The organism is [Scytonema hofmanni] UTEX 2349, assembly GCF_000582685.1.
Classification (GTDB): domain Bacteria; phylum Cyanobacteriota; class Cyanobacteriia; order Cyanobacteriales; family Nostocaceae; genus Hassallia; species Hassallia hofmanni.
In genome coordinates this window covers 1,117,195-1,174,865 of the sequence record NZ_KK073768.1, presented here as the reverse complement: position 1 = coordinate 1,174,865, position 57,671 = coordinate 1,117,195, and the positions used below count along the sequence as shown (strand labels likewise).

General features: G+C 41.6%; 50 protein-coding genes and 3 pseudogenes (1 of these 53 running past the window's edge). 22 read left to right on the top strand and 31 right to left on the bottom strand.

All coding sequences use genetic code 11. From position 1 onward, the window contains the following. From TOL9009_RS0110250 to acs, 4 genes and pseudogenes are all read right to left on the bottom strand, one after another. A protein-coding gene (locus tag TOL9009_RS0110250) for a glycoside hydrolase family 10 protein (RefSeq protein ID WP_029632722.1) crosses the window boundary here: on the bottom strand, window positions 1–351 show its start. It extends 870 nt beyond the left edge of the window; the window shows 351 of its 1,221 coding nt (coding positions 1–351); it begins with the start codon at window positions 349–351; its stop codon lies off the left edge, out of view. Window positions 352–742: 391 nt separating this feature from the next. Then, on the bottom strand, window positions 743–1,063 hold the full coding sequence (locus TOL9009_RS0110245; protein ID WP_029632721.1) for a helix-turn-helix domain-containing transcriptional regulator: 321 nt from the start codon (window positions 1,061–1,063) through the stop codon (window positions 743–745). Beyond that, window positions 1,035–1,380: pseudogene (locus TOL9009_RS38790) on the bottom strand (type II toxin-antitoxin system RelE/ParE family toxin). The gene TOL9009_RS0110245 and the pseudogene TOL9009_RS38790 overlap by 29 nt, the downstream one beginning before the upstream one ends. A gap of 137 nt (window positions 1,381–1,517) precedes the next feature. Continuing rightward, window positions 1,518–3,491 carry an acetate--CoA ligase gene (acs, locus tag TOL9009_RS0110235; RefSeq protein WP_029632720.1) on the bottom strand — a complete coding sequence of 658 codons (1,974 nt, stop codon included), beginning with the start codon at window positions 3,489–3,491 and terminating at the stop codon, window positions 1,518–1,520. Between the two features lie 90 nt (window positions 3,492–3,581). On the opposite strand from acs, the gene TOL9009_RS0110230 reads away from it, so the two are divergent. The 4 genes and pseudogenes from TOL9009_RS0110230 (at window position 3,582) to TOL9009_RS0110215 (ending at window position 5,029) form a co-directional block, all read left to right on the top strand. Beyond that, entirely contained in the window at window positions 3,582–3,881 is a 300-nt protein-coding gene (locus TOL9009_RS0110230) for a hypothetical protein (RefSeq protein ID WP_029632719.1), read from the top strand. Window positions 3,882–4,076: 195 nt separating this feature from the next. Further along, window positions 4,077–4,355: pseudogene (locus TOL9009_RS38785) on the top strand (Uma2 family endonuclease); the annotation flags it as partial. 153 nt (window positions 4,356–4,508) lie between these two features. After that, on the top strand, window positions 4,509–4,736 hold the full coding sequence (locus TOL9009_RS0110220) for an addiction module protein (RefSeq protein ID WP_029632718.1): 228 nt from the start codon (window positions 4,509–4,511) through the stop codon (window positions 4,734–4,736). Continuing rightward, complete coding sequence (locus TOL9009_RS0110215; RefSeq protein WP_029632717.1) at window positions 4,733–5,029, top strand: type II toxin-antitoxin system RelE/ParE family toxin; 297 nt, start codon at window positions 4,733–4,735, stop codon at window positions 5,027–5,029. Before TOL9009_RS0110220 ends, TOL9009_RS0110215 begins: the two co-directional genes overlap by 4 nt. A 213-nt stretch (window positions 5,030–5,242) precedes the next feature. Here TOL9009_RS0110215 and TOL9009_RS0110210 read toward each other — a convergent pair whose 3' ends face one another. From TOL9009_RS0110210 to TOL9009_RS0110165, 9 genes are all read right to left on the bottom strand, one after another. After that, a complete protein-coding gene (locus TOL9009_RS0110210; RefSeq protein ID WP_029632716.1) occupies window positions 5,243–6,538 on the bottom strand; it encodes a hybrid sensor histidine kinase/response regulator in 1,296 nt (431 codons plus the stop codon). Continuing rightward, entirely contained in the window at window positions 6,535–9,327 is a 2,793-nt protein-coding gene (locus TOL9009_RS0110205; protein ID WP_029632715.1) for a CHASE2 domain-containing protein, read from the bottom strand. The genes TOL9009_RS0110210 and TOL9009_RS0110205 overlap by 4 nt, the downstream gene beginning before the upstream one ends. A gap of 379 nt (window positions 9,328–9,706) precedes the next feature. Beyond that, a complete protein-coding gene (locus TOL9009_RS0110195; RefSeq protein WP_029632713.1) occupies window positions 9,707–10,627 on the bottom strand; it encodes a DUF928 domain-containing protein in 921 nt (306 codons plus the stop codon). Between the two features lie 184 nt (window positions 10,628–10,811). Continuing rightward, complete coding sequence (locus tag TOL9009_RS0110190) at window positions 10,812–13,358, bottom strand: CHAT domain-containing protein (protein WP_029632712.1); 2,547 nt, start codon at window positions 13,356–13,358, stop codon at window positions 10,812–10,814. Between the two features lie 289 nt (window positions 13,359–13,647). Further along, window positions 13,648–15,297, bottom strand: coding sequence for an autotransporter outer membrane beta-barrel domain-containing protein (locus TOL9009_RS38780; RefSeq protein WP_242055341.1), 1,650 nt, complete (start codon window positions 15,295–15,297; stop codon window positions 13,648–13,650). Between the two features lie 137 nt (window positions 15,298–15,434). Then, on the bottom strand, window positions 15,435–16,664 hold the full coding sequence (locus tag TOL9009_RS0110180; RefSeq protein ID WP_260675874.1) for a filamentous hemagglutinin N-terminal domain-containing protein: 1,230 nt from the start codon (window positions 16,662–16,664) through the stop codon (window positions 15,435–15,437). A 168-nt stretch (window positions 16,665–16,832) separates the two neighbouring features. Next, window positions 16,833–19,253: a two-partner secretion domain-containing protein gene (locus TOL9009_RS0110175; RefSeq protein WP_242055347.1), complete on the bottom strand. Its 2,421-nt coding sequence runs from the start codon at window positions 19,251–19,253 to the stop codon at window positions 16,833–16,835. Window positions 19,254–19,375: 122 nt separating this feature from the next. Further along, complete coding sequence (locus TOL9009_RS0110170) at window positions 19,376–21,814, bottom strand: two-partner secretion domain-containing protein (protein ID WP_242055334.1); 2,439 nt, start codon at window positions 21,812–21,814, stop codon at window positions 19,376–19,378. Window positions 21,815–21,914: 100 nt separating this feature from the next. Continuing rightward, a complete protein-coding gene (locus tag TOL9009_RS0110165) occupies window positions 21,915–24,401 on the bottom strand; it encodes a two-partner secretion domain-containing protein (RefSeq protein WP_029632708.1) in 2,487 nt (828 codons plus the stop codon). A gap of 171 nt (window positions 24,402–24,572) precedes the next feature. Between TOL9009_RS0110165 and TOL9009_RS0110160 the strand changes: the two genes are divergently transcribed. Continuing rightward, window positions 24,573–25,190, top strand: a complete 618-nt coding sequence (locus TOL9009_RS0110160; RefSeq protein ID WP_029632707.1) for a hypothetical protein — start codon at window positions 24,573–24,575, stop codon at window positions 25,188–25,190. A 129-nt stretch (window positions 25,191–25,319) separates the two neighbouring features. On the opposite strand, the gene TOL9009_RS0110155 is transcribed toward TOL9009_RS0110160, so the two are convergent. Then, a complete protein-coding gene (locus TOL9009_RS0110155) occupies window positions 25,320–27,152 on the bottom strand; it encodes a ShlB/FhaC/HecB family hemolysin secretion/activation protein (protein WP_084763165.1) in 1,833 nt (610 codons plus the stop codon). Window positions 27,153–27,321: 169 nt separating this feature from the next. Here TOL9009_RS0110155 and TOL9009_RS0110150 point away from each other — a divergent pair, with 169 nt between their 5' ends. Further along, the gene (locus TOL9009_RS0110150; RefSeq protein ID WP_029632705.1) at window positions 27,322–27,696 is read left to right on the top strand and encodes a DUF4870 domain-containing protein; all 375 of its coding nucleotides are present in this window, start codon (window positions 27,322–27,324) and stop codon (window positions 27,694–27,696) included. 60 nt (window positions 27,697–27,756) lie between these two features. Here the strand turns inward: TOL9009_RS0110150 and TOL9009_RS38775 are convergent, their stop codons facing one another. The 5 genes from TOL9009_RS38775 to alaS all read right to left on the bottom strand — a co-directional run bounded on the left by TOL9009_RS38775 (window position 27,757) and on the right by alaS (window position 31,858). After that, a complete protein-coding gene (locus TOL9009_RS38775; protein WP_144238198.1) occupies window positions 27,757–27,969 on the bottom strand; it encodes a hypothetical protein in 213 nt (70 codons plus the stop codon). A gap of 12 nt (window positions 27,970–27,981) precedes the next feature. Then, window positions 27,982–28,221 carry a type II toxin-antitoxin system Phd/YefM family antitoxin gene (locus TOL9009_RS0110140; RefSeq protein WP_029632704.1) on the bottom strand — a complete coding sequence of 80 codons (240 nt, stop codon included), beginning with the start codon at window positions 28,219–28,221 and terminating at the stop codon, window positions 27,982–27,984. A 495-nt stretch (window positions 28,222–28,716) separates the two neighbouring features. Beyond that, entirely contained in the window at window positions 28,717–28,944 is a 228-nt protein-coding gene (locus TOL9009_RS0110135; protein WP_029632703.1) for a type II toxin-antitoxin system HicA family toxin, read from the bottom strand. Beyond that, the gene (locus TOL9009_RS0110130) at window positions 28,937–29,164 is read right to left on the bottom strand and encodes a type II toxin-antitoxin system HicB family antitoxin (protein ID WP_029632702.1); all 228 of its coding nucleotides are present in this window, start codon (window positions 29,162–29,164) and stop codon (window positions 28,937–28,939) included. Before TOL9009_RS0110130 ends, TOL9009_RS0110135 begins: the two co-directional genes overlap by 8 nt. A 51-nt stretch (window positions 29,165–29,215) precedes the next feature. Further along, window positions 29,216–31,858 (bottom strand): alanine--tRNA ligase, encoded by a 2,643-nt coding sequence (gene alaS, locus TOL9009_RS0110125; RefSeq protein ID WP_029632701.1) that lies wholly within the window; start codon window positions 31,856–31,858, stop codon window positions 29,216–29,218. 400 nt (window positions 31,859–32,258) lie between these two features. On the opposite strand from alaS, the gene TOL9009_RS0110120 reads away from it, so the two are divergent. Both TOL9009_RS0110120 and TOL9009_RS0110115 read left to right on the top strand, forming a co-directional pair. Continuing rightward, the gene (locus tag TOL9009_RS0110120) at window positions 32,259–32,462 is read left to right on the top strand and encodes a heavy-metal-associated domain-containing protein (protein WP_029632700.1); all 204 of its coding nucleotides are present in this window, start codon (window positions 32,259–32,261) and stop codon (window positions 32,460–32,462) included. A 756-nt stretch (window positions 32,463–33,218) separates the two neighbouring features. Continuing rightward, window positions 33,219–34,232 carry a GGDEF domain-containing protein gene (locus tag TOL9009_RS0110115; RefSeq protein ID WP_029632699.1) on the top strand — a complete coding sequence of 338 codons (1,014 nt, stop codon included), beginning with the start codon at window positions 33,219–33,221 and terminating at the stop codon, window positions 34,230–34,232. Window positions 34,233–34,326: 94 nt separating this feature from the next. On the opposite strand, the gene TOL9009_RS0110110 is transcribed toward TOL9009_RS0110115, so the two are convergent. Beyond that, the gene (locus tag TOL9009_RS0110110; RefSeq protein WP_029632698.1) at window positions 34,327–35,019 is read right to left on the bottom strand and encodes a M41 family metallopeptidase; all 693 of its coding nucleotides are present in this window, start codon (window positions 35,017–35,019) and stop codon (window positions 34,327–34,329) included. 618 nt (window positions 35,020–35,637) lie between these two features. Here TOL9009_RS0110110 and TOL9009_RS0110100 point away from each other — a divergent pair. Together TOL9009_RS0110100 and TOL9009_RS0110095 are read left to right on the top strand one after the other, a co-directional pair. Beyond that, the gene (locus TOL9009_RS0110100; RefSeq protein ID WP_029632697.1) at window positions 35,638–37,476 is read left to right on the top strand and encodes a bifunctional serine/threonine-protein kinase/formylglycine-generating enzyme family protein; all 1,839 of its coding nucleotides are present in this window, start codon (window positions 35,638–35,640) and stop codon (window positions 37,474–37,476) included. Between the two features lie 203 nt (window positions 37,477–37,679). Next, window positions 37,680–38,291, top strand: a complete 612-nt coding sequence (locus tag TOL9009_RS0110095) for a hypothetical protein (RefSeq protein ID WP_029632696.1) — start codon at window positions 37,680–37,682, stop codon at window positions 38,289–38,291. Window positions 38,292–38,472: 181 nt separating this feature from the next. Here TOL9009_RS0110095 and TOL9009_RS38770 read toward each other — a convergent pair whose 3' ends face one another. The 5 genes from TOL9009_RS38770 to TOL9009_RS0110070 form a co-directional block, all read right to left on the bottom strand. Beyond that, on the bottom strand, window positions 38,473–38,667 hold the full coding sequence (locus tag TOL9009_RS38770) for a phosphatase (protein WP_038296902.1): 195 nt from the start codon (window positions 38,665–38,667) through the stop codon (window positions 38,473–38,475). A gap of 51 nt (window positions 38,668–38,718) precedes the next feature. Then, window positions 38,719–39,177 carry a cupin domain-containing protein gene (locus tag TOL9009_RS0110085; RefSeq protein ID WP_029632695.1) on the bottom strand — a complete coding sequence of 153 codons (459 nt, stop codon included), beginning with the start codon at window positions 39,175–39,177 and terminating at the stop codon, window positions 38,719–38,721. A gap of 156 nt (window positions 39,178–39,333) precedes the next feature. Continuing rightward, window positions 39,334–39,711: a VanZ family protein gene (locus tag TOL9009_RS0110080; RefSeq protein ID WP_029632694.1), complete on the bottom strand. Its 378-nt coding sequence runs from the start codon at window positions 39,709–39,711 to the stop codon at window positions 39,334–39,336. 284 nt (window positions 39,712–39,995) lie between these two features. Further along, window positions 39,996–40,256 (bottom strand): hypothetical protein, encoded by a 261-nt coding sequence (locus TOL9009_RS0110075; RefSeq protein WP_029632693.1) that lies wholly within the window; start codon window positions 40,254–40,256, stop codon window positions 39,996–39,998. A 264-nt stretch (window positions 40,257–40,520) separates the two neighbouring features. Then, a complete protein-coding gene (locus TOL9009_RS0110070) occupies window positions 40,521–41,099 on the bottom strand; it encodes a hypothetical protein (RefSeq protein ID WP_029632692.1) in 579 nt (192 codons plus the stop codon). Window positions 41,100–41,599: 500 nt separating this feature from the next. Here TOL9009_RS0110070 and TOL9009_RS0110065 point away from each other — a divergent pair, with 500 nt between their 5' ends. After that, window positions 41,600–42,241 (top strand): Uma2 family endonuclease, encoded by a 642-nt coding sequence (locus TOL9009_RS0110065; RefSeq protein ID WP_029632691.1) that lies wholly within the window; start codon window positions 41,600–41,602, stop codon window positions 42,239–42,241. A gap of 146 nt (window positions 42,242–42,387) precedes the next feature. On the opposite strand, the gene purH is transcribed toward TOL9009_RS0110065, so the two are convergent. Then, window positions 42,388–43,929: a bifunctional phosphoribosylaminoimidazolecarboxamide formyltransferase/IMP cyclohydrolase gene (gene purH / locus TOL9009_RS0110060; protein WP_029632690.1), complete on the bottom strand. Its 1,542-nt coding sequence runs from the start codon at window positions 43,927–43,929 to the stop codon at window positions 42,388–42,390. Window positions 43,930–44,204: 275 nt separating this feature from the next. Here purH and TOL9009_RS0110050 point away from each other — a divergent pair, with 275 nt between their 5' ends. From TOL9009_RS0110050 to TOL9009_RS0110030, 5 genes are all read left to right on the top strand, one after another. Further along, window positions 44,205–44,663, top strand: a complete 459-nt coding sequence (locus TOL9009_RS0110050) for a tellurite resistance TerB family protein (protein ID WP_029632688.1) — start codon at window positions 44,205–44,207, stop codon at window positions 44,661–44,663. 244 nt (window positions 44,664–44,907) lie between these two features. Further along, window positions 44,908–45,498 (top strand): alpha/beta hydrolase, encoded by a 591-nt coding sequence (locus TOL9009_RS0110045; protein WP_051503087.1) that lies wholly within the window; start codon window positions 44,908–44,910, stop codon window positions 45,496–45,498. A 128-nt stretch (window positions 45,499–45,626) separates the two neighbouring features. Next, entirely contained in the window at window positions 45,627–45,980 is a 354-nt protein-coding gene (locus tag TOL9009_RS0110040; RefSeq protein WP_029632686.1) for a hypothetical protein, read from the top strand. A 110-nt stretch (window positions 45,981–46,090) separates the two neighbouring features. After that, window positions 46,091–46,471, top strand: coding sequence for a YtxH domain-containing protein (locus TOL9009_RS0110035; RefSeq protein WP_029632685.1), 381 nt, complete (start codon window positions 46,091–46,093; stop codon window positions 46,469–46,471). 11 nt (window positions 46,472–46,482) lie between these two features. Then, a complete protein-coding gene (locus TOL9009_RS0110030; RefSeq protein WP_029632684.1) occupies window positions 46,483–47,037 on the top strand; it encodes a DUF948 domain-containing protein in 555 nt (184 codons plus the stop codon). Between the two features lie 35 nt (window positions 47,038–47,072). On the opposite strand, the gene TOL9009_RS0110025 is transcribed toward TOL9009_RS0110030, so the two are convergent. Beyond that, window positions 47,073–48,257: an RNA-guided endonuclease InsQ/TnpB family protein gene (locus TOL9009_RS0110025; protein ID WP_029632683.1), complete on the bottom strand. Its 1,185-nt coding sequence runs from the start codon at window positions 48,255–48,257 to the stop codon at window positions 47,073–47,075. Between the two features lie 561 nt (window positions 48,258–48,818). Here TOL9009_RS0110025 and TOL9009_RS0110020 point away from each other — a divergent pair. Together TOL9009_RS0110020 and TOL9009_RS0110015 are read left to right on the top strand one after the other, a co-directional pair. Beyond that, window positions 48,819–49,628, top strand: coding sequence for a TPM domain-containing protein (locus TOL9009_RS0110020; RefSeq protein ID WP_029632682.1), 810 nt, complete (start codon window positions 48,819–48,821; stop codon window positions 49,626–49,628). Between the two features lie 174 nt (window positions 49,629–49,802). Further along, entirely contained in the window at window positions 49,803–50,432 is a 630-nt protein-coding gene (locus TOL9009_RS0110015) for a precorrin-8X methylmutase (RefSeq protein ID WP_029632681.1), read from the top strand. 162 nt (window positions 50,433–50,594) lie between these two features. Here TOL9009_RS0110015 and TOL9009_RS0110010 read toward each other — a convergent pair whose 3' ends face one another. From TOL9009_RS0110010 to TOL9009_RS38765, 4 genes and pseudogenes are all read right to left on the bottom strand, one after another. Next, a complete protein-coding gene (locus tag TOL9009_RS0110010) occupies window positions 50,595–51,164 on the bottom strand; it encodes a Uma2 family endonuclease (RefSeq protein ID WP_029632680.1) in 570 nt (189 codons plus the stop codon). Window positions 51,165–51,382: 218 nt separating this feature from the next. Beyond that, a complete protein-coding gene (locus TOL9009_RS0110005; RefSeq protein WP_029632679.1) occupies window positions 51,383–51,952 on the bottom strand; it encodes a Uma2 family endonuclease in 570 nt (189 codons plus the stop codon). A 92-nt stretch (window positions 51,953–52,044) separates the two neighbouring features. Then, window positions 52,045–53,280 carry an LL-diaminopimelate aminotransferase gene (locus TOL9009_RS0110000; RefSeq protein WP_029632678.1) on the bottom strand — a complete coding sequence of 412 codons (1,236 nt, stop codon included), beginning with the start codon at window positions 53,278–53,280 and terminating at the stop codon, window positions 52,045–52,047. A gap of 154 nt (window positions 53,281–53,434) precedes the next feature. Further along, window positions 53,435–54,040 (bottom strand): annotated as a pseudogene (locus tag TOL9009_RS38765) (IS110 family transposase); the annotation flags it as partial. Window positions 54,041–54,463: 423 nt separating this feature from the next. Here TOL9009_RS38765 and TOL9009_RS0109990 point away from each other — a divergent pair. The 4 genes from TOL9009_RS0109990 (at window position 54,464) to TOL9009_RS38755 (ending at window position 57,642) form a co-directional block, all read left to right on the top strand. After that, complete coding sequence (locus TOL9009_RS0109990) at window positions 54,464–54,781, top strand: hypothetical protein (protein ID WP_029632677.1); 318 nt, start codon at window positions 54,464–54,466, stop codon at window positions 54,779–54,781. 1 nt (window position 54,782) lies between these two features. Then, window positions 54,783–56,867, top strand: coding sequence for a hypothetical protein (locus TOL9009_RS0109985; RefSeq protein WP_029632676.1), 2,085 nt, complete (start codon window positions 54,783–54,785; stop codon window positions 56,865–56,867). Window positions 56,868–57,075: 208 nt separating this feature from the next. Further along, window positions 57,076–57,234, top strand: coding sequence for a hypothetical protein (locus TOL9009_RS47115; RefSeq protein WP_186227526.1), 159 nt, complete (start codon window positions 57,076–57,078; stop codon window positions 57,232–57,234). Then, window positions 57,235–57,642, top strand: a complete 408-nt coding sequence (locus tag TOL9009_RS38755) for a hypothetical protein (protein ID WP_051502861.1) — start codon at window positions 57,235–57,237, stop codon at window positions 57,640–57,642. Window positions 57,643–57,671: the final 29 nt, after the last annotated feature.

The following is a 57,671-nucleotide window of genomic DNA, read 5'->3' as shown; positions in this document are numbered from 1 at the left end:
ATCTGCAATAATATCTTGTCCGTCGGAGCCTCGATCAAAGAAGGGGATACCGATTTTTTTAGCTACGGCGCTGGGATACGATGTATAACCAGAATTCCATACAACAGGATAAATTGTATTAAAGTTGAGCCGCCTTAATTGACTCATTGCATCCTGCACTTTTGCTCGATTTTTGAGAATGTCAAAATCATTACTAGTCAGCCAAACTCCCCGAATTTCCTGACGGGGTTGTTGAGCGCTTGCCTGAAAGCTACTTGCCTGAGATATCGTTAGAAACGATACTAAAAACAAGACTGGCAACAAACATTGAATCGAACGTCGCCAACGTGAAGGAATTAAAGGTAATTTCATTTTTGAATGATAAGTTAATTACTTCAACAAGCTCTCACCTATTTTTGTTGATGGAAACAAGAACGGTAATTCTGATAACTTTGAAGGAAGAACTCGGTGTGTATTCATACCATCTTTTGATTCATCTGTAAATAGCTTTGTGAAAATATTAAGTTGTTAGATGAATCACTCCATATATAACTAAGTAGTAATTGGTAATCAAAGAAAACCACTACTTGATTACGGACTTGATAAACAATATAAGTGTTCCAAGGAATCAGATTTTATGCGATCGCCACACTAAAGTAGTATCATAGTTGCTACTATATTTGTCCGCAAAAATATTTATAAATTATATAGCTGTATAACTATGTGAGAATTCGTGAAGAGCGATCGCATTCTCACCACCGCATCAATCTTTCGGTACTAACGCAATCCGATATCCAAGAGCATCGAAAAATTCAATTAAAGTGTAAATTTCAGTTCCACCAGTTTCTGACAGCATCTTATCAAGCTGTTCATAATGCTGTTTAGCTTCTTGTGAGAGATTATCTGACAGCAAAAAAGCATCAACCACATCTTTCAATGCCGATCGCAGCAATTCGGGTTCACGACCTTCTTCTTCCAATTCCAGAAAAGTTTCCAGATAAGCAGCAGCATGTTCAGGATCTTTAAGAGAAGAAATTAAATAATCGTGGTAACTGCTACTTGTTGGTGCTTTCACGTCTTTCATAATCTCTCCAATATTCCCTAGCTGTAAGAATGTCTTGCTCTTGCGTACTTTTATCTCCACCAGAGATTATAAGTATTATAGTTGACCCTATTTGCCCAAATATAGATGCGATAACCGGAAGCATAATCAATTCTCAGTTCAAAAACTCCTTGTTTCAGTGAGCGGTAGTCTCCTAAGTTACCTGATTCGACTCGTGTAAGTCTATTTCTAATTTTAGCTCTGGCTCTTCTATCCCGTAGGGAATCAAGCCATTCTGCAAAAGGACTTCTTCCCTCTGCTGTTTCGTAGTTTCTAATTTCTCTAGGTTGTGCTTCCACTCTTTGATTGTAAATGCTTCATTGCTTAATTTACTTGAAAGCGATCGCCCTTAAAAATATGAATTTGCATTCTCACGTCAAGACGCAAAGACGCTCTTTTAACTCTTTGCGTCTCTGCGACTCTGCGTGAGACTTTCTTAACCCTGTTCCCGCAGCTTATCCAACACACTGCGATCTTCTAGAGTCGAAGTATCCCCCGATACCTCTTGCCCCGCAGCTAGATTTCGCAGCAATCGCCGCATAATCTTACCCGATCGCGTCTTCGGCAAAGCATCAGTAAAGCGAATTTCACCCGGACGAGCGATCGCACCAATTTCTTTGACAACGTGCTTCTTCAACTCCTGACTCAATTCTTCACTCGGCTGAAAACTGCCCTCCAACGTCACAAAAGCAACAATTTCCTCACCTTTAAGTTCATCTGGTTTCCCAACTACCGCAGCCTCAGCCACAGCCGGATGAGACACCAACGCCGATTCAACTTCCATCGTCCCCAAACGATGCCCTGACACATTCAGCACATCATCGACTCTTCCCATTACCCAGAAATACCTATCTTCATCTTGCCGCGCTCCATCGCCTGCAAAGTAGAGATAATTTCCATCTTTGGGGGGGATATGTTCCCAATAAGTGCGACGAAAGCGTTCTGGGTCGCCGTATACTGTCCGCATCATACCGGGCCAAGGATGAAGTACCGCTAAATAACCGCCTTCGTTATTGGGTACAGAATTGCCTTCCAAATCTACAACATCGGCAATAATTCCAGGGAAGGGAAGAGTTGCAGAACCGGGTTTAGTGGGAATTGCTCCTGGCAACGGCGTAATCATAATCCCGCCTGTTTCCGTTTGCCACCAGGTATCAACAATTGGGCAGCGTTCCCCGCCTATTATCTTATGATACCACATCCAAGCTTCTGGATTAATCGGTTCGCCAACAGTTCCCAACAAACGTAGTGAAGACAAATTTCGCGCATTGGGCAAATGTTCGCCCATTTTGATAAAAGCACGAATTGCCGTAGGCGCAGTATAAAAAATATTGATGCCGTATTTTTCAATTACATCCCAGAAACAGCCAGGATTTGAAGTCCGGGGCGCACCTTCATACATGACGGTGGTTGCACCGTTGGAAAGGGGACCGTAGACAATGTAACTGTGTCCTGTAATCCAACCGACATCAGCAGTACACCAGTATACATCTGTATCTTGCAAATCGAAAATCCATTTGGTTGTCATGTGGCTATATAAGTTATAACCACCAGTTGTATGTACAACGCCTTTCGGTTTGCCAGTGCTGCCAGAAGTGTAAAGAATAAACAGCATGTCTTCGCTGTCCATCGGTTCGGCGGGACAATCGGCAGAGGCACCTTTTTGCAAATCGTGCCACCAATGATCGCGTCCCCCTAACTGCATATAAATATCTTGTCCGGTACGCTTGACAACGAGGACGTTTTCTACACTGGGGACAGCACCATCCGCTAAAGCTTTGTCTACTTGTTCTTTGAGAGGAACGATCGCATCCTTTCTGAAACCTCCGTCAGCAGTGACAACTAGTTTAGCTTGAGTATCGATGAGGCGATCGCGTAAAGCTTCGGCACTGAAACCACCAAAAACTACGGTGTGAGGTGCGCCAATTCTCGCACAAGCTAACATGGCGATCGCAGCTTCCGGTATCATCGGCATGTAAATACCAACGCGATCGCCTTTTTGTACTCCCAACTGTTTGAGAACATTGGCAAACTGGCAAACTTCTCGATGCAATTGCGCGTAAGTTAGGGTACGGGAGTCTCCTGGTTCTCCTTCCCAAATCAAAGCAGCTTTATTTTTGCGCCAAGTGGTCAGGTGTCTGTCAAGACAGTTGTAAGAAATATTAATCTTACCACCAACGAACCATTTCGCAAAAGGTGGTTGCCAATCTAGTACCGTGTCCCATTTTTGGAACCAGTGCAATTCTGTTTCAGCTAGTTCTGCCCAAAATGCTTGGGGGTCTGCCTTAGCTTTGTCGTAGAGACGCTGATAATCTTCTAAACTTTTGATATGAGCATTTTGGGAAAACTCAGTTGGTGGATGGAATAAACGCTTTTCTTGAAGGATTGATTCTATGGTGGGTTGAGACATAATGCGATCGCTAATTAATATTGTTACTCCAAACTATTCTGTACGCAGATTTGCTCAAAGTGTTTTGCTTTTCGTAAAGATAAGGGAAAAATGGCATTGCATCGGGTTGCATTGGCATTGTGTCGGGTAACAATGGCATTGTATCGAGTCACAATGGCATTGTGTCGAGTGACAATGGCATTGCATCGGGTTGCATTGGCATTGTATCGAGTGACAATGGCATTGTGTCGGGTTGCATTGGCATTAGACCTCTTGCACTCATTCCCTAATACCCCACCCCCAACCCCTCCCCGCTTGCGGGGAGGGGAGCGTTTGCGCGATTCAAATGCGGGGTGGGGTTCTTTATTTTTGATTTATGCAAGAGGTCTATTGTATCGAGTCTTTTATTAATGTCGCTAAATTAAATTTAAAACCCTATTTCCAGATTAGTCCGCGCAGGCGGACTTTGTTTATTTAGCCGCGATTTTAATCGTCGGGGCTTCTATAAGAATCTGTATGGGGACTGATCACAAATGGACTGCGTTATCAGTATGTTTATCTTAGACAAAGTACACCGGCGACTTATCAGTTAATGCCATTGAGGCAGTCGATAATGATTTTTTATTGCATCCAAATTGGACAATTGAAATCCTCTCCCCAGAACAAAGTTCAAATCGGGTAATTGGCAATATCCTTTATTGCTTACAACATGGTTGCCAGCTAGGTTGGTTAATCGATCCAGCCGATAGGTCTATTTTAGTCTTCCGACCAGGGCAACAACCAGAACTTTTGCAGGGTAGCGATCGCTTGTCTGTGTTAGAAGATATTCACTTAGAATTAACAGTAGATAGGATTTTTGCTTGCCTTGTGATGTCAGGTAATTAGCCTGCATCAAGTATTCTAAGTAGGAGTTAAAAAAAATAAATTCAATTTCCAACGAAGTCTATCTTCAAACAGTAATTTAATGCGATCGCCCACAACTTCCCCCAAGCTGCAATATTGTAAAATAGACAGAAGCAAAAACCTAACCCTGTACCCATGAGTTCCCATCCCCTCTTGAAAGTTGACATTTCCCTACTCAGCGTTGCAGAACGTATCCAACTTGCTGAGGATTTATGGGACAGTATCTTGGAACAGCAAGAGGAAATTCCCTTAACCGAAGCGCAAAAACAAGAATTAGCTCGACGATTAGAAAATTATCAGAAAAACCCCACAACTGGTTCTAATTGGGAAGATGTAAAAAAAAGGTTAGACTTTTCCCGATGAACTATAACTTGATTATCCAGCCAGAAGCAGAATACGATATTCAAGATGCTTTTGAATGGTACGAATCCCAAAATACAGGTTTGGGTTCAGAATTTGTGCGTGCAGTCGATGCTTGTCTGTCAGGAATTGGACGAAACCCCCTTGCTTACCAAACCATCGAACAACAGGTAAGAAAAGCATTAATCCGTCGATTCCCATACATAATTCTCTACGTTTTTGATCGGGATACTGTTTTTGTACTTGCTTGCTTTCATGCAAAACGCGATCCAAAACAGTGGTTAGATAGAATGTAGTAAACTACTTCAAGCAAAGACCATTTTCAAGCAGCTATTTAATGCGATCGCTTGTCTGCGTTAGAAAATATTGATTTAGAATTAACAGTAGATAGGATTTTTGCTTGCCTTGTAATGTCAGGTAATTAGCCTGCATCAAGTATTCTAAGTAGGATTTTACAAAAATAATTCAATTTTAAATATTTGCGATTAATAATCTTATTTTTGATAAAGCTAAATCGGTAGAGAAATAATAAACTTTGTTCCTTTACCAGTGATTGATGAACAGTCTATTTGTCCATCATGTTTATCAATCATAATTTGTTTAGCGATCGCCAATCCTAAACCCGTACCTTTATTTACCACTTTGGTAGTAAATAAATGGTCAAAAATATGCTGTTTGACTTCTTCGCTCATGCCAATACCATTATCGGCAATAATAATTTTTACCTGTTTTTCTGCGGCAAAAGTTGTAATTGTAATTTGGTTGGGATTAGCTGTCATTTCCTTAAAACTACGACCTACACTAGACTCATCTAAGGCATCAATAGCATTTGCGAGAATATTCATAAATACTTGGTTAATTTGTCCAGGAAAACACTCTACTTGAGGTATATCACCGTATTCTGTAAATACCTCAATTGCCGGACGGTGTTCGTTTGCCTTCAAGCGGTGCTTGAGAATTAAAATTGTGCTATCAATGCCTTCATGTAAATTAAATGGCTGTTTGCAGTCTCGATCTGTCCTAGAGAAAGTTCTTAAGCTATTGCTAATACTTGTAATGCGATCGCAAGCCATTGTCATGGAGTCAATCATCTTGAATAAGTCTTCTATGCAATAATCCAAATCGATTTCCTCAGCATGGTTGATAATTTCTTCGCTGGGATTTGGTAAGCTTTCTTGATAAAGTTTTAAGTGTTCGATAAGATCGCCAATAATTGGTTTCGCTTGTTTAAGCGTAGCGAAGATAAACCCAAGGGGATTATTCATTTCGTGAGCTATCCCTGCTACTAAATTACCCAGTGCTGACATTTTCTCGCTCTGGATCATTTGTAATTGGGTATGTTGTAACTGCTGTAGAGATTGGGTTAATTCAGCAGTGCGCTTCTCAACCTGTTGTTCTAAAGTGCGGGTAAGATGGGATAATTTCAGGTGTAGTTTTAATCTGGCAATAACTTCTTCCTGTTGGAAGGGTTTAGTAATGTAGTCAACAGCACCAATTTCCAATCCTTTTACCTTATCCAAGGCATCAGATAAAGCTGTCATAAAAATAACTGGAATATTCTGAGTAATTGAATTAGCTTTTAACCTACGACAAGTTTCAAAACCATCAATACTGGGCATCATCACATCTAAAAGAATTAAATCGGGGTGAGCATATTCTGCTTGTTCAATTGCTGACTCCCCATCCGTTGCCATCAGTGCTTTCCAGCCATGTCTTTGAATTGCTTCCGCTAGCACTTTGAGATTATTTGGATTATCATCTACTAAAAGAATACGCATTGGTTTGGCAAGAGAATCTTCTGTCATTTCAGTGTTTCCTCAGTGACTAAGGATTTAATAAATTTTCGTATTTTTGCAGTTTGAAAGCTGGCAGTAAGTTTAGTTAACTCAGTGGTAAAGGGAACTAGTTGGTTGTTTTGCTCCACTTGCTGTTTTAACATTTCTTCGATCGCTGATATATCTCCCATCATTGCTAGGTGATACAATTGTTGCAAAACTTCCTGAGATGGCAACACTAATTCATTATTGGCAGCAAGTATAGATTGCCTAGTAGATCCTGCATAAATCCAATCAATTTTTGGCAGCGATAGCTTCGCTCCTGCCTCGAAGGCAGAACGCAATGCATTCAGCAGTTCATCTCTCTGGAGGGGTTTTGGTATAAATGCGGCTGCTCCTGCTTGTAAACTTTGCTGACGATTTTCCTCGAATACGTTAGCACTAGAAACAATAATGGGAATATTACTGGTTTGGGGATTTTCTTGCAGGTAAACCATGAATTCAAAACCATCCATGTTGGGCATGGCTAAATCAAGTAAAATCAGATCCGGTCTACTTTCACTTATTAATTGTAACCCCTGTTTTCCATCGCTGGCTTCTTGAACGCAACAGCCAAGTTCTTGTAGCAAACTGGTTAAAATTAAACGGTGATTAGCATCATCATCGACAACGATAATATTAGGTGCTTTACCTTGAAGTCCGATGATTTGTTCTTGCTTTGAAACCCTTTCTTCTAAATGCCAATCATGGGAAAGCAATGCTGGCACTGTTACATCCAGCCAAAAAACGCTTCCTTCACCTGGAAAACTTTTTACCTGAATTTGACTGCCCATCAATCCTGCAATTCTTTGGCTAATGGTCAATCCCAAACCAGTACCTTCAGAACGCTGCCCAAGCTCACCTACTTGCTCAAAAGGCAAAAAGATTTTTTCGATATGGTCAGGTGACATCCCGACACCTGTATCTTCTATTTGGAAGCGAATTTTAGCAAGTGAAGATTCAGCCGATTGTTGGTTATTTTCTAGTAGCTCAACTTTAAAAGTGACACCACCATTATCTGTAAATTTAATCGCATTGCCCAGCAAATTTATTAACACTTGTCGCAATCGCTTTTCATCAGCTTCAATTGTCTGTGGTAAGCGATCGCTAATTAAAACATTAAAGCTAATCCCTTTCTGGTCGGCTCGAATACCGCAAATTTCCGTCACTCCATGCAATAAACTAGATAAATTGAGACTACTAATAACTAATTCTAGTTTGCGAGCTTCAATTTTTGACAAATCGAGAATATCATTAATTAATGTCAACAAGTGCGAACCGCATTGATAGATAATGCTAACTCCTTCCCGGTTTTTCTCCGTCAAATTTGGCGATGCTTCCAACAATTGAGCAAAACCCAAAATACCATTCAGGGGTGTACGTAATTCATGACTCATATTAGCAAGAAACTCGCTTTTTGCTTGGTTTGCAGAATCAGCTGCTTGTTTTGCTTCTAGGAATTCGTGAGTTCGTTCTTCCACCTTTGTTTCGAGGGTTTTGGAGTAATCTAATAGCAGTTCGTTGGTTATTTCCAATTGCTGATTAGCTTCTTCTAACTTCTGCTGTTTATAAGCATTTGTTGACGCGATCGCACTACTAATAAATGCAGCTAAGGCAGGTGTTATCGGAATCAGCACACCAGCCAAAAACATCCCGTAGGCACTTCCCATCAATGCCGCACTCAAACCTACAGTTGTCCAGAGAATTCTACCACCCGGAATCTGTCGTTTGTTCGGCATACTAGCTAAATACCAACTGCCTGTAGAACCAATTGCTGACCATAAAAAAATCCAGAAAGACAGAAAAGCCCCAGAAAAGCCGTGGATGTTGGTTTTTGCTGTTTTTGCCCCCTGCACTAGTTGGAGAGCAATATTGGCATGAATAACGACACCAGGAGTCGGTTTTTGGGCAGAAACCAAAGAGGAACTGAATGGTGTGCTAAAAAAATCATTGGTACTAGCAGCAGTTGAGCCAATAAATACCATGCGATCGCGCATCAACTCTGCCGGAATTTTTCCCGCTAACACATCACGCATGGAAACTTGACGAAATGCAGTTTCCGAACCATGCCAATTGAGCAGAATTTGATAACCCCCAATATCCGCGTCAGTATAACCAGCTTCTTGATTTTTCAGTGGTTGATAAATTGCTTTGCCCAATTGGAATTTTTGCTGCTTTTCATCAACAGATTCTAATGTTATTTTTTCCGCTTCAAGATACTTGAGTGCAACAGCAGTTCCCAGTCCCGCTTTAATTGCACCCTTTTCTTTTACATCCTCAGCTGTGAGTAAGGCACGACGCACATGGCGATCGCCATCTAAAACCAAATCAGCTAGTCCCACTTGGTCATTTTTTTTCAATTCCGGTGGAGGATTTACCCGCTCACCAATGATTTTTTCCACTCCAATCAAATTGGGAGTTGTGCGGAAAATTTGCACAAGTTGCTCGTGACCAGCTCCTTCTGGCAAATCTCGATAGAGGTCTAAACCAATAGCACGGGGTTTTTGCGCTCTGATTTTTTCCAGTAATTGTGCTAGCGACCAATCTGGAACGGGCCATTTTCCCACTGATTGGATATCTTGTTCGTCGATAGTGACGATCACGATTTCGTCAGCTAGTTGTTGTTGCGATCGCAGTCGCACCCATTCATCACGGAGTTTCCACTCAGGCAAATTAAAAAGTCCCAAAGACTGCCCAACAATTACTGTTAAAGCAACACTGGGAGTAATAATCAAAATGCTGCGACTATGTTGGATAAAAGCTCGAAATTTCTGCCACATACCATGCAATTAATTTATTGATCGGGAAGGGGGAAAGGAAAAAAACCCCATCCAATTTCTTCCCCTTTACCCCTCTTCATAAATGGGTGGGGTCGCAATACAAGAGTCCAATTTCTTCCCCCCTTTACAAGAAAGGCAGAAGTTCGAGGGCAGAAGGCACTTATGTTAGGAGTATCAATTAAAACTTACTTTGTGGGTTTAAAGCCCAGTTGAAACAAATAATTATACTCAAGATGGCTTGCACGGACGGTATAAAACGTCCTTGTTTCAATCCCACTATGAGTAAGGGTGGGTTGCCTTCTGCCTTCTGCCTCCAGCATAAGTGCCTTCTGAACCCTTCCCCTTTCCCCTTTACCCCTCTTCATGAACTGTGTTAGCGCTAGTTTCCAGATGCCACTAATGGGGCTGTGACAATCTCCTTCAAGCTAACTGAGGAAAGAAGTTCTTCCCATTGCTTGATGATAGTTGGATTGTTGGGTTGGCTCAGATGTAGTGCAGCTAGTGTTGCCACACAGTCATACCACACACCATTTTTACCCAAAGCCTCTACCTGTTTGAGAGGATCTTGTTGCTGCATAGCCGTTACCAATTCCGCGTTGGGCTGGATGCGTTGAATCCAACCATCAACGTAAGGGGTACTTGGACTAAGTTTTCCATTTACTTTCAGTGCTAGGAACCATTGATAGTTTTTACCAACTGTTAAAGCGATCGCATTTGTCGGCAATTTGACCGCAATTACCCCAGATTTTCTCGCAACAGGAATAGTCATCTGGTGGTGCATGTTACCAGCTTCATCCTTGATACTGAAGACAGCTTCTTCTGCATTAGAAGCAGGAAGATACACCATTATAGTTGGACGCTCAGATAGTGTTGTCCCATAATAACTTTCTGGCATGAGTCCAATTAATGCTGCAGAACCCGTTGACCCCACTCCCGAAGGATTCAAGTAGTAAGTCCTAACGCGAGAAGCCCCACCACTAGCCTGTTGAGGAGCGCTGCTACCCTTGGCAGGGGTAAACAGATTACCACGGGAAGCCCCACCACTAGCCTGTTGAGGAGCGCTGTTACTCTTGGCAGGGGTAAACAGATTACCACGGGAAGCCCCTCCAGTTGCTTGTCTGGGCGCACCATTTCCTTTCTTCGGCGTAAAGAAAGTACCACGGGAAGCTCCTCCAGTTGCTTGACTGGGAGCGCTATTTTTCGCCGGTGGCGTAAATGTCACAGCGTAAACACTACTCCAGCCACTGCTAGCGACCAGAGCGATCGCACTCAATGCACTAATTAAATATCGGCGTTTCATGATGTTTTACTCATTGTTGTTAAGTCGTGATTTAAGATACATTGATGTAACTTACTAAAAAGTCATTTTTAACTCTAAGCCCAAGCTAAATAGGGGGTACATTAGCTGTTATAAACGAATTTAGAGGGAAATTGTACAAAGAAAATACGTTTTTTTTCAGATTTATATCAGTAATATTGCGTAGTTAATTCCAGTTTCCAACTAAAACAAAGGCAGACCAAAAGAACGGGTCGCGGAAATCAGTTTGGCGAATCAAGTTTATTTGTGCCTGCCGCAGTGCTTCGGCTTTAGTCATTTTGGGTTGTCGTAGTTGTTCGTAGAAGACAGTCATGAGCATTTCGGCAGCTTTATCTTTCACCGACCAGAGGGTAGCAAGAGTAGAACGGGCACCAGATTTGACAGCTAAACCAGCCAGTCCCAAGACAGCGCGATCGTCTCCGGTTGCAGTATCGCAGGCACTCAGTACCAATAACTCGATCGCTTTCGATGAATCCCCACTACGATTTTTGAGGAGTTCGGACAATTCCTTTACATTAACTTGTCCATCCCACGTAAGTAAGTAGGTATCTTCGAGACGAGAACTAAACTGTCCGTGGGTTGCAAGGTGGACAACATCGGCACCGCTAGATTTGACGCGATCGCCCAAAGCTTTACTAGTAAACTGCTGGTTTAGTAAGAGCTTGGATGATACTGTCTGGGAGATTTTCTTCACTTCTGATTCCACCGCAGGTAAGGCAGCAAAACCAGAGCGAGATTCACTAATACCACCAACGATCGCATTAATTCTCTTTTGCTGAAATGATTGAGCTGCCATCAGTTGCAATCCTGGTGAAAGGGCAACTGCATATTTCTCAATCAGATATTGCTTACCGTCATACAAAGCTGCCATTGGAATGTTCCGCAACTTCCCATCCAAAACAAACACTAATGTTTTGGTATCTTTAAAGGCTTGTTCCTGTTCTGGGGGACGAATCAGCCAATCATAAATTTGTTGGCTAAATCGCTTCTGGTCTTTAGAATCGGAAACAGGGTTAAGGGCAACCTGCAAATTATCGAGAGTTTGTTCAATTTCCGCTCTTAGTTTGTGCGTTACGTAATAACGCAGAGGTTGTCCGGTTTGAGAGACAATCGTTGCCAAGCGATCGGGCAGAATAATCGGGTAAATAACTGCTGCTGTGGGGTCAACTTTGTCTATCTCCTGCGCTTTATCTAAACAAGCTTCCCGGAAAAAGTTATCGAGTTCGGCGATTTGTAGAGATTCAATCAATTCACGAGCTTGTAAAAGTTCTGTCTGACTCGGTTGTTTATCAAGAAGTAAACCCACGAGTTCCCGGTAAACAGGTTCCACACTTTCGCGGAAAGAAAATTGAACATCGGGATTAACAGCAACCAAATCAGAGCGCAGTGACTTTAATGCCTTGACTGCTTCGGTATAAGCTGAAATTGCTTCGGGTCTATTACCCTGTTGCTGATACAATTTTCCCACCTGCCATGCCGATTGAGCAATGATATCATTAGCTTGGAGTTGACGGGCAATATTCAGGGATTTATCTGCTAATTCCTTTGCCTCTGACCACTGAGAAGTGCGTTGGTAAAGTTGCCCCCACTGATATAGTGCATATGCTTCTGCGGGAGCATCCTGAATCTGTTGTGCAGACTTAACTGTAACTGCCATGAGTTGCGCTAGGTCTTTGTTTGGTACAACTTGGTCGGGTTTTTCTAATTTATTCAGGGTAGCAACAAAATTAATTGCTGCATAAAGGGAACTATGGCTGGGTGGTAGTTCTGACAATTGTTGTCGCAATACAGGTGTGAGTGGGATAGCATATTCAAGTTTGTCGTAATCGACCAACAATTTGAACCGAGCTAAACGCGCTTGCAATTCTTCATTTGGATTAGTCGCGGCTTTTTCTGCATCTTCAAAGTAATTTAATGCCGCTTCTGGGTTTTGCAAATCTGAGGCATTTTTTCCTAGACTGGAAAGGATAGAACTTAACTGGGTTTTGGCTTGAATTTTATTCGCTGCGGCTAAACTTTGTTCTAAGACTTGCTGGCTGTTGCGATCGCCAATTGCGTGCAGAGCTAAACCAAGCGATCGCAATCCACTCACTTTAACTTCCGAATCTGGCATTGCTGCCAATTTTTGCGTTAGCGTCTCCAACTGCTGTTTTGAGCGACGATAAAATCCCAAACTTTGTAAAGCTTGTGCCTGGTTAATTTGACTACCCAGACTCCCCATTTTATCGCCAGCCTGCTCGTAATATTTTTGGGCTTGTTGCAAGTTTTCGATGGCAGTTTCGGTTTTACCTGTATGAAGTTGCAAATTTGCTTGGGTATTCAGTACTTGTGCCCAGATAATTGCATCGGCAGCGGGTTTAGCCGTTTGCAAAATTTTTACACTTTGGTCGATCAAGTTTTTGGCTGCTTCCCACTGATTGAGTTCTTGTTGTGCCAGCGATAGGTAACTTAAGCTTAGGGCTTCGTTAATGCGATCGCCTTGAGTATGATACTGTTGTGATGCGGTTTGCCAAGCCGTAACAGCTTCCGCAAAACGTCCCAATTGGTAGAATTTTCGTCCTTGTTCTAGCCCGTTGATTGGTTGGGAAGAAGAGAGAACTGGTGTTGTTACTGGTGCAGATGCTTTTACAGGTGTAACGGTAAATGCTAAACACAAACTGAAAATACTGAGGCTTACATATAGCCAACGAGTTTGTTTAATTCCAAAAGCCATAAATCATTAATTACTTATTATTGGGTAGTTTGTTTCAAAATTAGTCACAACACCGATTTTGAGGAAATGACTATATCTATAATTCCCAATTTATAATGCGAGCTATCAGTGGATCGGCGATCGCTTGGGGGAATTAGCTTCTTAGCCCAAAACTAATTAACTCCCCTTGACAGCAAGGTTAAAGATCGTTGCCCCTGAGGCAAAGATTTATCTGAAACCAACTCGATTTTTCCTTCGGCGTTACCATGCCAGGAAGTAGCTTGGACAAGAGTTTCTGGAGATGGAAGAGTTAATTCCTCTTAACAGCAGCACAGGTTAATGTTTGTTGCACCTGAGCAGAAGATTTATCTGCAAATAACTCGATTTTTCCTTCGGCGTTACGATGCCAGGAAGTAGCTTGGACAAAAACCTCTGGAGATGGTGAGGCAGACCGATATTGTTGTTCCAACAAAGATGGCGTAACGAACCCGGAGGGTGATATTTGGGCAGTGAGATTGCCAGTTTGACGGTATGCAGTCAGATTGCGAATATCAGACCAAGTGCGATCGCTCCCAATTTGCTGCGTTGGATTTTGCGGTATCCCACCCCGTCCCGTTGCCACAAAACTACTGCCTTGATTTGCAGAACAGCCTGTAGTAATAAGCTTAGATGAATCTGTTAAGCTTACGGGCAGTTCAACTAAACCAGAGTTGTGGTCAACACCAAAATTATTAATATCTACCGTACCGTTTACGCCAAATTCGGAACTGGCAGTAATGTCATTTTCTGGAGTGAGTTCGTTACGGTATTTTAGCCCGAATATGCCTTGGGTGTTGATTTGAATGTTGCCCCCATTACCTTGGACTGCGTTACCGACAATATCGCTGTTTTCTAAGCCGACGATGATAGGAGAGTTAATGGTGATGTTGCCACCGTTGCCGATACCACCTGCATTAGTAACTATTGAACTACCACGACGCACGATCAAGTCATTTGCCTGGATAAAAATGTTACCGCCTTCACCCTGAAAAGTAGCGGCAGTAAGGCTACCACCATTGTTGAGCCGGATTGAACCTGCATTAATTTCAAGTTTTCCAGCATCGCCAATGCCTTGATGATCAACACCAACAATCGCCCCATCTGTAATCTGCAAGCGTGGGGTGTTAACAACGAGTTTACCTATGTTACCTGCGATCGCATCTGGTAATCCAAATAGTTGCCGAATGGGTGGTGCAAGCAATTCTGCCCTAGCACCAATCCGACTAGGAAGACCAGAAATACTACCCACTCCACTGACTTCAACGGTATCTGAAGCATTGATGAGCAAATCCCCTCCGTTTCCGCTATTTACGGTAGAGGCAACTATGCCTGCTCCATCACGCACTCTCAGTTTGGGGGTGTTAATAGTTAATTTACCTGCATTCGCTTGGCTGAACGTGCCGACAACTATTACGCTATCAGCCAAGTTTTGTGGGTTTTCTCCGCTGACTTCGATGAACTCAGAAGCATTAATCGTGGTATTGCCTCCTCTACCAGTTCCCAAGCTAGAATTGCCGATCACAGCACCATCTAAAATCTGCAATCTGTTGGTAACTACTCGAATATCACCACTTTTCCCAGAACCGCTGGTTCTAGTGTTAAGTGAACTGGCAAATCCGCTAATCGGTGATAGTCCCACAATTTGAAGCAAATCCCCTATTTTCATCAAGATATTACTTCCTGTGCCTTTACCAAAATTGAATCCATGAAGAGATCCCCCATCCTGGAGAAATACTTGTGAAGCAGAAACCACTATATTACCCCCAGCACCATCGCTGAAGTTATCAGCACGCAACATACTTTGTGGAAAACTATCGGTGCCAACTCCCCGCAATTCTAACGACTCACTAGCGTTAACGGTGATATCGCCGGAATTGCCACTCCCTTGATTAATCAATAGGGCAGCAGAAGCATCATTCAAGCTAATATTTCGACCCTGGAAGTGAATAGAACCCGCAGGAGTACCACTGGTATCGATAAGGGATTGATGCGAAAGCTGAATATTACTAAATTGCTTTATATTGCCATAATCAAAACTCCAACTAGGAGAGGAGGTGTTTAGATTAACTGTCCCATTACTGGCGCTACCGAGTTCAATATGTCCAGAGGGTGCATTCTCAATTGCCGTGTCGTGACTTGAACATCACCTGCCCGTCCTTGCCCCACGGTATCGGAAATGATTTGACTGTGACTTGTGGCGGGTTTGAGCGATGAAAACCCATAAATCTGAATCGAATCCGCCGCGACGGATATATTTCCTCCTATTCTATCTGCAAAAGTACGGGTCTTAATTTCTGCTCCATCTTCGAGTAGTAATCGTGGTGCACTAATCAGCAGATTACCACCAACACCGGCGATCGCATTCGTGATCAAAAGGCTTTGGGAAAATCCATTGTTGCCCACTCTCCGTAGTTCCAAGGAATCGCTAGCATTGACCTTAAGATCCCCAGAAACTTGATTTTCCTGGTTAGTTAACAATGCCACAGAACCCTCATTCACGCTAATATTTCTGCCTTGGAGGTGAATTGAACCGGCTGGCGCACCACTGGCGTTAGCAAGGGCTTGATGCGAAAACCGAATATCGCCGAACTTTTGAAAAGTGCTGTAGTCAAAATTACCGCTAGGGGATACTGTGTTGAGATTAACGGTTCCATCTTCAACGCTACCAAGTTCTAGGTGACCTGAAGGTGCTGTCAGAATGCCACCATCTAAAATCAAGTTTCCCCCCACAAGTGCTAGGGTTTTGCCTATGTCAACTTGTAAGCCACTGGGAGTTGCTCCCATCTCAAGCGGGCCATTTCCTTCAATCAAGCGGTGTCCTGTATTTTTGACAGCGATAGCTCCCGGATTTTGCCCCATTTGCAAACCGATGGGTACACTCATTGTTAACAACGGCTGATTACTCGAATTCACTGCACTAAATTCAACTCCATCGGCAAACTTAATACTATTCGCTGTCGTCCCCACAAAGGAGCCGCCAATATTCAATGCGGCATCTTTACCAAAGACAATCCCCGCAGGATTCATCAAAAACAAACTCACAGAATAATTACCGTGAAGAGTTTGAATTAATCCCTGAATATCGGAAACATTTCCACCTGTAACCCGGCTAAATATGGTTTTAATATTTGGCGTGTTAATTAAATCAAAAGTCGCTGAACCACCTGTAGGCACAGAGAAATTACTGAAGCTGTGAAATAAATTATTCCCTTTTTCAATCCCGTTAAGAATATTAAAATTATTACCATTTGGGTTGACAACGGTGTTAATTGTACCATCGGATGTCACTTGTGCGTTGGCGCAGCCACTCCAAAGGAGTATCGCGCTTAGTATCATTCCTGGAGTGAATAACCCAGTTGTGAATATAAATAGAAAAGCTAGGACTCTCATCACGAAAAACTTCCTTAACCTGATTTCAAGTTATAGTTCCCGTTCAAGGCATTATTGATAACATGATTAATTTTTGCTAACAGCAGCACAGGTTAATGGTTGTTGTACATTGGCAGTAGCAATATCAGCAACTAACTCAATTTTGCCCTGAGCGTTACGATGCCAGGAAGTAGCTTGGATGAGAGTTTCTCTTGGTGCTGATATTTGGGCTTGTAAAGCTTGTATTTTGCGGTATGCAGTCAGATTGCGGATATCAGACCAAGTGCGATCGCTCCTCACTTCTTGATTTGGATTTTGCGGCACACCACCTCGCCCTGTAGCGACAAAACTACTACTTTGATTGGCAGAACAGCCTGTGGCAATTTGTTGGGATGAGTCTGTCAGATTGGTAGGCAATTCTATCAAGCCAGAATTGGGGTCAATACCGATATTGTTAACTTGCACTATACCACTAACACCAAACTGCGAACTAGCAGTAATATCGTTTTCAGCAGTCAGTTGTGGACGATATTGTAAGCCGATAATTCCTTGTGTAGTGATTTGAATATTACCGCCACGTCCTCGGACTGCGTTGGCAATAATATCACTGTTTTCTAATCCCACAATGATGGGCGAATTGATGTTAACATTACCGCCATTACCATTACCGCCTGCGGTGGCAGTGATTTGGCTATTGTCGCGCAGCTGCAATAACTTGCCAACTCCTAAACTGATGTTACCTCCATCACCAGATGCAGTCTTTGCTTGGATTAAAGCTTGATTCTTTAATTGAATACTATCTGCGGTGAGGTTGATACTACCACCATTGCCACTACCATCATTGGTAACGCTCACAGCCCCGCCATCCTTGAGCGTCAGGTTTGGTGTCGTGATGCTCACAGTACCTGCACTACCTATAGGTGTACCATAGAATACATTGAATCGCTTCTGTAATGTTGGGTCTAGGCTCAGGACGGACGAGGTGATGCCGCTATTGGGGATGCCGCTATTATTTATTACTTGATTACTGCCAATAATTTGGATGGATTCTATGGCATTTATCCTGATATCTCCGCCATGACCGGCAGAAAACGAACTTGCGGTAATTGCTCCCCCATCTCGCAGATACAACCTGGCTGTATCCAATGTTATGGTTTTAGCGTTTCCTGTACTGAAGGCAGTTGAGCTAATCCTAGTACCCATAGGTGCCGAGTTGCTTCCCCTGACGGTAGTATCCATGTTGCGAATGACAACTTGACCACTGTCACCGCTACCACGGGATATTGAAGACAGCCCTGCACCATCGGATACTAGTAAACTATCGCCATTCACGAAGACATTACCTGCACTTCCAGAACCGAAGGTACTGGTGTTAATCACGCTACCAGTTGAACTGATGGGCGAGAAGCCAGATATCTCCAGCACTGAGGCATCAACCTGGACATTGCCACTGGTAGCTGTTCCAAAAGTAATGTTGTTTAATGCTGCTCCCTGCTGAAGGCTGAATCGGGGAGTAATGACGCTGATGTTCCCACTTGTTCCAATGCCTAAGGTTTCACTGCGAATTCCGCTGAGTGTACCAGTCACATCGATTCCTGCTGATGCTTGCAGATGTACATTCCCACCAGGAAGATTACCGAGATTTTGTGCTAATACTAGGGAGCTATCGGTAAGTTGAATGTGTTTACCCTGCACCTGCACGGAACCTGCATTTACCCCACTGACATCTAGTAGAGATTTCTTTTCAAGTTGAATGTCACCAAAGCTTTGCCCGTTGCTATACCCCAGTGTATAACCCTGAGTGGTTGGCACGAGGCTAACTAACCCTGCGTCGCCCAAACTACCCAATTCAATCCGTCCTTGTTCGGCAGTCAGAGTTGCCCCATGCAAATTTAGAGTACCACCAAGCAACGCCAGAGTTTTTCCAGGCTGTACCCGTAGTTGTGTGGGACTAGGAGTGCGAGTGATAGGAGTCCGACCATTGTTAAGTGTTAAGGTATGTCCTGTGCCTTGAACTGCCAACGCTCCAGGATTGCTACCTAGTTGTAAACCAATGGGAACATTAATACTCAACAATGGGGGAGCTTGGGAACTAATCGCCTTAAACTCAGCGCCATCAGCAAATTTGATACTTTCGGCGGTTGTAGCAATAAATGAACCCCCAATATTTAAGCTGGCATTTTGTCCAAAGATGATGCCCTTGGGATTAAGCAAAAATAGATTAGCACTACCGTTGGCTTGAATTAAACCATCAATATGGGAAACATTTCCACCCGTAACCCGACTAAATATAGTTGTAATATTTGGCGTGTTGGTTAAATCAAAAGTCGCTGAACCACCCGTAGGCACAGAGAAATTACTGAAACTATGAAATAAATTATTACCTTTTTCAATCCCGTTAAGAATATTAAAATTATTACCAGTTGGATTGACAATGGTGTTAGTTGTGCCATCGGATGTCACCTGAGCGTTGGCGCAGCCACTCCAAAGGAGTATCGCCATTAGCATCATCCCTGGAGTGAATAACCCAGTTGTGAATATAAATAGAAAAGCTAAGACTCTCATAACAAAAAACTTGGTTAACCTAATTTCAAGTTAGTGTTCCCTTTAGAGCATTATTGATAACATGATTAATTTTTGGTAGCAGCAGCACAGGTTAATGGTTGTTGTACATTTGCAGTAGCAATATCAGCAACTAACTCAATTTTGCCCTGAGCGTTACGATGCCAGGAAGTAGCTTGGATGAGAGCTTCTCTTGGTGCTGATATTTGGGCTTGTAAAGCTTGTGTTTTGCGATATGCAGAAATATCGCGGGTGTCAGACCAGGTGCGATCGCTCCTTACTTCTTGAGTGGGATTTTGCGGCATACCACCCCGTCCCGTTGCCACAAAACTACTATCAGTATTATTGGAACAACCTGTAGCAATTTGCTGGGATGACTCAGTAACATTCGTCGGTAATTCCACTAAACCAGAATTGGGGTCAACACCGATGTTATTAATTTGGACTGTGCCACTGACATTGAATTGTGAACTAGCGGTAATGTCATTGCTAGAAACTTCTCTAGGATTGAGGAGATTACGGTACTCTAAGCCGATAATTCCCTGAGTAGCAATTTGAATATTGCCGCCCTTTCCTTCAACTGCATTGGCAATAATGTCACTGTTTTCTAAACCCACGATGTTCGGAGCATTAAGCGTAATATTGCCACCATTGCCACTGCCCCCTGCTTCTGCATTAATGAAACTGGCACGACGCATCAGTAGTAGATCCCGCAGTTGTAAATTAGTGTTACCACCACCACCTGCTTTTGTTGATGCGGAAATGCTTGCACCATTATCAAGTCGTAGGGTGTTCGCCTGAATGTTCAGAGTACCAGCTTTACCGGAGCCAAGGTTTTGGACAAAAACTGTTGCACCATTGCTAATGTTAAGCACTGAGGTGTTAATCGTGGTGTTACCTGAAATAGCCCTGGAAACTCCACCAACAGGACGAACAGCTGTACCAATATAGCTGGGATTTTCTGCATCTTTTACACCATTCACATCAATCGAATCAGACGCATTAATAGTCAGTGAACCTGCATTGCCAGCAAACCCTATGCTAGAAGCTGACACTCTGCCACCAGCTTGAACCGACAGTGTGCGGGTATCAATTTTCAAATCCCCTGCATTACCAGACCCGAATGTGGCAGTAGACAACAGAGCAAAATAAAAACCCTTTGGCGCTCCCTCATTTGTCACCTCAATCGTATCTGCCTTCACGATGAGATCGCCGCCGTTGCCAGAAGCATAGGGTCTTGCTGCTATATTCCCGCCAGCTAAAATAGACAGATTTTGAGTGGAGATGGCAATATTCCCACCTTTTCCAGTCCCATAGGAAGCAGCTAATATCTGGCTGACTGCTCGGAAAGGAAAAGGATCGCCAAATGCAAAACCATTGACTTGTATTTGATCGGCATTGATTGCAATATTGCCACCCGGCGCTGCGCTAAAGGTACGGTTGAAAATATACCCACCCCCATCAACACTCAAGTGTGGGGTGGTAATGGTAATATTCCCAGCCGCACCGGAGGATATAGTTTCATTAATTAAACTGCTGGAACTCTGAAAATTAGGAGACTTGCCGATAATTTGGAGGGACTCTGTGGCATTGATGGCAATATTACCAGCAGTTTGGTTGCTGCGATTTTGTACTAATATCAGCGAACCATCTCGGATACTGACTTGTTTCCCCTGAATTTGGATTGCTCCTCCACTTTCACTACTAAGGTCGCGTGTAGATGCTAAAGCTCGTTGGGTTATTTGAATATTGCCAAAGTTTGCAGTATTGGGATAGCTGAAGGCAAATCCTTGAGGGATGGAATTGAGGGCAACGCTTGAGCTAGTGATGCTACCCAGTTCTATCAGTCCTCCTGGTGCAGAGAGCAACCCTCCTTCCAAGGCAACATTCCCACCCAGCAATGCTAATGTTTTTCCAGGTTGCAACTGTAATCCTCTTGCACCAAGGTTCAGTCCAGAAACCTGGAGTGAGTCGCCTAATCGGGCATTGTGTCCTGACCCTTGAACCGCAATCGCTCCTGGATTGCTGCCAAATTGTAAGCCAACAGGTACACTCATAGTTAATAAGGGTAGTGGTGTGGCATTGGTGGCATTAAACTTAAACCCGTCTGCAAATAATACGCTGTCAGCAGTTGTACCAATAAATGACCCCCCAATATTTAAGCTGGCATTGGCTCCAAACACAATTCCACTGGGGTTGACCAGAAACAGGCTCACGGGATTGGTGTTTTTAATAGTCTGAATTAAACCATTAATATTAGAAACATTTCCACCAGTCACCCGACTAAATATAGTTGTAATATTTGGTGTGTTGGTTAAATCAAAAGTCGCCCAAGCATCTGTAGGCACAGAAAAATTACTGAAACTGTGAAATAAATTATTACCTTTTTCTATACCGTTAAGAATATTAAAATTATTACCGCTTGGGTTGACAGTGGTATTAGTTGTACCATCGGATGTCACTTGAGCGTTGGCGCAGCCACTCCAAAGGAGTATCGCCATTAGCATTATCCCTGGAGATAATAACCCGCTTGTTAAAAGAAATACAAAGGGTACGACTCTCATCACCAAAAACTTCCTTTAACTGATGTCAAGTTAGAGTTCCCTTTTAGGGCATGGTTAATAACATGAATGAACTTTTAGGAACCGCAGCACAGGTTAATGGTTGTTGCGCCTGAGTAGGAGATTTATCTGCAATTAATTCGATTTTGCCTTGTGCGTTGCGATGCCAACTTGTAGCTTGAACCAGAGTTTCTGGAGATTCAGGTATTTGTGCGGTGACTTCCCCGATTTTCCTGAATGCAGAGATATCGCGGGTGTCAGACCAAGTGCGATCGCTCCTCACTTCTTGAGTGGGATTTTGCGGCACACCACCCCTTCCTGTTGCTACAAAACTGCTCCCTTGATTACTCGCGCACCCTGTGGCAATTTGCTGTGATGGGTCTGTTACATTTGCTGGTAGTTCGACTAAGCCAGAATTAGGATCAACACCAATGGTATTGATTTGCACATTCCCATTGACACCTAACTGCGAACTCACCGTAATATCATTGTCAGGGGTGAGTTGGTCACGAAATTTTAGTCCAAAGATGCCTTGAGTTGTGATTTGAATATTGCCCCCCCTGCCTTTAATAGCATTAGCAATAATGTCACTGTCTTCTAATCCAGCGATGATGGGTGCATTAATGTTTATATTACCTCCATCACCATTATCGCCTGCTGTTGCTGCGATCGCGCTCTTGTGACGCAGCAGCAATAAGTTCCCAACTTGTAAGTCGATATTACCTCCATTACCTGATTCTGTTTGTGCCTGGATACTTCCTTGACGGTCTAAGCGGATGGTATTGGCTGTGATCTTGAGACTGCCACCATTGCCGCTACCTTGACTAGTGACACTGACTGTTCCGCCATCTCTCACCGTCAGATTCGGCGTGGTGATGCTCACATTACCCGCATTTGCCGTGAGTTTATCCGGTAGATGGAATTTCTGCCGCAGTAGTGGAGATAGTAGAATGCTAGACGAGTTGATACTGCTGTTATTGCTTCGACTGCGACCGCTAATTTCGATGGATTCCGTGGCGTTAATGCTTATATCTCCCCCATTACCTGCAAAAAATGTGGTTGCCCCAACTGCTCCCCCATCCAGAATTTGCAATTTGGCGGTATCTAAGGTCAAAGTTTTGGCGTTTCCGGTCGCAAAAGTAATTGAGCTAATGTTGCTATATAGTCCAGAGGGGCTTTCTCCCATGACAGTGGTGTGATTGGTGCGAATCGTCACTTTACCACTGGAGCCACTACCAAATGTAGCTGAAATGAGTGATCCACCATTTGACACCAGTAAACTATTGGCATTGACGGAGATATCGCCAGTATTCCCAGAACCATAACCAGAAGTAGAAAGACTACTAACGCTATTTGGATTGATTGGTGAGAAGCCAGATAGTTCAATCGCTGTTGCATCAATGTGGATATTGCCACTGGGAGCCACTCCAACTGAAATGCTATTCAACCCCCCTCCTACCTGAAGGGTAAGACGGGGAGTAATTACACTGATGTTCCCACTAGCTGCGATACCCACAGCTTCAGTACGCACCCCACTCGGAATTGTGGTATCAGCTGTTCTGCCAATCAGATCAATCGCCTCTGTAGCCTGAAGGCGAATGTCACCACCGGGGAGATTGCCGAAATTTCGCGCCAGTACCAGAGAGCCATCGGTAAATTGAATTTGCCTACCTTGAATTTGGACGGAACCTGCATTTACCCCGCTTATATCTAATAGCGATCGCTGTGTAAGCTGAATATCACCAAAGTTTTGCCCATTTTCATATCCCAAAGTATACCCCTGTGCAGTTGGTATCAAACTAACCAACCCTGCACCACTTACACTGCCTAATTCTACTTGTCCTCGCTTGGCGGTTAGAGTTGCCCCATTCAGATTCAGATTGCCACCCACCAAAGCTAGAGTTTTTCCAGGCTGTACCCGCAATTCTGTAACACTCGGATTTTGAGTGACAAGGGGCAGTCCACCAGGATTACTCAAGCGGTGTCCTGTGCCTTGGACAGTAATCGGTGCAGGATTGTTGCCCATTTGCAAACCAATAGGAACATTAATACTCAACAAGGGGGCAGATTGCGAATTAATGGCGCCAAACTCAACACCATCGGCAAATTTGATGCTGTTGGCAGTTGTGCTGATAAACGATCCGCCAATATTCAATTGAGCATTTTCCCGAAACACAATTCCTGCGGGATTCATCAAAAACAAACTCACAGGATAATTACCGTTGAGAGTTTGAATTAATCCGTTAATATCGGAAACATTTCCACCCGTAACCCGACTGAAGATAGTTGTAATATTTGGCGTGTTAGTTAAATCAAAAGTTGCCGAACTACCAGTAGGCAAAGAAAAATTACTGAAACTATGAAATAAGTTATTAGCTTTTTCAATACCATTAAGAATATTAAAATTATTCCCACTTTGGTTGACAATGGTGTTAGTTGTACCGTCAGATGTCACCTGAGCAACAACTGGTAAAAAGATTCCAGTAGCTAACAATCCTGTAGCGATCGCATATAGAAATGCAATAGTTCTCATGAGATAAAATTCCCAATTCTGATTGTCTTAGTTTTCCCTCAAAAGTATCATTTAGAACATTCAAAACTAATTAATAAATTTGTACTACCAAAATAAATTTAGGCTGGGATGGGCGATCGCTTTCCTTTTGGCTGGGATAATATAAATTAGCAATAGCGGTCAAAACTAATCATGAATCGTCCCCAGATTCTTCAGCCTAACCAAACCTATACCTTTAGCAAATATTTTGAGTTGTCTTTCTCCCCGGAAGATATCCTGGCTGAACTTGGGTGTAGCTACAATCGCCAAAGATTGCAATTACCGACTGTGGAAATTCCAGAGGATGCGATCGCACCCCTTGTTAGTATTATTAATCGCAACTTTGCACGGGTAAAATTATTAAGTGAGGATGCTCGCAAACAAGCAATTATTGCTCCCATTCTCCTAGAAGTATGTGAAATTACTCAAACTCAGTTAAATATTGAGTATCCAATTAATGTTAATGCGCGATTGCAAGGTCGTTTGGATTATTACATTAGTCAAGGTAAGGAACTACTAGTAATAGAAGCCAAGCAAGCTGATTTAAGCCGGGGATTTACTCAGCTTGCAGTTGAATTAATTGCTTTAGACCAATGGACGCGATCCGAAACACCTATTTTATATGGAGCGGTAACTACGGGGGAAGATTGGCGCTTTGGTATTTATCATCGTCAAAGTCAGCAAATTACTGAAGATTTGAAGTTGTATCGAGTACCAGAAGAAATCAGCATATTAGTAAGTATTTTGGTGGGAATATTGAATAATTCGTAATTACGAATGAAGAATTATTACAGCAGATTTCACTCCTTAGGAAGTACATATGCCAAAACTTTGTAGAGACGTAGCACAGAATAGTCTCTACGTGTATTCGATTAAGGCGATAGGGTGCTGTATGACTACTTAAAATGGCGAATAGCTGAGTGAGAAGTACAGCCCATTTTCCTGGAGCGATCGCCTTTCACCGTCCACCGATATCAGGGGAATACCCCAATCTAAACGGGCTGAAAAATTGTCACCCTGTTTCCACAGCAGTCCTAATCCTGTACCTAGGAGCATACTTGGTGATGGATTTTCGCCCTTGACATTCCAGCCTTTGCCAATATCAATGAAAGGTGTTAGTTGCAGCACCCCGCCAATCTTAGAAGCGCGGGCAATGGGTACTCGAAATTCTGCGGAAAATAACAGACCATTATCTGTAAGTAATGTGTCTTGGCGATAGCCCCGCACACTGAGCTGTCCACCCAGACCAAATTGCTCCAACGGTACCAGAGAATCGGCTGCTGCTTGGAAATCGCCCCTTACCAAAAACAGAGTGTCTGGTGCAAATTGCCGCACCCACTGTGCCTGTCCACGCCAAGCAAAAAAGCGGCTATCTGGCATATCATCATTGACATTTGCACCGAACCAATCTACCCCAACACTAAATTGCGATCGCGCTGCAAAAACTTGCTTGCTGCTACGTTGGGTATATTCTTGGGTAAAGCGCAGGGCGGAAATTTTAGTTTTTCCGTCTGAAGAAGCACCGGGGGATAAAGGAAAACCTCCGATGTTATCAATACCTAATTCGGTTTGGCTTTCCTGACGCGAGAATGATAGTCCCACTGCTAATTCTTCGGTTGGTTTTTGCACCAGTGGTTGACGATAACTAAAGTCATAATATTTGCTGTTTGACTGAATATCAAGGACACTGAAAGGTTTTTCAATCACGTTGTTCCATCCCTGGTTATAACCAAAGGATACAGTGCCATTACGCGCATTCACTGGCAGCGTATAATTGACGTTGACTGTATTACTACCATCAGTATTGGCGTAACCAACACTGAGCGTATCACCCAAACCCAGTAAATTAGCTTCTTGCAGGTCTATTCCCCGACGAAAACTACCTACACTTGGCGATCGCCCATTATCTAGGGTTGTTGTAAATTTGAAGGTGTCTGCTTCTTTTACCTCGACTTGTAACAAATTCGTACCCGGACGCGTACCTGTTTGCAACTCGGCTGACAGATTTTGAATGCGCGGATCGAGTCTGAGTAATTGTAACTTTTCCAGTAAACGGGGTACATTAAGGGGTTTTTCTGCACCCAGTCGAATGCGATCGCGAATATATTGGCTACGCAACCTTCTGTTACCAACAATTTTGATTTCTTGCAAGCTACCTTCGATAACTTGAATTTTGATGACTCCTGCTTCTAATGTCTGCGGTGTAATCAATGCCCCTGTAGTTGCATAGCCTTTAGCAGTGTAAAGCTTGGTGATGGCATCTTTGACTTGCAATAGCTCGGCAAACGTTAGTTCTCGTCCCACAAAGGGAGCTGTTACAGCAACAAAATCTTCTGGTTTGAAAATTGTACTACCAACAACTTCAATGCGATCGACCTGAAATTTGGCATCTATGTCATCTTGCCTTGGAATTTGCGTTTCTGGTAGTTGAGGAGGAACTAATCGATCTTGGTTTGATGGTTGCGGTAAAACATCCGACGGTAATGGAGTTACAGGAATATCTTCTAAGCGATCGCTTGGTAAAGAATTGGGATTGGGAATTTGGGCGATCGCTTTGCTGCTGGGTTCAGCGCAGAATGCCTGTTGATAGTTACACAATAATGTTGCCAGAACAAAGCCGAATGTCAGAGGTTTTATCTGTGTGATATTATTGAAATAATTGTTTAATGTTTTTAGAGAAAATACTATTTTAATAATTAAGTTTTTAACAATAATTTGCTTCACTACATACATTTATTAATTCCTACTACTAGATGTATTTGTTGAGATATACTATAAATATAGTGACTGTGTTTTTTAGTATTGCCACCAGAGGAAATACTGATTTCGCCTAAGTAAGTGGGCGGGAAAATTAAATGCCCGTTACAATCAAACCTAGAAAGCAAGTTGAGGAGTCAACAGGATGCAATTTTCATACGACTCAGATAAACGTAAATTGCTATCATCTCTGTGTCATGGAGCGATTTTTTTTAGTACAGGAGTATTATCGATTGCGATTCCGATTGTCATTAATTTAGTTTCCGATGACCCAGTTGTTAAAAGCAACGCCAAAGAATCGATTAATTTTCACTTCAATGTTTGGTTCTGGGCAACTTTAATTGGAATCCCGATTGCGATTATATCTTTTATTACCTTTGGTATTGGCGGATTTTTGTTCTTCCCCGTTGTTGCGCTTGGTTTCGCAATACATTGGGGACTGACAATTTGGGCATTATTTCACTGTCTAACTCAGCCTGATGAACCGTTCCGTTATCCGTTTATTTTTCGATTATTTTAATCGCGTTGATAAAATATATAGTTTTATTTTATAAAGGGATGTTTGGGAAGCATCCCTTATTTAATTTATTATGCGATATTGGATATTAGCCAATCTTTCTACTGCGCTTTGAAGCTGTATCATTCCTTCTCGGAGTTCTTGTCTTTCATGTCTTGCTTCAGCCATTGTATCTAGCATTGCTTGAGCGGTTCTGGCATTGCTTTCGATGAGTTGCTTGAGTTCTTCATCCGTCATTTGTGCTTGCTTTTTATTATTGATAATATAATTTTTCACTGAGAATGAAAATCAATTACCTTCAAATGCATTCAAAATCTCTTCGGGTAAGGGTGCATCAAAATCATCAGGAACTGTAAATTCTCCGGCACATAAACCAAACGGACGCATCTTTTTTTCGGTAGTTGTAATCGGTTTTAGTTCGGCAATAGGTTTGTCAGCTTGCATAATAACAAAGCTTTCACCTGCTTCAACTTGATTGAGGTATTGCAATGGTTCTCGTCGGAATTCCTCAACTGTGACTCTTTGCATGATTAGTACTTAAGCAATGTTCAAAAGTAATCTTTTACCTGACTTAATTGTAGTGCGATCGCTTCTCATGGATGTTGGGTTATGCTATAGTTTCACCTAACAATTTATAAGTTATTATTGGGTTCCCTCGTTATACTCAATTATCTTTTGCTAGCTTATTCAAAAAATCATTCACATCTGATTCTAAATAAATAGGAAAATTCAAAGTGGCATCAGGGTCATAAAACTTTCTCCGTTGTGGAGAATTCAGAAGGCACTTATGCTGGAGGCAGAAGGCAGAAGGCAACCCACCCTTACTCATAGTGGGATTGAAACAAGGACGTTTTATACCGTCCGTGCAAGCCATCTTGAGTATAATTATTTGTTTCAACTGGGCTTTAAACCCACAAAGTAAGTTTTAATTGATACTCCTAACATAAGTGCCTTCTGCCCTCGAACTTCTGCCTTTCTTGTAAAATCATATTCTGGTTTCATAGAGACTGTTCTTGATATTGTTTAGTATTCCACTTCAAAAAGAGTGCGAGGAAGTCCTGACTGACAAATAATCGACCGTAAAGTACCAGTTTTTAGCTCATCGGAATTAGGTACGGGAACAGTTACAGTTGTGTCTTCGGTTTGCAATTGCATTATTATGTGGCTACCCCGCTGACGTACCTGTACAAAGCTATTTTGTTCTAGAATTTTGCAAACTTCTCGACCAGAAAGAACACGGAGTTTACCCAACACTCACCTCAAGACGTGTAACAAAAACTTCTGTATGCAATCTTTCCTCAATTTCAGAAGGAGATGCAGTTTCAAAAAATAATTCCAGCGCTTCAATCAGATTATGCCGTGCTTCTTCAATAGTTTTACCTTGGCTGGCTATATCAAGTTCGGGACAGAGTGCTACATACCAATCATCTTCACGTTCAATGATTGCGGTAAACTGTTTTGTTTGTTTCATGTTCTCACAATTATTTATTATTTTCAGGCAGGCAAGATGCCTGCCCTATAATTAACTCAAACCAGCCTTCAACTCACTTCGCGCAGTATCCAACGCTTCTGGTAACTTACTCGCATCACGTCCCCCAGCTTGGGCTAAATTCGGTCTTCCACCACCACCACCACCGCAAATCTTCGCAATAGTACCGATAAATTTACCAGCTTGCAAGCCTTTTTTATTGACTTCTGGACTAAAAGCTGCTATAAGGCTAACTTTCCCAGCTTCGGGAACTGAACCGAGTACCACCGCACCTTTACCTAGTTTTTGCAGCAAGCGTTCAGCAGCAGTTTGCAACGAAGCGGCATCAACCTCTTCCATTTGGGCGACGATAATTTTATAATCGCCTACAGATTCAGCTGTTTGTAGCAAGCTGTCAGATTTAGCGATCGCCAATTGTCCTTTCAATATCTCCAACTGCTTTTGAGTATTCTTCAACTCGTTTTGCAGTCCGGTAATTCTCTCTGGGACTTCTTCGGGTTTTACTTTAAAGCGATCGCTTAAATCCTTCACTACTTTATCGCGAACATTCAAATAATCCAGCACCGCTAAACCAGAAACCGCTTCAATTCGTCTTACTCCCGAAGCTACACCAGCCTCAGAAATAATCTTGAAAACGCCAATCTCCGCAGTATTACTTACGTGCGTTCCACCGCACAGTTCCATCGATACACCCGTAAAATCAATCACGCGCACTTCTTCGCCGTATTTTTCGCCGAACATGGCAACTGCACCCCTAGCTTTCGCCTCAGCAAGAGGTAATATTTCGACTTTAGCCCCATGTGCTTCGGCAATCCAACTATTAACCTGTTCTTCTACTTGTTGAACTTCCTCAGGTGTCAAGGGACGCGGACAGTTGAAGTCGAAACGCAATCTGTCAAAGGAAACCAAGGAACCGGCTTGAGATATGCCTTCATCGACTAGTTTCTTCAAAGCGGCTTGCAGGAGATGTGTAGCAGTATGATTTGCTTGCAGACGGCGCCGACAACCCGCGTCTATTTGAGCAGTCACAGAATCTCCTACTCGGATTGTACCGCGTTCGATGCGTCCGAAGTGAACAAAGAAATCAGATTCTTTTTTCACGTCTTCAATTCTGATGAGGATACCGTCACCGGAGATGTAACCGCGATCGCCTATTTGTCCCCCCGACTCAGCATAAAATGGCGTTTTGTCAAGCAGTATTTGCAAGCTTGTTCCCGCGTCCGCTTCTTTTTGGGAAACACCATCTATCAATATCGCTTCGACTTTTGCAGTCGCGGTTGGTTGGGTATATCCCAAGAATTCGGTAACGTTGATATGTTCGGCTAACTTGTCGAGAGAACCTTGCACAGTTAAATCGATGGTTTCGTGTGCATCTCTACCGCGTCCTTTTTGGATTTCCATTTCTGCCTCGAATCCGGCAACATCAACTGTGAGGCTGCTTTCAGAGGCAATTTCTTGCGTCAGTTCGAGGGGGAAACCGTAGGTATCATACAAGTTAAAAGCACTTTCACCACTAATTTGGGTTTTGCCTTCTTCTTTCAGCTTGGCGATCGCTTCCTCAAGCAGTTTTTCCCCTCTTTCTAAAGTTTTTAAGAAGTTGGATTCTTCGCGTTGCAATTCAGCTTTAATGGCATCTTCTTTTTGTCGCACATTTGGGTAAGCTGATTCGGAAAGGCTAATTGCAGTTTCGGCAACTTCTGTCGTAAATTCCCCAGAAATGCCAATTAATCGTCCGTGACGCACCACACGACGAATTAACCGACGCAGCACATAACCGCGTCCCACATTAGAAGCGCGGATTTCATCGGCGATCATGTGGACGACAGAACGAACGTGATCGCCGATTACCTTCAAAGAGATTTTGGTATTTTCATCGCTGGTTGTATAATCTATATGAGCAATATCGGCTGCTGTTTGAATTATCGGGAAAATTAAATCAGTTTCGTAGTTGTTGGGAACATTTTGGATGATTTGCGCCATCCTTTCTAAACCCATGCCGGTGTCGATGTTTTTATTGGCAAGTGGTGTTAAGTTGCCTTCGGCATCCCGGTTATATTGCATGAAGACGAGATTATAAAACTCGATAAATCGGGTGTCGTCTTCTAAATCAATATTGTCGTTGCCGCGTTCTGGGTGAAAGTCGTAATATATTTCTGAGCTGGGACCACAAGGACCGGTAGCACCAGATGCCCAAAAGTTATCATCTGCACCCAAACGCTTGATTCGTGCTTCAGTAACGCCGATTTTATCACGCCAGATAGCAAAGGCTTCGTCGTCTTCTTCAAAAACGCTGACAACGAGGTTTTCTGGAGAAAAGTTAAAGACTTTTGTGGAGATTTCCCAACCCCAAGCGATCGCTTGTTCTTTGAAATAATCGCCAAAGCTGAAATTACCCAGCATTTCAAAGAACGTCTGATGCCGATTCGTGCGTCCGACGTTTTCGATATCGTTAGTGCGGATGCATTTTTGGGAAGTTGTCGCACGTTTAAATTCTGGTATGCGCTGTCCTAAAAATATCGGTTTAAATGGTAGCATCCCCGCGATCGTCAGCAGCACGGTGGGATCTTCTGGCACCAAAGACGCACTTGGGAGAATCTGGTGTCCCCGTTGCGCGTAAAAGTCGAGAAAAAGAGTGCGAATTTCGCTACCGCTGAGGTACTGGAGATTTGAAGACATAACTGTTTACAAAAGAATAGGGACGCTTGGATTAATTCAGAAATTTACAGCACATTGCGTTATTATTAAATACGCGTAGAGACGTTCCGGCGGAACGTCTTTACCGGAACGTCTTTACCGGAACGTCTTTACCGGAACGTCTTTACCGGAACGTCTTTACCGGGTTTTGGTTTTTACTCATGTACTTCATTTACCTGAAATCTGCTGCAATAAGTGTATTTGGATAAGTATCTTTATATATTTTTGCATTTTTATTTCAGTTTGTAGCTAACAACAGACTTCTACCTTCTAGAAGCTACGCCATGTGCCGTATTACCTAGTGGCACAATCACCTAACTCTGGTAGGATGAGCATTTAAAATCTTTTTCATAAGATTAATATCAAAGTACAGAGGTGACTCATGGCGCTAAAAATGAACGTTCCCAATATTGCCTGCGATGATTGTGCAGCAACGATTACCGAATCTATTCACGTAGTGGAACCTGAAGCCAAAGTTGACGTTGATGTTAAAGCCAAAACTGTCACCGTAGAAGCCGCATCTTCAGAAGAGTCTATCAAACAGGCGATCGTTGCGGCTGGTTATCACATAGAAGATTATCAGTAATGGAATATTAATTATTAATTAATATTTTTCCTAAGGACACTGATGAAGACAATTTTCGTCGTCATCATGTGTCCGGCTCGCAAATTACAAAACGCGCTTTTTTGGTAATTTAAACTTTTGTTGATTAAATGCATTTTGATTTATGTAAATTTACTGACGCTGCCAGCAATTTGTTAAGAAAAGTGTAATGTTAGTAAATAAATCCGGAAATAATAAAACAGATAAATTTAGCTTTTACATTTTTCGCATTCATCGATTCCGTGCCTGAGTGTAAAGTCATCTAAAATTCCTAATCTTTATAATATATCTCGGTTTTTACAGAGTAATTACGCAAATTGCTAATATTTATTACTTTGAAAATTAAATAAAAATAAATTATAAAATAAGCTAATTCTTATTAAATTAACTTATTTTCAGCTAGAAAGCTTTGATTATAGTAATTATTTGGAACTTTTTAACCAGTAAGTTAGAGTAAGACCTCTATCCAAAGGAATACTTTTCAGTGTTTATACTGTTTAAAAAAAATAGGTGACAGTTGAAAGTAGGTATCAGAAGTTTCACGTCGCGATTGTAGTAATCAAAATATTAAGAGGTTATTAAAAGTTGGCAAGTTATTATAAATTTAGTGTTAAGACAATCGAATCTTCGCTAATAGTTCTTTGTATAAACACAGATGAACTAAGTAATAAAAACAATTTTTAGTAAGTTGAACCAGGGTTATATCGTAAATATTGAATAAGGGCAAAAAGCAAAGCAATGAATATTTCTATTCTAGTCTTTGGAAGCGATAAATTTCTCGCTAATCTTCCGGATCAGATCCGTGATGCAACCGTTTTTAGTGTAGAAGTTATTGCCAATTTAAATCAGGCGGTATCGCGCATTCAAATTACGCCACCGGATATAATGTTAGTGCAGGCTAGCCTCAATGCCAGCACAGAATTATGTTGTTGGCTAAAAGACCAGACAAAGCTATCGTCGATATACTGTATTCTCTTTGAAGATCGTCTGGAACTAATCTCTCAAAGAAACTGGGAGTGGGATTTGGAGAAGACTTCCACCGCGCTAAAGCAAGGTGCTGATGCTTATATTTGGCAAATTCCCGAAGAAAAAAGAGACCGTAACTCGGCATTGTCTGCCAATAATCGCCTAATATTAGCTCAATTAACGGTTGGTTTGCGGAAAGCGCAAAAATACCGAGATATGATCAAAAAAAATGATGTTTTGTCAGCGATCGCTTTAGCAGATTCATTGACACAAATGAATAATCGTCGTGCTTTAGATTTGGATTTACCCAGACAAATCCAAAAAGCGCGTAATCACAATAATCCCTTAAGTTTGATTATTCTGGATGTAGACTTTTTCAAAAAAGTTAACGATACCTACGGGCATTTAGTAGGCGATCGCATTTTACAGTTACTATCTGCTAGACTGCGGAATAATTTACGCTTTGAAGACACTCCCTTCCGCTACGGTGGTGAAGAATTCGTGATTATTCTCCCTAACACCACCGGTGAAGATGCACTTTTAGTCGCTCGTCGTCTCAATCGCATAGTCAACCAAGAACCGTTTACAATTGACAATCAAGTGACTATCAACGTCACCATTAGCTTGGGTACCGCTTCTCTGCAAGACGAAGACGATGAAGACGGAATTAGTATGTTAAATCGTGCCGATAAATATCTTTTACAAGCTAAAGCTACAGGACGCAACCGTGCTATTAGTAGCAACTACTTATCCCATATCCCACATCTTCAAGTTGTTTCCTCTTGAAGTTAAGGGTTATCTAAAAAAGGCTGAAGTATGAAAAAAAGGATGATATCTATGAAGTATATTCTTTCCTTTTTCAGACTTCATCCTTCAGACTTCATCCTTCAGATAACTCCGTATTCAGCGCGATCGCCTTTTCACAATCTTTCACCGAAGCACGTTGTCGCATCGCTTCTACCAAAGCTTTATAACTAGACCAATTTTCTTGTAGTAAATTTTTCGCTTGCAGCAAGCAAAAACGCTGTTTTTGGTCATAAGTTGATGCAGAAAAGCCCAAACTTTTCAATACACCTGCCAGCTTATTTTTATCATCAGATCCACCTTCAGTATTATCAAATACTAAAGCTTCAGCCGCAATACCCGCCATCCAAACAGTACAGTAACGATCCAACATTTGAGCCGTGATTTTACCTTGTTCGAGTTGCAAAGCTAATTCCGCATCATCAAAAGCAACACCACCTTGTCCTGGTTGTCCCAATTTCAAAGCTTCCCAAGCTGTCAGAGTATAGCCGCTAACGGGAATACCCAGCAAGTAAGCAGTTAGAAAGTGACCGGCTTCGTGGTGGACAATGCGATCGCGATGTTCCGGTGAAAAACCCGCAATCCAATCTAAAAGCAGAGAACTCCCCTTACCTTGCAAACTGAAAGAATCCAAAGTAGCGATTCCCAAAATTGCGAAAGTAGCGATCGCAGGTACTGCTGGTGATAAATTCACCAAAGGTCCCAGCAGCACCGATAAAGTCATCAAAAAGATCGATATTGCAACTACATTTAAAGAAGTTTGGCTCATTGGAGTGTATTTATGAGTAAGCGCGTAATCTTTCTTAATTATGATGCGATCGTTAAGCTTTGACTAAAAATATGGGATACAAGCCCCGTCCTTGCTAAATTGTTGCAATCATGGCGATCGCATTTATCGTGTTTGGGAACCCAAAAATCGTTTTGAGGAACCCAAAAATCGTTTTGAGGAACCCAAAAATCGTTTTGAGGAACCCATTTATTATTTCGGCGTGTCCATAACGCACCATACTCAGGTTAGAAACTGCACACGGCGTTAATTTTTCTTCAGTCCGCTTACCATCCGCAAATTAAAACCCTAAATTTTTCTTCAGTCCGCGCAGGCGGACTTCGTTCGTTTAGCCGCGACTTCCAGTCGTCAGGCGCTTGACAAAACCAACAACCTTAGATTAATATTCTCTATATAATGGAAATCCGTGCGGCCATATATATTCATATTTAGAAACTCCCAAACACAAATAAAATCTCTTCATTTGTCTAACCGCGTTTGGTAAAGGTAGACTTAAACGAACGAATATCTTTGTTTGGTTGCCTAGACATCTCTTAATATCTGTTTTTAATTCGATAATATTGGGGCTTACTTTGAACAAGATGTGTTCTCCAGCTTGTTATGCAAATCTGCCAAAATCCCAATTGTTCAAATCCCTTCAATCCTGATGGCAATATATATTGTATAAGTTGCGGACAAAGCAACTTTGACAAACTTCTCAGAAACCGCTACCGTGTATTGAGACTATTAGGAGAAGGTGGCTTTAGTCGAACTTACGAAGCAGCAGACGCAGACAGATTAAATGCACCTTGCGTCATCAAACAATTTGTCCCCCAAGTTCAGGGAACAGGACAACGTATCAAAGCTGCACAATTCTTTCAAGAAGAAGCTTTTCGGTTGTATGAACTCGGAGAAAATCACATCCAAATTCCCAGATTACTTGCATACTTTCAACAAGGTATTAGCTTGTATCTCGTCCAAGAATTCATTATTGGGAAAACACTTTTAGCCGAAGTTCAACAAGAACCCTTTAACGAAGAACAAATTCGCCAAGTTTTACTTGATTTATTACCAGTTTTGGAATTTGTTCACTCCCGTCACATCATCCATCGCGACATCAAACCAGAAAACATCATCCGTCGTGAAAGTGATGGTAGACTAGTATTGATTGACTTTGGTGGTGCAAAACAAGTAACACAAACCAGTTTAGTTAGGCAAGCTACAGTAATTTATACAGTTGGTTATGCACCAAACGAGCAAATGGCTGGATTTGCTTGTCACGCAAGCGATTTGTACTCATTAGGCGTCACTTGTGTGCGACTTTTAACCCAATCTTTACCGCTTCTAGATGATTATGGACAGATTCAAGATAATCTTTATGATGCCATGAATGGGCAGTGGATGTGGCGAGAGAGATTAGAAGAAAAAGGCATCTTTCTCAGCGAACAATTTGGACAAGTTCTTGATAAATTGCTGAAACACTTAGCAAGTGAAAGATATCAATCAGCAGCAGAAGTTTTGAAAGATTTGAACTCAACCCAAATCAACTTGATCGAAAATACTGCACCAACAATATTAGCTAGTACTCAACCGACATCACCAGAAACGCAAATCATATCATCATTGCCCTGCTTATCAGAATTTAAATTTGAAGTAGTAACAGTAGATAAAAAAGGTAAAGAAATTAGCCGCAACCTTGAAAGTGCAAACTACTTAATAGAAGACTTTGGTAAAATTATCAAATTAGAAATGGTATCAATTCCCGGTGGAACTTTTATGATGGGTTCCCCTGAATTTGAAGGAGATGCAGACGAACATCCACAACATGAAGTCACCATCGCACCTTTTTTTATGGGAAAATATCCCGTAACTCAAGCACAATGGAGAGCAGTAGCAGCATTACCCAAAGTCAAACAATCTTTGAATCCCCATCCATCCAAATTTAAAGGAATAAATAGACCAGTTGAAAATGTATCTTGGCACGAAGCGGTAGAATTTTGCTTTCGACTCTCAGAACAAACCGGACGCAACTATCGTTTACCCAGCGAAGCCGAATGGGAATATGCTTGTCGTGCAGGAACCACTACACCCTACCACTTTGGCAAAACTGTCACCCCAGAATTAGCAAACTGCGGTGGTAGCGATTCCTACGCTTTGGATGCAAAAGGGAAATTCCGGAAAGAAACCACTGATGTGGGCAGTTTTCAACTTGCCAACGCCTTTGGATTGTACGACATGCACGGCTTAGTTTGGGAATGGTGCGCCGACCCCTGGCACAAAAATTATGAAGGCGCACCCACAGACGGCACTATTTGGGAACTTGGCGGAGATGAACATCGTCGTCTACTGCGTGGTGGTTCTTGGAGCTTTAGTCCAGAACTTTGCCGCAGCGCTAGTCGCAGCTGGAATGAAGCAGTTGGCGGACTGAGAATATGTGGCTTTCGGGTTGTGTTTTCTTAATGCCGTTGAATTTGGTTTGGGAAAGGTATTGACTAAGATTCAGAAATAGGTTATTATAATCTTGATAAGGAAGAACTATCATAAAATAATTCTTTAAAAACCGCCTATCGTGTATTAGGCGGTTTCGTTGTGTATATGTAGAGACGTTCCGGCGGAACGTCTCTACGACGGTTACTGTTAATAGCTGATGAAAGGAAAATTTCATGAAGCGGTTATTTAGGTTTTTCAAACCTCGCAAAAACCAACCATTGCTGAATCTGGTTATTATTGCGTTTATTTCGGTTTTGTTTTTAGCAAATTTGATATTTAAAATATTTAGTTTCGTATATCCTTCCTTCAATGCGATCGCTGTAGCATTATTCTTGTTGATTCCCTTTTTACTTATAATTAATGGGTTTTTCTTTCGCAGATGGTGGCTAAAACTGATAAATTTTTGGATATTTTTATTACCAAGTTTGCTTTCTCTCTGGATTTTCAACAATGCTACTATCATCTTTTTATTAATTGGTATTTATCAGCCAGAGCAAGAAATTAAATTTAAATCTTATAATATAGTCGTGTATAAAAGTCCTGTATGGTTAGATACAGACGCACAGCGGGGATTTGTTTTAAAACAAGAAAAGATTATTTTTCCGGGAATTAAGTTAGGAAAGTCAATTTACGAAAATAAAAATTATTATTTAGATAAAATAGAAAATTATCAAATAATCGGTCGAGATAAAGTAGTTTTAGATTTAGTTTATTATGATGTGCGTAAAAAAAGAAAGCGTAAGGAAACGAAACAATTTCAAGTAAAAGATTTTCTCTATTTTTAATTTCGTAGTCAGATCATGTCCGCCAAATTACCCATAATAAAAGAACCCCACCCCCAACCCCTCCCCGCTTGCGGTGAGTCCACTCGGCGGTTGCCTGTACCGTCCCGTCGAAGTGGCGAACCCGGAGGGGGAGGGGAGCTAAAGCGCAGCTTTGGCGGGGTGGGGTTCCGGGTCTGTTTGCTTAGTGGACATATTGCATACCTTGACTTTCGACAATTTGCTTTTCATCTGGCAAAGCGTTAGGGGATTCTGGTAATGCTAGATTTACAATAACTTCGTATCCTGCCTTTTTTATTGCCGAAAACTGTTCATAAGTCGGTTGTCTGGAAGTGGCAATTGTATCCGATATTTTCAGAAAGTTGTATATATCTTCCATGCGTTCACAAAGTGACTCCGTAGGAGTATCGCTTTCAAGATTTATGCAAATTTAATCATACAAACTACCATCTTTGCGTGTAAACATCCAACCATCAGGAGTAGATTCAGCGATGATATCATCATTTGGATAGGTTACGCGATCGCCTGGAGTTCTATCGCCAATTTCTAAATAAACTACCATCGCCTCCGATTTATTCACCAGATGGTGTCCATTTTCCTCACCAGCAGGGAAACCTGCCATCATACCCCGTTTTAATATTTGTTCTCCCTCGTTGCTAATTAGCGTGATTTCACCCTTCATAACATAGATAAACTCATCTTGTCGCGTATGCCAATGCCTCAACGCAGAACAGCTTCCCGGTGCAAGTGTAACCAAATTTACACCGAAGTTTTTCAATCCAGCCGCATTACCTAACGCTTGTTTCACTCTTCCTGACACCAAAGGCTTAAATTCATCAGGATAATTTGAAGTTGTGCGACTGGGTACATTTTCTGGGTTAATTATCATTATTGATTTCCCTATTTTCGTTTATTCTAAACATCAACTGAATTTTACTAAATTTAGATGTAAAACCCCAGCGTTCATAATATGGAACCATTTCTGGCAAACAGCAAAGGGCAATCCATTTTATTGATGGCAAATTAGATATATATATTATAAAAATTATTCAAGTTGATTTTTTTGTCTTTCTGCTAACCAAGTAAATAAGACAATCCCACAAAAATCAGAAGCTAAATCAATTAAATCAAAAGTGCGATTTGGTGAAAGTTTTTGCAGAAACTCTTCACTGATGGTGAAAAATGTAACTAATATTGGTGCTAAAGGCAGAGAAATAATTAATAAACTAATTCGTCGTTTGTTTAATGCTAAATGACTGAGAAAAGCCGCGATTCCTATTAAAACAAAATGCCCGATTGTGTCATAAAAGGGAATAGTAGAGCTTTTAACGGGTAGAATTTTCAGGTAGGCAGAAATAACAATTGTCATTAAAATGCCGAAGTAAACCCAAAAAGCAAAAACCCAACGGCATTTTGATATCATGAATGAGAATTTGAAAAATATTACTATAACTTCAATTAAAACTCATAGCATTCCGCAATTGAAAGCGCTCTTTTACAAAAAATATATTAATTTAATATAAATGAAAATTTAATTTTCTCTTAAATAGACATAGAAAGTGAAAATGAATGTATAGACGTAGCACTGCTACGTCTCTTGGCTTTGTGGTAACGCATCATAAGCATAGCGATCGATGTCTAATAATATCTGTTTTTTCTAATTTTAAGAATTAGCAATAGGTGCGCTTTCAAGCGCACCTACGTTTTTCAAGCATGAAGGTTAGCTTGTTCTTGCAACCACGGATCTACAGGTTGTCCATCTTTGCGACGCAGTTCAATTTCAACTACCATCACTTCTTTGGAACCAGGGGGAGCGGGTTTTTTATGAAAAAAAATATCATAATCTGCTGGATTGTGCTGACGCTCTTTCAACCAATCTTGCACTTTTGTGGTGGCAAAAAATGATTGCCCTTGTTCAAACATGCTAGTAATCTGCATTTGTAGAGAGAAAGGATTTAATCTGCCCATTGTCTACTCCTTGATAAAAGTTTTCAATACAAGCCCAAATGCCATGTTATAATACTTCTTGTACGGCAGGGAGTGCCGGAATTCACGCTTGAGGAGCTAGTTGTAAGACTAGGATAACACTGAGAAAATCATGTGTGCCCAAGAAACCTAGACCCTTGTGGTTGAGGTACTTCACAATTTTTATGATCTGAAAGGGCAGGCATTTTGTCTGCCCTTAAAAATTTCTAGATATATCGCCGCATGAATCAAGACTATCATATTAAATTACTCCAAACTTAACTCGGAAGTAAAAATTGATTCGGTTGAGCTTTCTGTGCTGTAGCCCAAGGAGTAGATTCCTTGTTTGAGAGTTACAGTAATTGTTGAGTTGTAACTATCATGAGAATCCGCTACCACGATAGCTTTTGAGTTAATGATTTGAGCGATCGCATCCTTGGTAGTTAATGTGATAGTTGCATCCTTCGTTAGTTGAAATTTAGCATAATCTGATACATCATCAGCACCGATAGTTTCAGAGATGCGAATACCATTTCCCCCAGAACTGACGACGCCATTGTTCCAACTCAAGTTAGTTGTTGGGTAGATTTTCCCCATATTCCACCCAGTAGTTCTGCGATCGCCCATATCGAATTTTAAACCATCGCCAAGTAAACTGATTTCAGCTTCAGGATTGGTGGGGGTGTTGTCGTGAAAGTAGTTATAACCGTCAACCGTGGAGAAACTAAACGAAGTTGACCTGTCAACCCGCAGTTTTAACCGTTCAGACTGTCTGCCATTGTTTTGTAAGTCCAGCTTATCGCTAATTTTCTCCCAAGTTTGACTGCTAGACTTCCACCAACTCATCGATCCCTTTGTCAGACTTAAGTAGAGAGGTGTAAAAAAACAGAAGTATGTAACGAAAAGTAAAGTTGCCCAAAAACCTCTTTCCTTGTGCCTTTTCATTATCTTTTATTCCCCTAGTTTTTTAGCTATTATGCCTTTTTTGAATTTCTTCATGTATTTGGTTGATGTCGTGGAATTCTGGTCTGACATCAAAAATGTCTTTTCATAATATTGACTGTGGGAATAGAAATTTTTTTAAAGTTTATACCAGAAAAATGCTATTTTCTGGTAAATTTTTTCGAGCTTTTTCGAGGTTTTTATAAGTAATTTAACTTATATCTAGTGTAACTAAAAAGACTGTGTTAAACTAAGGCACTTGCTGTACTTGGCTTGTAGAGAGATTTAATAACCCGCAACTTAAGTTAATAAAATTTGCGATCGCATTACTTCCTCTAAAGGAAAAAATATGATACTTCCGTAAGTCCTATATATATTAAAGTTAAATATATGTGGAGGCATTTATGTCCCAAGCTCAAACACAAACCCAAGCTGAAGCAAAAATACATACCTTCGATGAATTTATCGAATGGTATCCAGAAAATTCAGAAGTACGCTACGAATTGCATGATGGGGTAATTGTTGAGATGCCAAAACCTAGAGGAAAGCATTCAAAATTATCAGGTTTTCTCATTGAAGAATTCCTGATAGCCATCAGAGAACTGGGTAAGCGGGGTATTTGGTTCATTCCCAAAGAATCGATTGTTAAGCCGAAGCGTGATAAATCGGGCTACGAACCAGACATCATTATTTTGAATGAAGAAACTATTGGCGATGAAAAGCGCTGGGAAACCGAATCAGTCATTGAAAATGCGACTTCGGTCAAATTAATAGTCGAGGTTGTTAGCACTAATTGGCGTGACGACTACTATGATAAACTTCGAGATTATGAAGAAATGGGTATTCCCGAATACTGGATTGTAGATTACGCAGCTTTGGGTGGACGTGATTTTATCGGTTATCCCAAACAAGCCGCAATTTTTGTATGTGAGCTAGTCGAAGGGGAATATGTAAAGACTTTGTTTAGGGGTAGCAATTTGATTATTTCTCCAACGTTTGGGCAATTAAACCTCACTGCTCAACAAATTTTCGATATTGTTTTGTAAGCAAAATTATCCCAAATTGAAATCATTCCTGATATAGCAGATACTTCATCTTACTATTATTAGGAAATGCTATATTATGTCAGGTTTATTGCCTGTATTGTAGAGACGTTATATGTAACGTCTCTAGAGGGTTTTAGAGTTATTATTTAATGGAGAAAGTGACGTACACCTGTCAACACCATCACCAAACCCAGTTCGTTTGCAGCTTTGATTGAGTCAGCATCTCGCAAGCTTCCTCCTGGTTGAACGATCGCACTAATTCCCTTCTGTGCAGCAAACTTGACCGAATCATCAAAAGGGAAAAATCCATCACTAGCTAAAATTGCACCTTTGGCTTTGTCTCCAGCTTGTTCTAAAGCAATTTTAACTGAACCGACGCGGTTCATTTGACCGGCGCCCACACCTAATGTCGTGCGATCGCTACTAACCACAATCGCGTTAGATTTAACGTGTTTGCAAACTTTCCAAGCAAACAGCAATTCTTCCAACTCTGTTTGCGTGGGTTGGCGATCGCTGACAATTTTCCATTGACTGGTATCAGCTATAATATCATCCGCAGCCTGCACGAGAAAACCCCCGGCGATCGCTTTCACTGTTTCTTTCGGTCCACTGCTCAAATCAGGTAAAATCAAAATTCGCACTTTAGATTTTGCCCCAAGAATACTTAATGCATCTTCATCACAACTTGGTGCAACTACACATTCTAAAAATGTCTTGGTTAACTCCCTAGCAGTCGCAGCATCAATGGTCCCGTTGAGCGCAACAATTCCCCCAAACGCCGAAGTTGCATCCGCATTAAAAGCTTTTTGATAAGCTTCGTTAAGATTGCTTCCCAAAGCCACACCACACGGATTAGTATGCTTAAGAATCGCCGCTGCGGGCGTGTCTGGAAATTCCGAAATTATCCGCCGTGCAGCTTCTAAATCAACTAAGTTGTTGTAACTAAGTTCTTTGCCTTGAAGTTTGCTAGCAGCTGCCCATCCGGTGGTCGTGTTTCCCGTTGCATACCAACCAGCGCTTTGATGGGGATTTTCGCCATAGCGCAGAGCTTGTAATTGTTTGCCAGAAAGGGTGAATTGTTCAGGTGTTGATTCGGTTTTCTGCTGCTGGCTGAGGTAGTCAGCGATGCTGGCGTCATAACTGGAAGTATGCAAAAAGCCTTTTAAAGCAGACTTTTGACGAAACTCTAGAGAAACTTCACCTTTATTTTCCCGCAATTGCTGCAAATAATTGTCATATTGAGCCGGATCGCATAAAACTGTGAGATGAGCAAAGTTTTTCGATGCCGCTCTCAACATTGCCGGACCGCCGATATCGATTTGTTCAACTGCTGCGGCTAAGGTTACATCAGGTTTCGCGATCGTTTCCTCAAAAGGATAAAGGTTAACCACGACCAAATCAATCGGGCGAATTTGGTTGTTTGCCAAATCAGTCAGATCCTCAGGCACATCCCGCCGTGCTAAGATTCCTCCATGAATTCGAGGATGCAGGGTTTTCACTCGACCGCCTAAAATTTCTGGTGAGCCTGTGTAATCGGCAACTTTTGTAACTGGCAATCCTGCATCAGCGATCGCTTTGGCTGTTCCCCCACTGCTGATTAAATCAAAGCCAAATTCTTCTACCAAGCTACGGGCAAGGTCAATTAAACCAGTTTTGTTAGATACACTCAGCAGTGCCAGACGCGCCATAATTCCCCAGTTTTCTTTCTAAGATGCACTTTATTCTACCGAAGAAAGGCATTCTTGAAGGGGAAAAAGGGAAAGGGGAAAGATTTCTCCCCTTGTCCCCCTTGTCCCCTTGTCCCCCTTGTCCCCTTGTCCCCCTTGTCCCCCAGTCCCCAGTCCCCAGTTTTTATTTTGACATCTGTGCATTTTTTCACTTGATTTTGGGAACTATAAATGAGGAAGCATAAACCACAAGGAATTGCTTCCTTATTCTTCACTCTTTCTCTCAAAGGATAGTTATGTCTAAAAGCCACTTGCTTAAGAGCCGTAGCGCAAACTTAGTTGCTCTAGAACCAGAAGTTGCGATCGCAGTGATTGGACTGTTCACTGCATCTGCTGATGATGAAGGTATCACCATTGCAGAAGAGTACGCTTTAAGTGAAATGCTTGGTGCTATTTCCCAATTTGAAGATTATTCTGATGATGATTTTCAACAGTTGACTGATAAAGTCTATAGCTTGCTTGAGGAAGAAGAAGCCCAAAATGTCATCGATCAAGCGATCGCATCTCTACCGAATCAAGATTATCGAGAAGCTGCATACATCACCGCGCTGACTGTGGTAGCGATTGATGATGAACTACCCCAAGCTGAAGAGGAATATCTTGCCGAACTTCAACAAGCTTTGAACATTTCAGATGAGCGGGCTGAAGAAATTATAGACGAGTTGTTTGGGGAAGAAGAGGAAGAAGAGGAATAATTCTTGGGGTTGCTGAATTCAAATCTGAAATCCTAATTTCTCTAATGAGACGTTCCGTCGGAACGTCTCTACAATAATATGTCTGATTCAACGCATAATAAAAGAGCGGTTGATGTCTAATTTATTAATATTACTTTTTTATAAACCTTTACCCTAACTTCACTAAAGAAGTAATATCTATGAATAGAGTTTAATCGCTGGAGAAAATATCTGTCGCGTGGAATTTATCACCTTTCCGCCAAAAATGGGGCAAATACCTAAAGGCTTAATTGTCACTTTGCACGGTTGGGGTGCAAATGCGGACGATCTAGCATCTTTATTACCCTTTTTTAATTTGCCAGATTATCAGTTTATTTTTCCCAATGCACCTTTTCCTTTTCCTAATTCCTCTGTTGGTAGAGCGTGGTATGACTTGAGAATGGAAAATATGTATCAGGGTTTGGCAGAAAGTCGGCAAATTCTTATAGATTGGTTGCAAACTTTAGAAAGTAGTACTGGCGTACCATTATCGCAAACAATTTTGAGTGGATTTTCTCAAGGTGGTGCCATGACTTTGGATGTGGGATTAACCTTGCCCCTAGCAGGTTTAATTTGTATGAGTGGATATTTGCATCCAGGTGCAGGAATCAATGTAGAGCGAAATATGAAGTCTCTACCGCCGGTTTTAATTACGCATGGCAGACAAGATACAGTGGTGCCATTGCAAGCTGCAATCAGGGCTAGGGAAACTCTGGAATCTTTAAAAGTTACCGTAGAATATCATGAATTTGATATGGGGCATGAAATTCGTCCAGAAATGTTAGATATATTACAGAATTTCGTGGTTAATATTTGATAGGCTCCCCACGGCTATAAGCTGGGGGATTTTAGGAAAACTGCTAAACCATTCCTGGTGCGATCGCTATCATTAATAGGGGGGTTTGTTGAAAACAAGCTCCGCCATCCATCTACTCCAGGTAATAAATGGTAGCATTAGTTGTTATTATTAATATTCTAATTTCCTTAATACTACTTTATATCGCTCGGCAAGTGTGGAAATTGAAACAGCGGTTGGCGAATATGGCGAATCGGTTAACTGTTCTTGAACGCTGCACTCATGCGGTACTTGACAAAGCACCGTCCAATATTTCTATCCGACAGCAAAATATTCATAACTTGCGGCAGGGAAACCAGTCGATACAAGTACAAATTCAACAAGTGCGGCAAATATTCAGCTTGCTGCTTGTTGGACAGCAAATCCAGCGGCGCTATTTTGTCAAACTTGGGTTAGGAACAAAACATAACAAAAAGATCGTAGTAAAATCAACTAATAAATAAAGGCAACAATTCCAGCGGATATATTGTCACTTAAAAAAATAAGTAAAATTATTTTGACTTGCAAGGCGTGAAAACCTACCTAAAATGGGTGTAAGGAGAAAAATAAGAAGATGTCTAACAACCGTTCTGGAATATTTATTGGCGGTTTGATGCTGGGAGCTACCATCGGTGCTTTGACCGGTTTGCTCGCAGCTCCACGCACTGGGCGCGAAACGCGGAAAATATTGAAGAAATCTGCCGATGCTTTGCCAGAATTGGCAGAAGATTTATCAACAAGCGTCCAGATTCAGGCAGATCGTCTTTCTAGCAGCGCATTGAAAAACTGGGATGAGACATTGGATCGACTGCGAGATGCGATCGCCTCCGGGATAGATGCAACTGTGCGAGAAAACCAAGTCTTGAAGCAAAAAAGCGCACAAGAAAACCGAAGCGCGGCTTCAGTGCAATTAGAAAATTCCAATTCTCTTCCTTCAACTCTAGATCGCTCATAGATAGCATAACTGTGATTGACCCCCTGTTTTGGCTGGGACTATCGATTCTTCTCGTCGCCGTTAGTTTAACTGCTGTTTTAGTAGCGGCTATACCAGCTTTGCAGGAGTTAGCTAGAGCCGCTCGCAGTGCTGAAAAATTATTTGATACCCTCTCACGAGAGTTACCACCGACTCTAAATGCTATCCGCACCACTGGCATGGAAATTACTGACTTAACTGATGATGTCAGTGAAGGTGTCAAAAGTGCTAGTCAAGTCGTTCAACAAGTTGATCAAAGCCTGGATAGTGCTAAAAAGCAAGCGCAAAACGTTCAAATAGGTACGCGCAGCATATTTGTTGGCGTGAAAGCAGCTTGGAAAACCTTTACACGCCAAAAATCTCCCAGACGACAAGTTGACCGTTTCTCAGCAGGTGCTTCATCACCGCTCACGTCGCGAGAACGTGAAGCCAAGAGGCAACGCAGCCGCAATGACAACGGTTACAACGACGCTGCTAGCTGGGATTTTAATGATGAAGATTCGTTGCCGAAATCCACTGCCGCTGAGGAATGGTCTGAGCAAGATTGACACTCCCCGGCATAAATGCACGGGGATTCTGTAATCTACGTCAGAATTTGCTCTAGCAGGCTTGCGCCAACTAGCGTAGAGATTCCGACTCCTACAGCGTTACTTCGGGACTGCCCGTCCCTAGCTTGTTTTCCAAGTTTCAGAATATTCACCGCAGCGTTAACATCTCTATGCAACTCACATCCACAAGCGCAATTATGGGTACGAGTTGATAGAGATTTTTTGACAATTACACCGCAACTACTACACTTTTGAGACGTGTAATGAGGTGGTACAGCTACAGCTAACTTGTCAAACTTGAGTGCGAAATATTCTAACCATTGCCTGAACAAAGACCAACTAGCATCACTAATTGATTTTGCCAAACAATGATTTTTGAGCATATTAGAAACTCTTAAATCTTCGTAGGCTACTAGGTCGTTAGACCTGACTACGCAACGTGCAATTCTCTTTGCATGTTCTATACGTTGCCTACTTACTCTTAAGTGTTTTTTGGCGTAGACTTTCCTTGCCTTGTGTCTACCCGATGACATGATTACCTTTTTGTAAATACGTCTTTGAGCTTTTTTGATTGATGTTTCAGCTTTTCTCAAAAACTTTGGGTTAGGTTCATGATGTCCATTGCTATCAGAATAGAACGACTCTATCCCAACGTCTAAACCTATTTCTTGTCCGGTTTTAGGCTGAATGTCTACAACATCAATGACTATACAGAATTGAGCGTAATACCCATCTGCGCGACGGATTAGACGAACTCTGTTAATGTCTTTGATATTGTACGTTTGCAAGTCCCATTTCCCTAAAAGTTTTAACTCACCAATACCTTTTTTATCGGTAAAAGTGATGCGTCTTTTAGTCTCATGCAACCGCCATCCTGATGTTTTATACTCAACTGAACGACAATCTTTTTGAAATCTTGGGAACCCTTTTTTACCAGGCTTGCTAAATTTGCAATTGTCGTAAAACTTAGATATAGCAGCCCATCCACGTTCTGCGGCAGCTTGGCAAGCCATTGAATTTAAGTCAGTAACGAAGGTAAAATCTTTGCGAAGTTGGGTGGAATATTTGTTAAGCGCAAATTTGTCAACTTTTAATTCTCTGTCAGCATCCATCCAATATCTAATCGCTTTATTGCGGATGAATTGGGTGGTACGAATAGCATCATCGATAGCTGTGTACTGAGCTTTTTTGCCTTTAACTTTGTATTCCAGAACCAGCATTGCTTTAACCTTGCTACTCCGCCTTCACTTGTTTTCGACCTGCTTATATATTAACATCAAAGTAACGCCAACGGTTGACATAATGAAAACTAAAAGATTAAACGTAAGAATGACTGACCGCAGATACTATAAGCTTGTCTTATTATCAACTGAACTAGACAGAACTATCAGCAGTATGCTTGATGAATGGATCGACTCTCTCCCCGATCCGAAAATACCTGAAGGCAGGGTAAACCCTGCTCAATAGCCTTCATCCCCTGTCTGAAGCACGAAAAGCGCAACTGCGTTGCTGTTTCTCAGGGGTTTTCGGCATCTACCTTATAAAGTTAAAAAAATATTGACTTTTTGTCTAAATTGTGATTTTAGCTAATTTTCGACGCTTTGCCTATGCAGTCAGCTTTCGCTTCTAATTTTTCCCCAAAAATGAGGATGTGAAACAATGCTTTGATCTACACCCTTAGATTAGAGTAAAGTAAACAAGTGTAAAGAAGTATCACTTTTGCCGTATTCTTTTAAAACAACTTCTTCACGTCTACTGTTGAAAATTGTATAAAAACGTCCATGCAGAATTGTTTTTGGCGACGAATTCTGGTATCGATTACTGTATTTTTCTTGGTTGGCTCAATTTGGGTGATGCATTCCCCAAGCGCACTGGCTTATAACAATCCTGAGTTACTACCTGACAAACCAACCCCAGTTGTAGACTTAGCCAAAACTCTGACCGACATTCAAGAAGAACAGCTTGTCAATGACCTAAATCAATTTCAAGCCGAAACCGGCTGGAAACTGAGAGTTTTGACTCAATATGACCGCACCCCAGGTCGCGCAGTAATTAAATTTTGGGGTTTGGATGACAAAAGCATTTTGCTAGTTGCGGATTCCCGTGGGGGTAACATCCTCAGCTTTAGTGTTGGGGATGCAGTTTATGAACTTCTACCGCGCACTTTTTGGATAGAATTACAAACCCGCTTCGGTAATTTGTACTTTGTCCGAGAAGAAGGTGAAGACCAAGCCATTCTCCAAGCCTTACAATCAGTTAAAGGCTGTTTGCTTAAAGGTGGTTGCATTGCCGTTCCCGGATTACCACGAGAGCAGTGGATTCTCACCCTAATTAGCTCAGTAGTTGGTGGGGTAATTTGTGGATTTGCAGGTCAACCCCGCAGTGAAAAACAAGGTTTTGCTTGGCAATGGGCTTTAATTTTCTCACCTTTGTGGGGTATTTTGTTTATTGCCTTTGGTATTGGACCTGTAGTAACGCGGACGCACGAGTGGCTACCTATAGTTCGTAATATCTCTGGTTTTCTCATTGGTGCGTTAGTTGCCTATCTCTCAATTGTTTTCAGCCGGTCTTCTCCTAGTGCTGAGTCCTAAGTGCTGAGTTGTAAAGACGCGATCGGTCGCGTCTTTACGAATTATGAATTTTTAATTAATTGCTCACTCCTGACCATTGACCATTGACCATTGATTTTTGACCATTGACTTTTGACTCCTAACTCTCTATTACTGATAAGCTGTAAGCTGAAAGCTCTAGAGAAGCTGATACCGATGGAATGGCACCTAACTGATGCTCAAAGTTTGGCAATTATTGATAGTGAAATTGGCGAACATGTCTTTTCACCCGCAGAGTATGAAATTGTCCGACGGGTAATTTATGCGACAGCTGACTTTGAGTATAAGTCTTTGATTCGTTTTTCTGAGCGTGCTTTGCAAGCGGGAGCAGCAGCACTAGCGGCACGTACCACGATTGTTGTAGATGTACCAATGGTACAAGTGGGTATCGCACAACACATTCAAAATACTTTTGCCAATCCGGTGTATTGCAGCATGGAAGCGCTGACGCGTCCCCAAAAAGACAAAACTCGTGTTGCCTGGGGAATTGAAACTTTAGCTAAACGTTACCCAGAAGGCATTTATATTGTCGGTCAAGCGCAAACCGCTCTCACAGCACTAGTTGATTTAATTGAAGCGGAAGAAATTCGACCAGCTTTAATCATCGCTACCCCAGCCGGATTTGTAAATGTGGATTCTGCTAAAGAACGTTTGCAAGATTCTCTCGTACCTAATATTACACTTGATAGTCGCAAAGGTAATGCTGTAATTGCAGCAGCGATCGCCGACGGTCTGGTAGATTTAGCTTGGCAGGCTTACGGGCAGAACGCAAATAAGGTAAATTAAAAAATTAACCTTTAGACATCTCCATAAAAGACATAGAGACGTAGCATTGCTACCTCTCTACAAGGGTTTCGGGAAACGCATAATTAATTTCTGGAGATATCTTTGTTGAATTTTAATACAGATTCTAACCGCCAACCATATGCAATTATTCTTAACAATTTTTTATGTAAAACTTAACCAAGCGAATACATCTGCAACTGATAATTGCCAGTCTCCTAATACACTAAGAACTGGTAAAATATCTTGTCCTTCTTTAATTTCTGGTAGTTGGTTAGGTTGAAAAACCATTACAGATTCATCTTCGGGGTCAAGAAACCAACCTAGCTTTGTACCATTTTGGATAGAAAATGTAATTTTACGGATAACTCGGTTTGGAGATTGTTCGGGAGAAAGAATTTCAATTATCCAATCTGGATAAATTTCAAATTTATTAGCTACTCTGCCTTTGGCATCAAGAGGAATTCTTTCCCATTCAAACACAGCAATATCTGGAACTAAAGAGCGTCCCGCAAATGTACAGCGTAATTCAGTAAAAGCATAAGCTAATTTTTGTTGTTTACCAACTTGATTGATGGCAGAGACTAATTCGGTTTGAATTGTACTATGTTTTCCCTGTGGCATTGGCTTTTGGTAGATGCGTCCGTCGATATATTCACTAGCCGGTTTTGTTTCTGACAATTTCAGAAACTTTTCTAGCGAAAGGTTTGAAGATACCTGAGTTGATAGCATAATCAGCAATTACTCCTTAAAACCTTGAGTTTTTAGGGTGCGCTCTTCGTAGTAACGCACCCTACATTAATAAAGCGATCAAAGAGCGATTACCCACCCCGATTATTAAACTTTAAACTTTTCGGTAATCCGTTTCCTCGCTTCTTCCACGTTCTCCCGGCTATTAAATGCCGAAATCCGATTTCAACCGCCAGCCATCTGCAATTATTCTTAACAATTTTTTATGTAAAACTCAACCAAGCGAATACATCTGCAACAGATAATTGCCAGTCTCTTAATACACTGAGAACTGGTAAAATATCTTGTCCTTCTTTAATTTCTGGTAGTTGGTTAGGTTGAAAAATCATTACAGATTCATCTTCGGGGTCAAGAAACCAACCTAGCTTTGTACCATTTTGTATAGAAAATGTAATTTTACGGATAACTCGGTTTGGAGATTGTTCGGGAGAAAGAATTTCAATTATCCAATCTGGATAAATTTCAAATTTATTAGCTACTCTGCCTTTGGCATCAAGAGGAATTCTTTCCCATTCAAACACAGCAATATCTGGAACTAAAGAGCGTCCCGCAAATGTGCAGCGTAATTCTGGAAATGCATAAGCTATTTTTTGATTGATTGCAATCTGATTAATAGCAGTAGCTAAACGAATTTGAATTGTACTATGTTTTCCCTGTGCCATTGGCTTTTGGTAGATGCGTCCGTCGATATATTCACTAGCCGGTTTTGTTTCGGGTAATTTCAGAAACTCTTCTAGCGAAAGGTTTGAAGATACCTGAGTTGATAACATAATCAGCAATTACTCCTTAAAACCTTGAGTTTGTAGGGTGCGCTCTTCGTAGTAACGCACCCTACATTAATAGAGCGATCGCCCACCCCAAATTTCTACATTTTAAACTTCTCGGTTATCCGTTTCATCGCCTCTTCTACGTTTTCCCGACTATTAAATGCCGAAATCCGAAAGTAACCTTCACCCGCAGCACCAAAACCAGAACCGGGTGTTCCCACAACGTTTACAGTTTGCAACAATTTATCGAAGAAATCCCAACTCGACAAATTATTAGGTGTTTTCACCCAGACGTAAGGCGCATTTATGCCGCCATAGACCTGCAATCCGGCTGCTGTCAGTTGCTTGCGAATTATTTTCGCATTTTCCATATAAAACTTGACAAGTGCCTTAGTTTGTGCTATCCCTTCCTCGGAGTAAACTGCCTCCGCTCCCCGTTGGACAATATAAGACACTCCATTAAACTTAGTAGATTGGCGGCGATTCCACAACTTCCACAGTTCCACATCAGAACCATCAGCAGCTTTGCCTTTCAGTGTCTTCGGCACAACCGTTAAGGCACAACGAGTACCCGTAAAGCCGGCATTTTTGGAGAAAGAGCGAAACTCGATCGCACAATCTCTTGCACCTTCAATTTCATAAATCGAGTGGGGAATCTGAGAATCGGTGATAAACGCTTCGTAAGCTGCATCAAAGAAGATGATCGAGTTATGAGATTTAGCATAATCCACCCAAGCCTTGAGATGTTCTTTACTAGCAGTTGCCCCGGTGGGATTATTGGGAAAGCAAAGATAAATTAAATCGATTTTCTTGTCAGGAATTTCGGCAGTAAAGTTATTCTCAGCCGTAATTGGCAGATAGACAAAGCCTTCAAATTCACCTTTATCATTAGCTTCTCCCGTATGTCCAGCCATGACATTGGTATCTACATACACCGGATAAACAGGATCGGTGACAGCGATCGCATTATCATTACCAAAGATATCCAGAATATTGCCCGTGTCGCACTTAGAACCGTCAGAAATGAAAATTTCCGATGCATCAACCTCACATCCGCGAGATTGAAAGTCATGTAAAGCAATTTTCTCTCGCAACCAGGCATAACCTTGTTCCGGACCATAGCCTTTAAAGGTAGAGCGCTCGCCCATTTCTTCGACAGCTTTAATCATAGCTGTGCGACAAGCTTCAGGTAAAGGTTCGGTGACATCACCAATACCTAACCGAATGATATTTGCATCACTGTTTGCCTCCGCGAAAGCATTGACTCGTCGAGCAATTTCGGGGAATAGATAGCCTGCTTTGAGCTTAAGGTAATTGTTGTTAATTTTTGCCATAGTAGATTGCGACAAACACCGTATACGATAGATATCAGCCAGGGAGTGCGTGACGTTAGTGGAACCTCAATATTGTGCAACATTATTCACTCTAGTACTTTAACCAATTCCCTAAACAGTAACTTAGCAGCCTTGGCGGAGATGCGCGATCGCGCAAATTATCATATCGCTTGCTTTCGCGTTCACCACACAACCAACCCCAGAGCAAAGGCACGTCACCATCAATTGCCCGCCGGGAATTTACATGTGCGATTTCGGGGAACTGCCAAGCTAAATCCTGACGCAAGCGATTAATGATTGGGCTTTGCACTCGATTGAGGTGAGCAAGCCTCAGCACCAGTTCTCTGATGCGGGTTGTAGTGAAGTCCCTGATTTGGACAAAGCGCCTGGGGGAGTCGCAATAATCAAAGTAGTAACAAGCGAGTGCGAGGGCGTCTGCGTCATCATCCTTGTCTGGTAAATTTAAATGGTGTTCCCGATAATTTCTCATTTCTTTATGTCCGACTAAACGCACCTCAACCCCGGCGCGGGCAAGGTGCGTACCCCAAAGACGCGAGTAATTTACCCCCGTTGGCTCCATAATTGCAATGTCCGGTTTTAGCGCCAACAGTGCTTTTATTCCTGCACTGTTGGCGCTAAACAATTTAAACGGACATTCGTAATAAAAATGCCGTGGGTCATTCGGCTTACTTTCGAGTAAGCACGCAGAAACTGAGGACTTGCTAACATCAAGTCCCAAAATTCTTTTATTCTGTTGCATTGGGCGTGGTTGTTTGTGTAACCGATATTCCTCGTACAAGAGCCTGCGAATCACCCAAAGGCACTTAGCCTAACTCACTCTCAAGGCTGTAAACAACTTTGGCAAGGGCGTACTAGGATGAATTTAATTACTTTAATGCCCGATTTGTGAGCGCGGTAACGGTATTTAACGACCAAGGAAAGGTAAGCGGTAATTGTGATAGTTGCTTAGTCAGTGGGTGTCAGATAATCGCAACAACTGAAAGTGGAGTGGTTTATAGAAGCGAGAAGGGGACTAAGTGCAGCTTTGAAATAGCTTCCGATGAAAATTGCCCCCCAGACCATGTTCGTTGTGAAACCAATGCTTATCCTGGCTATTGCTGTGTACCGTGTAAAAGTACTGCTAATAAAATAAATAGTTTAGCTAATAAAATCAGGTGAAACTATGGCTGATTGTAAAGAAATTGATGCAGCCTTGGCTAACTTGGCAGCAAAGATTGATGGCTTGGAGAGGAGACAGAGGGAGTGCTGTGATAACAAAGATAAAAACCCCAAAGATAATGACTTGTCAGAATTAAGAAAACGATTAGATGCTATAGAAAAATACATCAATAAACTAGACGAAGAGATTAAGTTAATCACCGACAAGGTAAAAGAAATTGGCGGATTTTTTGGTGATTTATTAGATTCTGCTGATGGTATTTTAAATAAACTATTTAGCTCGATAACCATGTTTACTAACTTATTCAATTTGTTTAAATAATATGGGTGTACCACCAAGTCCGGCTACAAAAGCACTATTAGAGCAAGGTTTAAATGTTGTTGGTAGAGTTGTTAAAACAAGCAAATACAAGTTTGCAGATTGGAATATAAAATTACCAAAGGGTACAACGAAACTACCCGATGCGGAATTTAAAAAGCTTAGTAGAGCGGCGACTTTCTTTAGGGAAGGGTATTTCACCACACAGGATATAAAAAAGATTCAAACAGAAGCGAGGCTTGCTAAAGAAGCTCAAAAAGCAGCCAAAGAAGCGACAAAATTAGCGAAGGAAAGCACGAAATTAGCGAAGGAGAGTAAAAAATTATTAGATAAGACAAAAAAAGTAGCAGAAGATAGCAAGAAAGTAATAGATACTGTTTTAAAGAAAGTTCCCGGCGCAAATACAGCAGCTAAAGCTTTAGGCGCTAGTAACATGCTCGGTGCTTTAGCGATTATGGGAGCGCAAGCCGGAATAACTGCCTTTGCTGCCTGGGTATCTAATTTTGTACAAGATACTCAAGATAAAAATAATAATTTAATCAGCGAAGATTTAACCAAGCTCAACGGAAGAGCTTTAGCTAATACAGCTTTAATTCGTAAGCAACAAGAGCAGATAAATAAAGCTGAACTAGAGAACCAAAAAGTTAGAGATAGGATTTATGGACTTGAAAAACAGCAGCCTGCAATTAGAGATTCAATCGCAGATGCCAAGAAAAAATCAAATGATGCGCTGTATGAAACCCGCGCAGGGCGAACTAAACTAGAAGCTGAAATTGCAGACGCCAAGAAAAAATCAAATGATGCGCTCTATGAAACTCGCGCTGGACGAACTAAATTAGAAGATAAAATCGCTAATGTTCAATCGCAGATTAATAAATTTACTCAAGGTGCTACAAGTAATTTTCAATCAAAGATTGAAGTAACAATTGGAATCATTCAAGGTAGATTAAATACAACTGAAAATAAGATTACTAATCTGGAAAAAGCTAAACCAACGCTTCAAGATAAAGTCATTCAAACTATTCAAGATAGTGTTAAAAAAGTTAGTGTTGATTTAGCTCCTGCTTTAACCAAATTAGCTCAACTAGAAAAAGTTCCGGCACAAGTTCAATCCCTACAATCTCAAATAAAAACAATTGAAACGGAACATCCCAAACGATGGGGAATAACAGTAACACAAGCTGAAGTCAGGCAAGCAACCATTACTAAATCTACGGATAGCGCGACTAGAACTTATGTAGAAAGAAAGCTTGCACAAGTCACTGAGAGCCAGTTTAGTGCTACCGAGTGGGTAGGCAGATATGGGGCAAAAACCGCTGATTTAGTTACTAGTGGTGTTGATCGCTTGTATAAAAATGATGAGGTATTATCCGGCGGAATTGCAGCCGTAGCAACCAACGTAGATCAACGCATCGCAAAACTTGAACAGCAAGGATTGCAAGTTTCAGATCCGGCTGTTGGCGGGCTAATTAAAAGTGTAAACAATTTGCGAACTGATTTAGAGCAAGTAAAAGTAAACGAGAAAAAAATCGGGGCTGATATTGGTGCCTTAACGACAAAAATCAAAGAACAAGAGAAAGTGAACCAGCAAGCTATTCCCAAACTCGACCAAATATTAGGACTAATTCCTTTGATTCCCGCACGGGCTGCTGCTGCAATCCGCCCCGATATCCCCACTATTCCGCAAATCGAAACAGCAAGCGCTACAGGAACTTGTCGAACTTTGCAGCCTGGGGGATGTGGTGCCAAAGCTCTAAATGACTTGGGCAGTGGAGTCAATCAAAATACTAACAATCAATCAAATAATTTATTTGACAAGTTAAACGCAGGCGCAAACGCTGCCCAATTAGCATTATTAAAAATAATTGATAACAAGCTTGGCAAGCAAATTACCGGAGGCATTAGTGGTAAATTAGTCGATGGTTTTAAATGGCTGCAACTAGATAGAGTTTTGGGGGTACTAACCTTTGCCGCTACAGTGCAAAATCATCTAATGCTCTCTAATGATATTGGACAAACATTAATAGGTGCATTTACTAACGTTCTTAACTTCCTTGGACTAAAGGATGACCAAGGCAAAAATTTTTGATGTCACTGAGATAATTAATTCTAGTGTTGCAAACTTTTCGTAAAATCTATTGTTGGGGCTGAAAAATTACGCGACTATACTCGGCAGCGTGGGCACACTCTAACAGACTTTATCAAGCCACAACTGATCACTTTGCGTTCCTGATGATGACATTGATTTACTTGCTGTAGAAATTGATGTCTATGCCAGCGATGAAGAATTCGCTGGCATGATCGGATGTAATAAAGCGGCAAGAGAATGGCTGGAGAATCGAATCTCTACAGCCGACTACTGCGACAAGCTGCAATTACATGGCATAAAAGACCCTTTGGAAATTGTGGGCGAATTTTGCGATCACATTGAATTAATAATGTACCGAGGGGTATAAGTGACCAGGAATTTACAGCTGGGGATAGAAAGTAGTTGGGCTTTGCAATATAGTGATTCTTTCCCTGCTGTAACTTACTTGAACGATTCCGCAGGGAAACCAATTTATGAAAAGATAACTGAAATAATTGTCCCAGTTGTGTTTGATAAACCTATTATTGCCGTGTCTGTCGCTACCACTATTCCTGTAGGCAAGATTTGGAAGTATGCAGGTTACTTGAGCCGCAGTCTTACGACTGGCTTAGGCTCAAGCTTTACAGGAGAACGTGAGAGATTGTTTTTAGGGAAATTCAATTTAATAGTTTTTGCAGATTTAAACATTAATTATTTTGTTTCTATCCAGGTTCCCAAATGGTTTATTAGCGCCAATATTTCTATCTATCAATACGAAATTAATTATGAAAATTGACGTCAACAATGCTTTTACTGTTATTTCTT

Coding starts and splice junctions, on each gene's coding strand:
- TOL9009_RS0110110 (WP_029632698.1), bottom strand. CDS start 35,019: ATGAGCCAAACTTCTTTAAATGTAGTTGCAATATCGATCTTTTTGATG.
- TOL9009_RS0110245 (WP_029632721.1), bottom strand. CDS start 1,063: ATGAAAGACGTGAAAGCACCAACAAGTAGCAGTTACCACGATTATTTA.
- TOL9009_RS0110035 (WP_029632685.1), top strand. CDS start 46,091: ATGTCTAACAACCGTTCTGGAATATTTATTGGCGGTTTGATGCTGGGA.
- TOL9009_RS0110140 (WP_029632704.1), bottom strand. CDS start 28,221: ATGCAAAGAGTCACAGTTGAGGAATTCCGACGAGAACCATTGCAATAC.
- TOL9009_RS0110000 (WP_029632678.1), bottom strand. CDS start 53,280: ATGGCAAAAATTAACAACAATTACCTTAAGCTCAAAGCAGGCTATCTA.
- purH (WP_029632690.1), bottom strand. CDS start 43,929: ATGGCGCGTCTGGCACTGCTGAGTGTATCTAACAAAACTGGTTTAATT.
- TOL9009_RS0110015 (WP_029632681.1), top strand. CDS start 49,803: ATGGAATGGCACCTAACTGATGCTCAAAGTTTGGCAATTATTGATAGT.
- TOL9009_RS0110190 (WP_029632712.1), bottom strand. CDS start 13,358: ATGGCTTTTGGAATTAAACAAACTCGTTGGCTATATGTAAGCCTCAGT.
- TOL9009_RS0110160 (WP_029632707.1), top strand. CDS start 24,573: ATGAATCGTCCCCAGATTCTTCAGCCTAACCAAACCTATACCTTTAGC.
- TOL9009_RS0110165 (WP_029632708.1), bottom strand. CDS start 24,401: ATGAGAACTATTGCATTTCTATATGCGATCGCTACAGGATTGTTAGCT.
- TOL9009_RS0110130 (WP_029632702.1), bottom strand. CDS start 29,164: ATGAAACAAACAAAACAGTTTACCGCAATCATTGAACGTGAAGATGAT.
- TOL9009_RS0110050 (WP_029632688.1), top strand. CDS start 44,205: ATGTCTAAAAGCCACTTGCTTAAGAGCCGTAGCGCAAACTTAGTTGCT.
- TOL9009_RS0110100 (WP_029632697.1), top strand. CDS start 35,638: ATGCAAATCTGCCAAAATCCCAATTGTTCAAATCCCTTCAATCCTGAT.
- TOL9009_RS0110205 (WP_029632715.1), bottom strand. CDS start 9,327: ATGTGGCAGAAATTTCGAGCTTTTATCCAACATAGTCGCAGCATTTTG.
- TOL9009_RS0110025 (WP_029632683.1), bottom strand. CDS start 48,257: ATGCTGGTTCTGGAATACAAAGTTAAAGGCAAAAAAGCTCAGTACACA.
- TOL9009_RS0110020 (WP_029632682.1), top strand. CDS start 48,819: ATGCAGAATTGTTTTTGGCGACGAATTCTGGTATCGATTACTGTATTT.
- TOL9009_RS47115 (WP_186227526.1), top strand. CDS start 57,076: ATGATCGGATGTAATAAAGCGGCAAGAGAATGGCTGGAGAATCGAATC.
- TOL9009_RS0109990 (WP_029632677.1), top strand. CDS start 54,464: ATGGCTGATTGTAAAGAAATTGATGCAGCCTTGGCTAACTTGGCAGCA.
- acs (WP_029632720.1), bottom strand. CDS start 3,491: ATGTCTCAACCCACCATAGAATCAATCCTTCAAGAAAAGCGTTTATTC.
- TOL9009_RS0110215 (WP_029632717.1), top strand. CDS start 4,733: ATGAACTATAACTTGATTATCCAGCCAGAAGCAGAATACGATATTCAA.
- TOL9009_RS0110115 (WP_029632699.1), top strand. CDS start 33,219: ATGAATATTTCTATTCTAGTCTTTGGAAGCGATAAATTTCTCGCTAAT.
- TOL9009_RS0110170 (WP_242055334.1), bottom strand. CDS start 21,814: ATGCTAATGGCGATACTCCTTTGGAGTGGCTGCGCCAACGCTCAAGTG.
- TOL9009_RS0110150 (WP_029632705.1), top strand. CDS start 27,322: ATGCAATTTTCATACGACTCAGATAAACGTAAATTGCTATCATCTCTG.
- TOL9009_RS0110065 (WP_029632691.1), top strand. CDS start 41,600: ATGTCCCAAGCTCAAACACAAACCCAAGCTGAAGCAAAAATACATACC.
- alaS (WP_029632701.1), bottom strand. CDS start 31,858: ATGTCTTCAAATCTCCAGTACCTCAGCGGTAGCGAAATTCGCACTCTT.
- TOL9009_RS0109985 (WP_029632676.1), top strand. CDS start 54,783: ATGGGTGTACCACCAAGTCCGGCTACAAAAGCACTATTAGAGCAAGGT.
- TOL9009_RS0110120 (WP_029632700.1), top strand. CDS start 32,259: ATGGCGCTAAAAATGAACGTTCCCAATATTGCCTGCGATGATTGTGCA.
- TOL9009_RS0110220 (WP_029632718.1), top strand. CDS start 4,509: ATGAGTTCCCATCCCCTCTTGAAAGTTGACATTTCCCTACTCAGCGTT.
- TOL9009_RS38770 (WP_038296902.1), bottom strand. CDS start 38,667: ATGGAAGATATATACAACTTTCTGAAAATATCGGATACAATTGCCACT.
- TOL9009_RS0110040 (WP_029632686.1), top strand. CDS start 45,627: ATGGTAGCATTAGTTGTTATTATTAATATTCTAATTTCCTTAATACTA.
- TOL9009_RS0110210 (WP_029632716.1), bottom strand. CDS start 6,538: ATGACAGAAGATTCTCTTGCCAAACCAATGCGTATTCTTTTAGTAGAT.
- TOL9009_RS0110175 (WP_242055347.1), bottom strand. CDS start 19,253: ATGCTAATGGCGATACTCCTTTGGAGTGGCTGCGCCAACGCTCAGGTG.
- TOL9009_RS0110075 (WP_029632693.1), bottom strand. CDS start 40,256: ATGGGCAGATTAAATCCTTTCTCTCTACAAATGCAGATTACTAGCATG.
- TOL9009_RS0110095 (WP_029632696.1), top strand. CDS start 37,680: ATGAAGCGGTTATTTAGGTTTTTCAAACCTCGCAAAAACCAACCATTG.
- TOL9009_RS0110230 (WP_029632719.1), top strand. CDS start 3,582: ATGGCATTGCATCGGGTTGCATTGGCATTGTGTCGGGTAACAATGGCA.
- TOL9009_RS0110045 (WP_051503087.1), top strand. CDS start 44,908: ATGGGGCAAATACCTAAAGGCTTAATTGTCACTTTGCACGGTTGGGGT.
- TOL9009_RS0110085 (WP_029632695.1), bottom strand. CDS start 39,177: ATGATAATTAACCCAGAAAATGTACCCAGTCGCACAACTTCAAATTAT.
- TOL9009_RS0110195 (WP_029632713.1), bottom strand. CDS start 10,627: ATGAAACGCCGATATTTAATTAGTGCATTGAGTGCGATCGCTCTGGTC.
- TOL9009_RS0110080 (WP_029632694.1), bottom strand. CDS start 39,711: ATGATATCAAAATGCCGTTGGGTTTTTGCTTTTTGGGTTTACTTCGGC.
- TOL9009_RS0110155 (WP_084763165.1), bottom strand. CDS start 27,152: ATGTATGTAGTGAAGCAAATTATTGTTAAAAACTTAATTATTAAAATA.
- TOL9009_RS0110070 (WP_029632692.1), bottom strand. CDS start 41,099: ATGAGTTGGTGGAAGTCTAGCAGTCAAACTTGGGAGAAAATTAGCGAT.